The 57,197-nt window shown below is 54.5% G+C and carries 53 protein-coding genes and 1 pseudogene (1 of these 54 running past the window's edge); 20 read left to right on the forward strand and 34 right to left on the reverse strand.

Going from position 1 to position 57,197, the window contains the following annotated elements; translation table 11 throughout:
* Positions 1-393: 393 nt before the first annotated feature.
* The 4 genes and pseudogenes from ACR0IM_RS22395 to ACR0IM_RS22410 form a co-directional block, all read right to left on the reverse strand.
* Positions 394-1,173, reverse strand: a complete 780-nt coding sequence (locus ACR0IM_RS22395; RefSeq protein ID WP_480683277.1) for an IS110 family transposase — start codon at positions 1,171-1,173, stop codon at positions 394-396.
* Between the two features lie 166 nt (positions 1,174-1,339).
* A protein-coding gene (locus tag ACR0IM_RS22400) for an IS5 family transposase (protein WP_480508102.1) occupies positions 1,340-2,064 on the reverse strand; the annotation gives its coding sequence in 2 pieces (ribosomal slippage) (positions 1,340-1,774 and positions 1,777-2,064; 723 coding nt in all).
* Between the two features lie 79 nt (positions 2,065-2,143).
* A pseudogene (locus ACR0IM_RS22405) lies at positions 2,144-2,506 on the reverse strand (IS6 family transposase); the annotation flags it as partial.
* A 235-nt stretch (positions 2,507-2,741) separates the two neighbouring features.
* Positions 2,742-4,043, reverse strand: coding sequence for a tetratricopeptide repeat protein (locus ACR0IM_RS22410; RefSeq protein WP_480597304.1), 1,302 nt, complete (start codon positions 4,041-4,043; stop codon positions 2,742-2,744).
* Positions 4,044-4,235: 192 nt separating this feature from the next.
* On the opposite strand from ACR0IM_RS22410, the gene ACR0IM_RS22415 reads away from it, so the two are divergent.
* The 4 genes from ACR0IM_RS22415 (at position 4,236) to ACR0IM_RS22430 (ending at position 7,786) form a co-directional block, all read left to right on the forward strand.
* Entirely contained in the window at positions 4,236-4,466 is a 231-nt protein-coding gene (locus ACR0IM_RS22415; protein WP_171212846.1) for a hypothetical protein, read from the forward strand.
* A gap of 24 nt (positions 4,467-4,490) precedes the next feature.
* A complete protein-coding gene (locus ACR0IM_RS22420; protein WP_171212847.1) occupies positions 4,491-6,131 on the forward strand; it encodes a sulfatase-like hydrolase/transferase in 1,641 nt (546 codons plus the stop codon).
* A gap of 63 nt (positions 6,132-6,194) precedes the next feature.
* On the forward strand, positions 6,195-6,944 hold the full coding sequence (locus tag ACR0IM_RS22425) for a hypothetical protein (RefSeq protein ID WP_480683278.1): 750 nt from the start codon (positions 6,195-6,197) through the stop codon (positions 6,942-6,944).
* Between the two features lie 26 nt (positions 6,945-6,970).
* Positions 6,971-7,786 (forward strand): hypothetical protein, encoded by an 816-nt coding sequence (locus ACR0IM_RS22430; RefSeq protein ID WP_480643368.1) that lies wholly within the window; start codon positions 6,971-6,973, stop codon positions 7,784-7,786.
* A gap of 332 nt (positions 7,787-8,118) precedes the next feature.
* On the opposite strand, the gene ACR0IM_RS22435 is transcribed toward ACR0IM_RS22430, so the two are convergent.
* Entirely contained in the window at positions 8,119-8,634 is a 516-nt protein-coding gene (locus tag ACR0IM_RS22435; RefSeq protein ID WP_480683279.1) for a DJ-1/PfpI family protein, read from the reverse strand.
* On the opposite strand from ACR0IM_RS22435, the gene ACR0IM_RS22440 reads away from it, so the two are divergent.
* The 6 genes from ACR0IM_RS22440 to ACR0IM_RS22465 all read left to right on the forward strand — a co-directional run bounded on the left by ACR0IM_RS22440 (position 8,634) and on the right by ACR0IM_RS22465 (position 13,384).
* The gene (locus tag ACR0IM_RS22440) at positions 8,634-10,124 is read left to right on the forward strand and encodes a type IV secretory system conjugative DNA transfer family protein (RefSeq protein WP_480683280.1); all 1,491 of its coding nucleotides are present in this window, start codon (positions 8,634-8,636) and stop codon (positions 10,122-10,124) included. The two genes, ACR0IM_RS22435 and ACR0IM_RS22440, sit on opposite strands and share 1 nt — an antisense overlap.
* Before the next feature lie 146 nt (positions 10,125-10,270).
* Positions 10,271-10,720 carry a hypothetical protein gene (locus ACR0IM_RS22445; protein ID WP_480683281.1) on the forward strand — a complete coding sequence of 150 codons (450 nt, stop codon included), beginning with the start codon at positions 10,271-10,273 and terminating at the stop codon, positions 10,718-10,720.
* A 3-nt stretch (positions 10,721-10,723) separates the two neighbouring features.
* Complete coding sequence (locus tag ACR0IM_RS22450; protein WP_480643526.1) at positions 10,724-10,942, forward strand: helix-turn-helix transcriptional regulator; 219 nt, start codon at positions 10,724-10,726, stop codon at positions 10,940-10,942.
* 37 nt (positions 10,943-10,979) lie between these two features.
* Positions 10,980-11,603, forward strand: a complete 624-nt coding sequence (locus ACR0IM_RS22455) for a class I SAM-dependent methyltransferase (protein WP_480643529.1) — start codon at positions 10,980-10,982, stop codon at positions 11,601-11,603.
* 486 nt (positions 11,604-12,089) lie between these two features.
* Positions 12,090-12,296: a cold-shock protein gene (locus ACR0IM_RS22460; RefSeq protein WP_170382448.1), complete on the forward strand. Its 207-nt coding sequence runs from the start codon at positions 12,090-12,092 to the stop codon at positions 12,294-12,296.
* Between the two features lie 74 nt (positions 12,297-12,370).
* Positions 12,371-13,384, forward strand: coding sequence for a fatty acid desaturase (locus ACR0IM_RS22465; RefSeq protein ID WP_170452345.1), 1,014 nt, complete (start codon positions 12,371-12,373; stop codon positions 13,382-13,384).
* On the opposite strand, the gene ACR0IM_RS22470 is transcribed toward ACR0IM_RS22465, so the two are convergent.
* Both ACR0IM_RS22470 and ACR0IM_RS22475 read right to left on the reverse strand, forming a co-directional pair.
* Complete coding sequence (locus tag ACR0IM_RS22470; RefSeq protein WP_039524390.1) at positions 13,376-13,624, reverse strand: ParB N-terminal domain-containing protein; 249 nt, start codon at positions 13,622-13,624, stop codon at positions 13,376-13,378. The two genes, ACR0IM_RS22465 and ACR0IM_RS22470, sit on opposite strands and share 9 nt — an antisense overlap.
* Positions 13,625-13,698: 74 nt before the next feature.
* The gene (locus tag ACR0IM_RS22475) at positions 13,699-14,388 is read right to left on the reverse strand and encodes a hypothetical protein (protein WP_480683282.1); all 690 of its coding nucleotides are present in this window, start codon (positions 14,386-14,388) and stop codon (positions 13,699-13,701) included.
* 2,120 nt (positions 14,389-16,508) lie between these two features.
* Between ACR0IM_RS22475 and ACR0IM_RS22480 the strand changes: the two genes are divergently transcribed.
* Positions 16,509-17,213, forward strand: a complete 705-nt coding sequence (locus ACR0IM_RS22480) for a lysozyme inhibitor LprI family protein (protein ID WP_480683283.1) — start codon at positions 16,509-16,511, stop codon at positions 17,211-17,213.
* A gap of 91 nt (positions 17,214-17,304) precedes the next feature.
* Here the strand turns inward: ACR0IM_RS22480 and ACR0IM_RS22485 are convergent, their stop codons facing one another.
* The 6 genes from ACR0IM_RS22485 to ACR0IM_RS22510 all read right to left on the reverse strand — a co-directional run bounded on the left by ACR0IM_RS22485 (position 17,305) and on the right by ACR0IM_RS22510 (position 27,341).
* On the reverse strand, positions 17,305-20,304 hold the full coding sequence (locus ACR0IM_RS22485; RefSeq protein ID WP_480683284.1) for a hypothetical protein: 3,000 nt from the start codon (positions 20,302-20,304) through the stop codon (positions 17,305-17,307).
* Positions 20,305-20,585: 281 nt separating this feature from the next.
* The gene (locus tag ACR0IM_RS22490) at positions 20,586-22,868 is read right to left on the reverse strand and encodes a hypothetical protein (protein WP_480683285.1); all 2,283 of its coding nucleotides are present in this window, start codon (positions 22,866-22,868) and stop codon (positions 20,586-20,588) included.
* Between the two features lie 424 nt (positions 22,869-23,292).
* A complete protein-coding gene (locus tag ACR0IM_RS22495; RefSeq protein WP_480683286.1) occupies positions 23,293-24,330 on the reverse strand; it encodes a hypothetical protein in 1,038 nt (345 codons plus the stop codon).
* An 86-nt stretch (positions 24,331-24,416) separates the two neighbouring features.
* On the reverse strand, positions 24,417-26,252 hold the full coding sequence (locus ACR0IM_RS22500) for a relaxase/mobilization nuclease domain-containing protein (protein ID WP_480683287.1): 1,836 nt from the start codon (positions 26,250-26,252) through the stop codon (positions 24,417-24,419).
* Positions 26,249-26,668 carry a ubiquitin-activating E1 family protein gene (locus ACR0IM_RS22505; RefSeq protein ID WP_170510945.1) on the reverse strand — a complete coding sequence of 140 codons (420 nt, stop codon included), beginning with the start codon at positions 26,666-26,668 and terminating at the stop codon, positions 26,249-26,251. Before ACR0IM_RS22505 ends, ACR0IM_RS22500 begins: the two co-directional genes overlap by 4 nt.
* A gap of 280 nt (positions 26,669-26,948) precedes the next feature.
* A complete protein-coding gene (locus tag ACR0IM_RS22510; RefSeq protein WP_480683288.1) occupies positions 26,949-27,341 on the reverse strand; it encodes a hypothetical protein in 393 nt (130 codons plus the stop codon).
* A 677-nt stretch (positions 27,342-28,018) separates the two neighbouring features.
* Between ACR0IM_RS22510 and ACR0IM_RS22515 the strand changes: the two genes are divergently transcribed.
* A complete protein-coding gene (locus ACR0IM_RS22515) occupies positions 28,019-28,531 on the forward strand; it encodes a class I SAM-dependent methyltransferase (RefSeq protein ID WP_170510954.1) in 513 nt (170 codons plus the stop codon).
* A gap of 69 nt (positions 28,532-28,600) precedes the next feature.
* Here ACR0IM_RS22515 and ACR0IM_RS22520 read toward each other — a convergent pair whose 3' ends face one another.
* The 5 genes from ACR0IM_RS22520 to ACR0IM_RS22540 all read right to left on the reverse strand — a co-directional run bounded on the left by ACR0IM_RS22520 (position 28,601) and on the right by ACR0IM_RS22540 (position 33,469).
* A complete protein-coding gene (locus tag ACR0IM_RS22520) occupies positions 28,601-29,203 on the reverse strand; it encodes a methyltransferase domain-containing protein (RefSeq protein ID WP_170591528.1) in 603 nt (200 codons plus the stop codon).
* Positions 29,204-29,449: 246 nt separating this feature from the next.
* Positions 29,450-29,986: a hypothetical protein gene (locus ACR0IM_RS22525; RefSeq protein WP_170591526.1), complete on the reverse strand. Its 537-nt coding sequence runs from the start codon at positions 29,984-29,986 to the stop codon at positions 29,450-29,452.
* Positions 29,987-30,163: 177 nt separating this feature from the next.
* Complete coding sequence (locus ACR0IM_RS22530) at positions 30,164-32,029, reverse strand: ParB/RepB/Spo0J family partition protein (protein ID WP_480609272.1); 1,866 nt, start codon at positions 32,027-32,029, stop codon at positions 30,164-30,166.
* Positions 32,030-32,250: 221 nt separating this feature from the next.
* Positions 32,251-32,655: a DUF3768 domain-containing protein gene (locus tag ACR0IM_RS22535; protein WP_480609273.1), complete on the reverse strand. Its 405-nt coding sequence runs from the start codon at positions 32,653-32,655 to the stop codon at positions 32,251-32,253.
* Between the two features lie 526 nt (positions 32,656-33,181).
* Entirely contained in the window at positions 33,182-33,469 is a 288-nt protein-coding gene (locus ACR0IM_RS22540; RefSeq protein WP_480508195.1) for a WGR domain-containing protein, read from the reverse strand.
* Between the two features lie 269 nt (positions 33,470-33,738).
* On the opposite strand from ACR0IM_RS22540, the gene ACR0IM_RS22545 reads away from it, so the two are divergent.
* A complete protein-coding gene (locus ACR0IM_RS22545; RefSeq protein WP_171722476.1) occupies positions 33,739-34,131 on the forward strand; it encodes a GFA family protein in 393 nt (130 codons plus the stop codon).
* 102 nt (positions 34,132-34,233) lie between these two features.
* Entirely contained in the window at positions 34,234-34,536 is a 303-nt protein-coding gene (locus ACR0IM_RS22550) for an SH3 domain-containing protein (RefSeq protein WP_480609275.1), read from the forward strand.
* A 395-nt stretch (positions 34,537-34,931) separates the two neighbouring features.
* On the opposite strand, the gene ACR0IM_RS22555 is transcribed toward ACR0IM_RS22550, so the two are convergent.
* The 4 genes from ACR0IM_RS22555 to ACR0IM_RS22570 form a co-directional block, all read right to left on the reverse strand.
* Positions 34,932-35,285 carry a phosphate-starvation-inducible PsiE family protein gene (locus ACR0IM_RS22555; RefSeq protein ID WP_170334894.1) on the reverse strand — a complete coding sequence of 118 codons (354 nt, stop codon included), beginning with the start codon at positions 35,283-35,285 and terminating at the stop codon, positions 34,932-34,934.
* 160 nt (positions 35,286-35,445) lie between these two features.
* Positions 35,446-36,234 carry a transporter gene (locus ACR0IM_RS22560; RefSeq protein ID WP_170334892.1) on the reverse strand — a complete coding sequence of 263 codons (789 nt, stop codon included), beginning with the start codon at positions 36,232-36,234 and terminating at the stop codon, positions 35,446-35,448.
* A gap of 40 nt (positions 36,235-36,274) precedes the next feature.
* A complete protein-coding gene (locus tag ACR0IM_RS22565; RefSeq protein ID WP_170694911.1) occupies positions 36,275-37,285 on the reverse strand; it encodes a DUF1254 domain-containing protein in 1,011 nt (336 codons plus the stop codon).
* A 17-nt stretch (positions 37,286-37,302) separates the two neighbouring features.
* The gene (locus ACR0IM_RS22570; protein WP_170334888.1) at positions 37,303-38,358 is read right to left on the reverse strand and encodes a DUF1214 domain-containing protein; all 1,056 of its coding nucleotides are present in this window, start codon (positions 38,356-38,358) and stop codon (positions 37,303-37,305) included.
* A 479-nt stretch (positions 38,359-38,837) separates the two neighbouring features.
* On the opposite strand from ACR0IM_RS22570, the gene ACR0IM_RS22575 reads away from it, so the two are divergent.
* The 4 genes from ACR0IM_RS22575 (at position 38,838) to ACR0IM_RS22590 (ending at position 43,020) form a co-directional block, all read left to right on the forward strand.
* Entirely contained in the window at positions 38,838-39,911 is a 1,074-nt protein-coding gene (locus ACR0IM_RS22575; RefSeq protein ID WP_480683289.1) for an AraC family transcriptional regulator, read from the forward strand.
* 68 nt (positions 39,912-39,979) lie between these two features.
* On the forward strand, positions 39,980-40,726 hold the full coding sequence (locus ACR0IM_RS22580; protein ID WP_253282656.1) for an outer membrane protein: 747 nt from the start codon (positions 39,980-39,982) through the stop codon (positions 40,724-40,726).
* Positions 40,727-40,980: 254 nt separating this feature from the next.
* Positions 40,981-42,156: an alpha/beta hydrolase gene (locus ACR0IM_RS22585; protein ID WP_170400931.1), complete on the forward strand. Its 1,176-nt coding sequence runs from the start codon at positions 40,981-40,983 to the stop codon at positions 42,154-42,156.
* A gap of 231 nt (positions 42,157-42,387) precedes the next feature.
* A complete protein-coding gene (locus ACR0IM_RS22590) occupies positions 42,388-43,020 on the forward strand; it encodes a tyrosine-type recombinase/integrase (RefSeq protein ID WP_170334882.1) in 633 nt (210 codons plus the stop codon).
* Between the two features lie 272 nt (positions 43,021-43,292).
* Here ACR0IM_RS22590 and ACR0IM_RS22595 read toward each other — a convergent pair whose 3' ends face one another.
* The 7 genes from ACR0IM_RS22595 to ACR0IM_RS22625 all read right to left on the reverse strand — a co-directional run bounded on the left by ACR0IM_RS22595 (position 43,293) and on the right by ACR0IM_RS22625 (position 49,764).
* Complete coding sequence (locus ACR0IM_RS22595; protein ID WP_170336607.1) at positions 43,293-43,718, reverse strand: GNAT family N-acetyltransferase; 426 nt, start codon at positions 43,716-43,718, stop codon at positions 43,293-43,295.
* Positions 43,706-44,392 (reverse strand): D-lyxose/D-mannose family sugar isomerase, encoded by a 687-nt coding sequence (locus tag ACR0IM_RS22600; protein WP_170336605.1) that lies wholly within the window; start codon positions 44,390-44,392, stop codon positions 43,706-43,708. The genes ACR0IM_RS22595 and ACR0IM_RS22600 overlap by 13 nt, the downstream gene beginning before the upstream one ends.
* Entirely contained in the window at positions 44,389-45,666 is a 1,278-nt protein-coding gene (locus ACR0IM_RS22605) for an amylo-alpha-1,6-glucosidase (protein WP_170336603.1), read from the reverse strand. The genes ACR0IM_RS22600 and ACR0IM_RS22605 overlap by 4 nt, the downstream gene beginning before the upstream one ends.
* 12 nt (positions 45,667-45,678) lie before the next feature.
* On the reverse strand, positions 45,679-46,719 hold the full coding sequence (locus tag ACR0IM_RS22610) for an ABC transporter ATP-binding protein (protein WP_170336601.1): 1,041 nt from the start codon (positions 46,717-46,719) through the stop codon (positions 45,679-45,681).
* Between the two features lie 23 nt (positions 46,720-46,742).
* Positions 46,743-47,579, reverse strand: coding sequence for a carbohydrate ABC transporter permease (locus ACR0IM_RS22615; RefSeq protein ID WP_170336599.1), 837 nt, complete (start codon positions 47,577-47,579; stop codon positions 46,743-46,745).
* Entirely contained in the window at positions 47,576-48,421 is an 846-nt protein-coding gene (locus ACR0IM_RS22620) for a carbohydrate ABC transporter permease (RefSeq protein ID WP_170336597.1), read from the reverse strand. The genes ACR0IM_RS22615 and ACR0IM_RS22620 overlap by 4 nt, the downstream gene beginning before the upstream one ends.
* 74 nt (positions 48,422-48,495) lie before the next feature.
* Entirely contained in the window at positions 48,496-49,764 is a 1,269-nt protein-coding gene (locus ACR0IM_RS22625) for an ABC transporter substrate-binding protein (RefSeq protein ID WP_170336595.1), read from the reverse strand.
* A 214-nt stretch (positions 49,765-49,978) separates the two neighbouring features.
* On the opposite strand from ACR0IM_RS22625, the gene ACR0IM_RS22630 reads away from it, so the two are divergent.
* Both ACR0IM_RS22630 and ACR0IM_RS22635 read left to right on the forward strand, forming a co-directional pair.
* A complete protein-coding gene (locus tag ACR0IM_RS22630; protein ID WP_217359715.1) occupies positions 49,979-50,986 on the forward strand; it encodes a LacI family DNA-binding transcriptional regulator in 1,008 nt (335 codons plus the stop codon).
* A gap of 130 nt (positions 50,987-51,116) precedes the next feature.
* Positions 51,117-52,193 carry a LacI family DNA-binding transcriptional regulator gene (locus ACR0IM_RS22635; RefSeq protein WP_170336593.1) on the forward strand — a complete coding sequence of 359 codons (1,077 nt, stop codon included), beginning with the start codon at positions 51,117-51,119 and terminating at the stop codon, positions 52,191-52,193.
* Positions 52,194-52,280: 87 nt separating this feature from the next.
* Here the strand turns inward: ACR0IM_RS22635 and ACR0IM_RS22640 are convergent, their stop codons facing one another.
* The 5 genes from ACR0IM_RS22640 to repA form a co-directional block, all read right to left on the reverse strand.
* Positions 52,281-52,541: an AAA family ATPase gene (locus tag ACR0IM_RS22640; protein WP_480643520.1), complete on the reverse strand. Its 261-nt coding sequence runs from the start codon at positions 52,539-52,541 to the stop codon at positions 52,281-52,283.
* Between the two features lie 146 nt (positions 52,542-52,687).
* Entirely contained in the window at positions 52,688-53,797 is a 1,110-nt protein-coding gene (locus ACR0IM_RS22645; RefSeq protein ID WP_480597293.1) for a DUF4172 domain-containing protein, read from the reverse strand.
* A gap of 154 nt (positions 53,798-53,951) precedes the next feature.
* The gene (locus ACR0IM_RS22650; RefSeq protein WP_480597295.1) at positions 53,952-55,007 is read right to left on the reverse strand and encodes a helix-turn-helix domain-containing protein; all 1,056 of its coding nucleotides are present in this window, start codon (positions 55,005-55,007) and stop codon (positions 53,952-53,954) included.
* 177 nt (positions 55,008-55,184) lie between these two features.
* Positions 55,185-56,153: a plasmid partitioning protein RepB gene (gene repB, locus ACR0IM_RS22655; protein ID WP_480683290.1), complete on the reverse strand. Its 969-nt coding sequence runs from the start codon at positions 56,151-56,153 to the stop codon at positions 55,185-55,187.
* On the reverse strand, positions 56,153-57,197 hold the 3' portion of the coding sequence (repA, locus tag ACR0IM_RS22660; RefSeq protein WP_480683291.1) for a plasmid partitioning protein RepA. 140 nt of this gene lie beyond the right edge of the window; only the last 1,045 of its 1,185 coding nucleotides appear in the window; its start codon lies beyond the right edge, outside the window; the stop codon is at positions 56,153-56,155. The genes repB and repA overlap by 1 nt, the downstream gene beginning before the upstream one ends.

The following is a 57,197-nucleotide window of genomic DNA, read 5'->3' on the forward strand; positions in this document are numbered from 1 at the left end:
GCAGCGTATTGGCCGGCGTGCCGCGGACATAGAGGTCGGTCAGGGCCTCCTGATCCGCCTGGGAGAGGGCCGGGAAGGGGCCGGGAAGGTGTGGGGCAGGAGGCTTCATGGCAGCCAGTCTGTACCTGTTTCCCGGCAAAATCAATCAAACGTGATAAGGGGTACTTATCGGATGTGATAGATGATTTGCAGACTTGAGAAAGTAACGAGCAAAAAGAAGTATTTTTGCGCATAAAGCGGTTAGCTAATTTGCATCGCAGCAAATTCGGCGGGACTCCATTGAAAAGTTTTAAACAATTTTTGGTGAATAACGCATCGGAGCAACGAAGTGCGCGATGCGTCCAAATGACGAACAGGGCAGCGCAGGCAACGCTAAGCTAGCAACTGTATTTCTCAGGGGGTCTGAGCCGACCAGTTTTGCCGAGATTTGAGGAGTGCGTTTGCGATTGTGACGAGCTTTCTAGCGACTGCTGTGATGATGACTTTGTGTGGCTTGCCCGCGTCACGCAAACGATCTGCGAAGATCTTGAGATGCGGATTGTGATGACTCGCGACGAGAGCGGCCTGGAACATGATGTGTCGTACCTGTCGCCGTCCGCCACCAATGGCGCGCTTGCCGCGCATCGCACCGCTGTTGTGAGCAATGGGAGCCAGGCCCGTGAGCGCAGCAGCTTGTTCTCCCGAGAGTTGGCCCAGTTCTGGCATTTCCGCGATCAGCATAGTGCTGGCAACGGGGCCGATCCCAGGAACAGAACGCAAGATATCAGCGGTTTTTGCAAGGCCCTGATCTGCGTCTGGTCGAAATGCCATGAATCGCGCAATGAGTTCCGCGTCGATCCGATCCGTCTTGGCGCGTGTGCCATGGCTGGCAGCGAAGGCTTTGATCTGAGCTGGCGGCAACTGCCGAGTCGCGATACCGGCTGCATCCAGCGCGGTCCACAGACGCCATTCCTGCCCTCCAGTCGCCTCGAAACAAACAAGCGCGTGCGTTGATTGTGCCAGACCAACAAGCTGCGCGTGGCCCTCATCGCTGTTCGGGAGCCGCAACCTACGAATGTCCGGCAGACAATGAACGTCAAGCCAATCGCGGCTGACGTCTATGCCGATGATCTGTTCGTGTGATACTTTGTTCATACCCTCTTCCTTCTGCTCCGCGGTCCAGACCGGCCGCATTCAACTGTTCGAGACGATGAAGAGAGACGGTGCTGGCTCGCTAGGAAACGTGGTCATGCCACAAGGCTCAGACGCCATACACCGCCCCGTCAGTAACCTCGGCAAAGGTGGCTGACGGGGGTTAAGTTAGCAAACTCAAGATACAGAAGGCTCCAGACTCATTGATTTACAGCCAGAACAGCACGGTAGTTGCTAGAGCGATGGCCGAAAGGAATACCTTTGGGCATCTGTCATATCGGGTGGCGACGCGCCGCCAATCCTTCAGGCGTCCGAACATGATCTCGATGCGGTTGCGTCGTTTGTAGCGGCGCTTGTCGTATCGGACAGGCTTGTCGCGTGATTGTCGACCTGGGATGCAAGGCCTAATTCCCCTGTCATTAAGGGCTTCGCGGAACCAGTCTGCGTCATAGCCTCGATCTCCCAGCAGCCAGTCAGCCGATGGCAGACTGTTCACCAGAGCCTTGGCGCCCGTGTAATCGCTGACCTGGCCCGCGGATATGAAGAAGCGGATGGGGCGTCCGAGGCTGTCAGCAACAGCGTGCAGTTTCGTATTCATGCCACCCTTGGTACGCCCGATCAGCCTGCCGCGCCCCCCTTTTTCAACCGCAGGCTGGAGGCTGTGCGGTGCGCTTTGAGGTATGTAGCGTCAATCATGATGGTCTTATGATCGGTTCCCTCCGCAGCCAGCCCGGTCATGATCCGAGCGAACACACCCATATCGCTCCACCGCTTCCAACGGTTGTACAGTGTCTTTGGTGGTCCATATTCACGTGGCGCATCGGACCAACGTAACCCATTGCGGTTGATGAATATAATCCCGCTCAGTACACGACGATCATCAACTCTCGGCTTGCCATGGCTCTTTGGAAAGTAAGGCTGAAGCCGCGCCATCTGCTCGTCGGTCAGCCAGAAACCCTCCGTTGTGCAAATCCCTCAATCAGGCCCACAGGTGCTGACGTCAGACAGACGACAGTGCTTTGGCAAAGAACTTGGTTGCTGCTGGACGATTTCGTCGCTCAGACAGCATGAAATCAAGGGTGTTTCCTGCTTTGTCGACTGCTCGATAAAGATACATCCACTTGCCGCGCACACGGAGATAGGTTTCGTCCATGCGCCAGGAACTCAGCGTTGGTCGCTTCTTCGATTGCGCGCTCGCGGCGATCATCGACGAATACTTAACAACCCACCTGTTGAGAGTAGCGTGGTCCACCCGCACGCCGCGTTCGGCCATGATCTCTTCCAAATCACGGTACGACACTGTGTACCGCAAATAGAAATATACAGCGTAAAGAACTGCATCCTTGGGAAAGTGGCAGCCTTTCAGAGAGATCATACTTAAAACCTGTTCGAAAACTATTCGACAGGAAGAGACTGCGAAACCTGAGTGCTCGTCAATCTCAGTTCAAAATTTGCGACACAACCGATGAACGTCCGGAAAGGGCCGTCTCCGAAATCCAGCGGCAATGGAGAAGGGGCCAATACCGCCCCGCGGCAAGGAATGATGCATGAATAAACAACTACTGTGGCCAGTTCGCACTGGAATGACCTCGATAGCCCAGACACGAACTTCATTCATTAACTTTTGGCTTCCAATTGGCTTGTTTCATAGCGTCGCCAAGTTCCACCCCGTATTCTGGATTCGCAAATAGTCTTTGAAACAAAATATCCACCCTACTGTCAGGCCATTCACGCGAGAGTTTATCTGACATAGCTTGAGCTTCACTTTCGTTCCCCAGCATCTGATGAGCCGCCATCAGATAGGCGACAGAAACAGGGCCGACTGGGCCACCCTTTTGGGTCACCTGCTCAAAGGCGGAAACGGCACCTTCGAAATCCTTCAGATGGAACTTTGCAGACCCCATCGCGTTCTGAAACACATAACCTCGGTCCAAATCTATTTTCGACAGTGCGTCTTCGCTGATCGCCACGACTTTTTCGAACTCACCTGAGTACAACAGGATCAATGACACGAACTCCAGCACGTGCACGTCGTTTGGTGCCAACCGCTGCGCCCTGTACGAGAACTCCATAGCTTCAGGCCAATTACCCTTGGTAAATTCGACCCAGGCCTTTGCAGATTGGCTCCACCCCATTTCGGGTGCCAATTCAATCGCCCGGCTGGCCTGTGTGTCCGCGTAACGCAGCAAGTCGCCGGTTGGATCAGCGTCCGGTGTAACCAGCACTATCGTTGCTGCAACCTGCGCGGCTCCTGCATGGCCTCCGAAATAGCTGTCGTCGTTTTCGATTGCCCCCTTGAATATCGTCAGGGCTCCGTTCAGTCGCGCGGGCTCCAAGGCCGGAAAGATCAAATCGCGGCCCGAATTGGCCAGGTTCACGGCCTGAAGCCGCATGGGGGATGCATCAAATATCGCGCTGCGCTCATCTTGGCTCAGGCTATCGACTGGCAGGCTGACTGGAACCCCACGATTTGTCGACATTAACGCAATTGCCACAGCAACACAGATTATAAGGAAAACCCCTGCAATCCCAATGAACGGGCGCGGCCAGGTGTAAGTCTTGGTTTCCGTCTCAGGTATTTCGGGCTGATCCGTCCCGGGCGATTTAATCGATATCTCAGGTGCGTACCCGCCTTTTGGCAGATCGAAAACAGTGACTTCATCGCGGCCATCTTCGACATAATATTCGGCCAGCTTGCGACGCAGGCGACCGGCGTCCACCCGCACCACATTTTCTCTTCGCGCCATCTCGGACATGGTCGCGCCGTAGACATCCATGGCGATTGTTTTGGCACGGATGTCATCGGCTCGACCGCTGATTGATTCCTCGACGACGTAGATAAGAAAGTCCTGCAGTCGCTGTGATCCAGCGAATGTCTGGGATCCGACAAGTCGCTGAAGCGCGACCCGCACATCTTTGGCGTCAGGCGTTCTACCACCACTAATACTAGTCGATGTGCTTTTGGATAATTCCATTTTTTCAGCAAGTTACATCTCTGATTATACCGTATTATGCCCCGATAAACCTTTTGTGAGAAGTGAATTCGGCCAACAATTCGGGGAATCTGTTGATTAGTCGAACGAGCGTCGAATTTGAAAGGTTACGTGCTTGATACCCTGTTTCCGAACCACCAAGCCGCAATTGCAGACTTACGGCGCGCGGACACGGTGTTCGATGAGATTTGCCGGGACTACCAGCTTCTCAGCGACGAGTATCTCTCCATGAATGATGAGCCGGCAAGCCAATCGTACCAGTTTGCCTGCGATATCCGCGAAACCCTGGATGGTCTTCGGGATGAAATCGCCCAGTCACTGCGGCGCGCAGGTAAGATGTAATTCGAAAATGGGGAAGGGATACCGATGAGATCAATATTTAAACATGCCTCGGCCATGGTGCTGATGGCTGGCGCGAGCTTTGCTCAGGATGCGCCCATCATTCATGACGGAGAGTTCCAGTTTCTCCGCGCACAATTTGGCGATCAATGGGATGCTCAGGATACGGAAATCGACGCAAAGCTTGCAGAAATCCGTGACGCCAATGACGGCAAGCCCCCTAATATTCTCTACATTCTGATCGACGATGTCAGCTTCGGTCAGATGGGCAACCGGACGATGAACTATGTCACCGGTTTCGATACGCCCAACATCAACGATTTTGCCACCGAAGGCATGTCCTTGATGAGGATGTATACCGAGCCATCCTGCACGCCAACACGAACAGCGATGTTGACAGGTCGTCATCCGGCGCGCGCGGGCGTGGAAGAGGTCAAGGTTGCGCTGGTCGGTGAAGGTCTTGCGGCCGAAGAAGTCACGATTGCCGAAATCCTGAAGGAGGAAGGGTACAACACCGCGCATGTCGGGAAATGGCATCAGGGCGATATTGAACAATCCTATCCGCACAATCAGGGGTTTGACTGGGCGGCCTTTCCTTTGCACCAGCAAGTTCAACTGAGTCTGATGATACGGGACGCAATGGTCGCCAACAACATGCTTGGCTACCATGCGTCGGGTCAGTCCAACCAGTTTCAGTTGGATCAACGGTTCAAACCCTACGGTCTGGTAACTGGCGTTGAAGGTGAAGCTGGTGGTCTTGCCCGCGAAGTCGATATGGCACCGGGCGAGGAATGGACGCAGGCGAAATACGAAGAAATGAACCTGCGCTATCAGCGTCAGGCATTGGAACAGCTGGAGAAGCTGGCTTCGCAGGACGATCCGTTCTTCATGCAGTACTGGCCGCTCTATCCGCTAAACTTTGCCTATCCTGATGAGGCCGTTTCCCGCAACGGCGGCTTCCATGCCGACAAGTTGCAGATCCTGGACGGTTGGATCGGCGAGGTGCTGGCCAAGCTGGATGAAACCGGAAAGGCAGACAACACCATCGTCATGATCATGGCCGACAATGGCCTGATGTATCATTATGAGGGGACTTCCGGCCTGAACCAGCTGATTTACCGCGGCGGCAAGACGCAGCATCTTGAAGGTGGTGTGCGTACCGATGCCTTCATCCGGTGGCCCGGCGCTATCGAGCCCGGCAGCGCGGCGGGTGACATTGTGCATGTCTCAGACCTGTTCACCACCTTTGCCCGGATCGCAGGTGCAACCGACCGCATTCCGCGCGACCGTGTAATTGACGGTATCGACCAGACCGCGCTGCTGCTTGAAGGCGAAGGCAACTCGCGCCGCGACTATGTTTACGTATATGAAGGACCGATCTTGCGCTCAGTAGTCAAGCAGGAGTTCAAAATGCACCTGCCTGCCCCCGGCCAACCCGGCGCAGCGGCTCCCGTGTTCAATGTCTACCGCGACCCACGCGAGGAACATCCCCTTATCGGGTACTCCCTATGGTCCGGGGCGTCTTTTCAGGACATGGTCAAGCGCCATCAGAAAACCATTGCCAAACACCCGCATCTGCCACTCGGAAAGGGTGTTCCTTATGAAGGAATCGAGAACCTTCGCCCTGAAAGCGAACTAACCAGGGAAGTCTTTTCTAGCTGGCAATAACGAACTTGGGACGGTGGTGGCAAAGCCACCATCTCATCAATCGCACGAGAACTTTTCAGGTACATGATGGCCAGCCATTTTTTCATTCATTCTATCCTGACGTCCGCGTTGCTGATAGCGGGTAGCGCTGCCGGAGCAGAGGAAAACGCGTCAAACCCATTGGCTGCGGTCAACAACACGGACATTCGCTATCAGTATTTTGATCTGGAGGGCGGCGCAGACCGTCAGGATGCATTCATTGATGGCGCATACATGCTGCGACCTGATCTGAAATTGAAATATGAGCTCCATTACAATTCGACGAATGCGACCGGGGAGAGGTTCAACGGGTTTGAAAAGACCAGCTTCAAGCTGATCTATTTCCCGTCACAAAAACCCCTGAATGACACTTGGGCCGTCAAATCCGCGCTCGGGCTGGAGTGGATCCTTGATTTTGGCGACCCCGAGGAAGGTATAGGCACCGGGTCGGATCAGATCGCCCCGTTTGGTGGCTTTGCCTTTGCAAACACAAACACTGGCATGACGCTGATCCCTTTGGTCCAGCATTTCGCATCGTATAATGGGTCGACCGATGTCAGCCAAACTGCAATGCGCCTGATTGCGCTTCAGCCGTTCGGTGATGGGTATTGGGCCAAAGCAGATATCAAAGCGCCATATGATTGGGAAAACGACGCCTGGCCTGCAACCGCTGAGCTTCAGATTGGCAAAAATCTCAGCCCCGGTATTGCCCTCTATGCAGATGTGTTGATCGGGATCGGCGCTGATCGCCCTTATGACCAAGGCATCGGGATCGGCCTCAGATTCAACTACTAAGTTTCATGAACCCCAAGGACAAAGCTATGTCTCACCTCTCACTACTCGGCGCAATCACGCTTGCGACCGGCCTTCTTACGCTGCCGACACTTGCCGGTGCTCAATCACTGCCCGCGCCGGATCAGGACGAAACCGGCTGGCGTCATGGTGCAGCGTTCTATCTGTTCACACCCCTAAGAACCACAGGGACATCGACCGTGGCTGGACAATCCGCTGACTTGGATCTGGATCTCGGTGACGTGCTGGACGTGCTCGATTTCGCAGCGGCCGGACGGTATGAGGCATGGAATGGGGATTTTGGAATAATCGTCGACGCGAACTATGTTGGCATCGAACAAGATACCTCGCTGCCTGGCCCTTTGGGTTCCGATCTCAATGTCGACGTGCGCCAAAAATGGTTTGGTATTCTGGGTGCTTACCGCATTGTAGACTCTGTATACGGAGTCGATGATCAGCGCTATACGATCGATCTTCAGGGGGGCGTTAGATACAACTCTATTCGTCAGGAGATCGGTATAACCACACCGGGCCCGGGAAATCCACCTGTTTTAGGTGGCGATCAGGATTGGATCGAACCTGTAATCGGCGCGCGCGGTATGTGGCGCCTAAATGAGCAATGGACCGGAATTGCTTCTTTGGAGCTTGGCGGTTTTGGCGCCGGTGGGAATGACCTTCAGGTCGGTGTGAATATCGGATTCGATTACCAACCCTGGGAGAAAACGGCACTCACATTTGGATACCGCTACTTCAGCGTCGACTATAGCGATACGCTGAGTTCCGGAGAATTCGCCTATGACGTCGAACAGCACGGGCCATACTTTGGCATCAAGTATTTCTTCTAAGGGCGGGTATGAAACTAGACGACTGTGAAAGAAACTCGTTTTGAATCTGGTGCTGGGAAAAGGAGTTCACTAGTGAATCTACCCGACGACTGTATTATGCAGCGTAAGAGAAATTATGATAAATTTGCGCGAGCCCTATTCGTGCGCTCCAATTGTTCAATCCAGGGCCTTTTCCTGACGAGCTTTCCCCAGTCTCGTGGACATCACGTTCCGCCAGGTCCATTGGCATCCGAACACAATATTAGTCAGAGCAGATTGCTCCGGCAGGGCTCATCAAGGAACGCCCAGTTCATTGTCGCGACTGTCGCAACAACCGATGCAGCTAACCGCACTCAATTGTGCTCGGCAGTGATCAAGTCTTTGAACTGAGACACGGTTTCTTGTGGAACACCAGCAGCTTCAAAGATAGCGGCGGCAAAGCTGACCGGCGCTGTACCGGCTGCGGTAACAACACTGCGTGAGGAAACGGCCGCTTCGCTTTGAACGTAACTCGATGCTCCACCATACCCAACAGCGTTCTTGATCAAGAATTCCCCATCATTCGAAGTATGGGGTACGGAATTCAGCAATCCCGATCGGGCCAGAGCCAGGGTTCCACCGCAAATTCCGCCGACAGGAACGCCGTTTTCGTACTGAGCCACAAGCAGATCTGAAATGTCCGGTGCGGCCTCAGAGTCCCACACCGTTCCACCAATGACGGCCACAACATCCGGCTGCCACGCGGTCAGTTCCTCCAGTCCTTTGGAAACAATGACGGTCAATCCTCCCATCGAATTCAATTGTCCGGGAGTTGGGGAAAAATACGCGACGTCGAGTCCATAAAAGGAGCCGCCGATTCCGCCGATCATTGCGTATTCCCAGTCCGACTGTTCAGAAACCACATGCGATGTTCATTGCGCCGTCTGGCTCAGGTAAAACGAGCGGCTTTGTGATCCCCAATATTCTGCGGTTCAACGGCTCCTGTGTTGTTCTGGACATCAAGGGCGAGATCTTCCAGACAACCGGCGCACGGCGGGCGGCCATGGGTGATGAGGTCTTTGTGTTCGACCCTGAGAACCCGGAAAAAAGCCACAGCTATAACCCGCTGAGGCGCGCAGCTCGCGCAGACAATCTGGATCGGCGTTGGGAAGAAGTGATTCAGGTCGCAACCCAGATGTTCGACACGCCCAGCTCGTCCGCTCAGGGCTTTTTGGGCGGCGTCGAAGGCATGTTCTGCGCAATGGCGATGTTGGCAATCAAGCGGAACCGTCCGTACATTTCCGAGATCCTGCGCCTGGTCAAAACGACCAAGCAAAAGGATTACGAAAAGATGGCCGAAGAAGTGGGCTATGCCCGGGCAGCAGATGAGTTCCTGAATCTTGCAGCCGAAGAATCCAAAATCCTGCGGTCAACGATTTCGGTTATGTTGAACTCCGGCCTTCAGCTCTGGCGCAACCCGTCTGTGGCAAGAGCGACGCAGGGCAATGACATCAACTTTGAAGATCTGCGTCGGCGCCCCACCTCGATCTACTTTTCTGTGCCGGGGAAAAAGGTCAAAGAGTTCTGGACACTCGTTCGCCTGTTCTTCCTCGATCTGGTGAACACAATCGAAACCCACGAACCGGGCCCAGATGAGCCGTTCAAGGTTTTGATGCTGCTCGATGAGTTTCAGCGTCTCGGCCACCTTGAGCGCGTAGTTGAAGCGTATGACACCATGCGATCGTTCGGCGGTCGGATCATCGTGATTTCGCAAACTCTGTCGCGCCTGCAGGACATCTATGGGCATGAAGGTGTGCGGGCGATGCTGGCAAACGCCGGGACGCAAATGTTTGCGGCCTCTGAGGATTCAGAGGTACGTGAACACGTGTCCAGGTCCATCGGTGACAAAACAGTTATGAGCAAATCGAAGTCTCGGGCGCTCGGTAAAATGGAAATGGGAAGCATATCGGAACGCGAGGAAGGCATTCGCCTGCTCCGGCCGGAACACGTTGGCCGATTGCCAGAGAATGAGGTTGTGCTGATCCGCGAAGGCAAGATGCCGGTGATTGCAAACAAGATCCGGTACTTCGAAGACCCGTATTTTGTGCAGTTCTTGGGTGGCGATAGTCCGAAGATCAAGGGCACATACCTCGATCTTGCTGCAGAGCAAGCCAGGGACACGGCAAAGGCTCTGGCTGAAGCGAAACCGGCCCCTGCCCCGGTGAGAGAGGTTTCCGCAAAAGATCAGGAACTTCAGGCGGCATTTGATGCGCAACGCACGGTCGCAAAGCGGAAAAGCCGGTCAGCGAAAGATATGGCGGTGGAGAAGTTGGCGACGCAACCGTCGAGCCCAGTCGCAAACGCGCAGCACTCCAGTTGAAGGCGTAGATGCCCATCATCGAGCACGCGCTGCAACTACGCTTCGATGTATAGGTATATTATTTTTGACTCTGTGTATAATATTTCATACAATGAGTAAACAATAATCGACTCACAGAAGTGTCCTGCTCAAAAGGGATTTCAGAAATGACCTACCAAGATCGCAATACAGTGGTCTCGATCTTCGTGAACCTCGCCGTTTGTGCATTTGTTGTTTCACGGCTTCTGGATATGAATGCCTCTGGATCGTTTGATGGCCCAGACGCTGTGAACAACTGGGCCCGCATGGTGATCTGGCTGATCCCCCTGGGCGTCGTTGCCACCATCATCGGCACAATACTGTTCAACATTGGATTTGCGATTGTTACACACGAACCCAAACCCAGCTTCGTCGTTGATGAACGTGATAAGATGTTCGAGCGCCGTGGCAGCTACGCCATCATTATCTTCGCGGGTGCGGGTTTTGTCTCAGCCGTCGTCGCGATGGCTCTCAACGCATCAGCGCTCACCGGCTTCAACATCATTTATTTCGGAATGGCTTTCGGATCCCTGTCAGCAGATATTGTCAAATTTGCTAGCTATCGGCGGGGGTATTGATCCATGGGCAAGCTCAGGATCACCAACAACATTAGACGTCTACGCTTTGACGCTGATGAAATGACGCAAAAAGAACTCGCCGAAAAGGTTGGAGTCACCCGACAAACCATCGTTGCCATTGAAAACGCCAAATATTCACCAACGCTCGAACTGGCGATCTTGATTTCTCGCGTGTTCGACGAGCCCCTCGAAAAAGTCTTCGACATCCAAGACGCCAGCTAATTCGCTGCGTCCGCGCTGCCTTACCAAAGGAATAGATATGTTCATCAACCCAACTCGGTTCTGGAATCTGATGGCGCGCTCTTATGCCCGCCGTCCGGTCCAAAACCAAGCCGCCTATGAATACAAGCTCGACACTACTGCGAGACACCTGTCCCCCCAAGACCGCGTCCTGGAATTCGGCTGTGGCACAGGTACGACGGCGCTCATTCACGCCCCAAAAGTCGCCCATATCGACGCCATCGACTATTCCTCCGAAATGATCTCAATCGCCAAGGAAAAAGCCAACGCACAGGGCATCAAGAACATCAACTTTGAAATCAGCTCGTTCGAATGCTGGCCTATTCCGGCGAAGGGTCAACCGTATGATGCCGTACTGGCTATGTCGATCCTGCACCTGGTCCTGGATCTTGACGCGACACTGGATCGTGTTCGCAGTTCCTTGAAAGAAGGTGGCCTGTTCTTCAGCTCGACGGTCTGCCTGGAAGGTTTCGAGAAGTTCGTCATACCAGCTCTCGGGGCCATCGGCCTATTGCCCAAGATCCGCGTCCTGACGCAAGAAATCCTTGTCGAGCGTATGCAAGCTCATGGGTTCGAAATCGAACACAGGTGGCGTCCCGAAACGGGTTCGACTGCTTTCATCATCGCAAGGAACAGCGGTTAGTTCTTTCGACATCTGAGAACACTGACCCGGCCGTTCACGCACGACGCAGAGAACGGCTGGAGAGAGCCCAAAATACAAAATGCTTCAACGCGCTTTAAGGTCAGCGATGCGCAGAAACCGGACTTTGCAAAGTCTCGCTACGGCATCAAAACGGACGCTTATAGCTGTCTCGGATGTTGCGGGATAGATTCCCAAAAGCGGTCATTGATCTTTTGTACGGCCTCCCAAGCCGCCTTCGCGTTTGGATCGCAGAACGACAGCGTCTTCTCAACTTGTAGAGTTCTAAGCCAGGCAGGTTCGATTTCTCTGTTGCCCTCCACCGCATCAAGGCTTGTATCGTGCGTACTCGAAGTCCATATACACAAGGCTTACGTTTTTCTTTTTCGACCTGCTGTCTCCCCAATTCGGCGTTCAGTCTTTCGATTCAGACCGACCACGCCGAGTCGCCGCAATAATGCGGGCGGCAAGTATTTGGAGATTTCCACCATGGCAAATGGCACAGTAAAATGGTTCAACTCGACTAAAGGTTTTGGCTTTATCGAGCCTGAAGATGGCAAGCGCGATGTGTTCGTACATATCTCAGCAATCGAACGTTCCGGCCTTAGTGAATTAAAAGACGGTCAGAAGGTTACTTTTGACGTCGAAGCTGGCCGTGACGGACGCGAAAGCGCCGCCAATCTGGCACTCGCCTGACCTTTTTTAAGGGCACCCTTTTCGGGTGCCCTATTGAACAATGGGCTACAATAAGCCATTGGAGAACAAGTAACTTGCAACCTAAAGACTGGACGCGGGTGCTCGCGCAATACCGTGTTGCCGATGCGAAGCGCAGTGTTTTTGAACTTGCGATCACAGTTGCTCCCTTATTTGCGCTATGGGCCCTAGCGTGGTTTGCGTTATCTTTTAGTGTCTGGATCGCAATACTACTGGCCATCCTGAATGCCGCGTTTCTGGTCCGTATCTTCATCATTATGCATGATTGCGGTCATGGATCTTTCTTTAGAAGTCGCACTGTTTGCAATTGGACCGGTCGGGTTCTAGGTGTTCTTGCCCTGACACCCTATGACGTTTGGCGGCAAAGCCATGCGATTCACCACGCTTCAACCGGTAACCTTGATCGGCGTGGTATGGGTGACATCCCTACATTGACCACTGAAGAATACCTGAAGCGGAAGTGGTTCGGGCGTGCCGCTTATCGTCTGACCCGGAACCCCGTCTTCCTGTTCGGTGTTGCGCCGATCTATACGTTCTTTATTCAAAACCGTTTACCTCTTGGTTTCATGCGTTCGGGCTGGCTGTACTGGGCAAGTGCGATGGGAACAAACGCTGCAATTGCAGGGATATTGGCCCTAGTTTTTTGGGCCGGAGGCATTGAGGTATTATCGTATGTTTTCCTACCAACCATGATTGTCGCATCATCGATTGGTATTTGGCTTTTCTATATTCAACACCAGTTTGAACACACGACCTGGGAACGGGAAGAGGGGTGGAACCTTCAGAACGCCGCATTCTATGGAAGTTCTCACTATGCCCTACCAGGCATCCTGCGGTGGTTCTCTGCTAACATCGGCGTACACCATGTTCACCACCTTGCCAGCCGCATACCGTTTTACCGGCTAAACGAAGTTTTGCGTGACCATTCTGCGTTAGAAAATTGCCAGCGTATTACTCTATATGAGAGCTTTCATTGTGCACGATTGCATCTTTGGGATGAAAAAAGTCAACGTCTGCTGACATTTTCCGAGGCTTTGTCGAACGCCAATTCCAAAAGGCATTTAGTGTAGTCTGGCGCGTACCAGATAGGCTTCGACCGTATCACCGCCCAGGGCGCGAATGGCCTCTAATCGGTGAAGGCCTTCAATCAGCACGAACCTCTTGTTGTCCGAGCGTATTTGGATCGGGGTCTTCTGGCCGTTCTTCAGGATATCTTCGGCCAGCGTCAGAACTTTTTGTTGATCAAGCGTTTTCGCCCGTTTCACAGGTACATAGATCAGGTCGAGCGGATATGGTCTTTTCTCCAACATAAGCTACGTGAGCAACCTTTCGTGCAATTGTTCCGGTTCAGAGTTCGTTGCAAAAGCGGGGGTTGGAACGTGCGTCATAGAACCGAACGAACAGCGTCGCGCAGTTCCTGATGCATAACCCAAGTGGCTGGCTCATCGTCACTTTCGATGTGAGAAAACGCCAGGACCTGAGCGGCGCCATCATTCTGCACCGATCCGGCTTCGGGTAGGTCCAGTTCCAGATATTCTGCGATCAATAGTCCGATTTTCTTAAAAACCTTGATGGAGGCCTCGCGCGATTTGTGACCGGCCGCCTGAGACAAATGACCAATGGTCAGACCGTCCTTGCCTGCGATTGTAAGTGCTTTGAGCATAGTGACCTGCGCAGGGGTGAGCCTAATCTGTCGCAATGCCTCGGCATATTCTCTTTCACTGGGAACGAGGGTGCCGGAGTTTCTCTCCAAACGGCGTTGACCGCTACGTTTCCTGTCTCGTTCACCGAGAATTTCTTTTAATGCTTCGATGGCCAATGCTGGTGTTTCGCCGACTGCATCAGCAATCATTGTCTGCGTTTTAGCCGGTGGCTTGGGGAATGCGCGCGCAACGCTGTTACCGCTCAGGATGCCGGCCTTAATCAAGTACTTTCCAAATTCTTCTTCAATCACTCCTGCTACGTCAGCGTTCCGCGACTCACGAACACTGCGATCCTGAAATGCTCTTTGTTCCAGACCACGAGCTGACATCTTTGAACCGTGAAGGGTTACTTGAGGGGCATTTTTGCGCATCAGAGAAACACCACCACAATTATGGTCGCAACAAACACCAATAACGCGATAAACATCTTTACTCTGTAGGACCAGCGATGCGCCCTTTCGGCCTTGAGCATTTTGCCAAGGTTTTCGTCAATCGAGTTATGGTTCACGGCTTGGTCCTTCCGGATTTGTCAGGCGATATTGATTTCCAGCGAACCTATTTTCGCGGCATATTTTCGGCGCACTTATCGTTCTGTCTTGTGAACGGCCGATTACATTCCCAACCATCACCTCTTCGATTCAAATGAGCGTTGGAAGGGACTAGGATCGCAACGCAACTGTCCTGGTTTGCGCGAAAGCCACGTTCACATTTCCATCCAGAGTAGGTTTCAGGCGCAAGGTATGCATGCTGTGGAACGGCCACAGGCTCACAGCCGCTCTCCGCTGCCCTGTACCCTCTGAGGCATACCCACCCATCCGAGCTTCTTTTGTCGCTCAGACGACCGTTTTTTGGAACTTCTATTGCAACACATGTTTGGCTTTCCTTACGAAATCCCCAGTTGCAGTGTATTTCCTGTGCGCCAAACCGGGTTCCGACGTACCCATTTTGAGGCGCTATCAATTCTTCGCATCTTTCACCGACTTGTCGGAAGAGCCGATTGCACTCCCATCGATCTCCGGTCGATGCAAGATATGCGTTTTTAGGAACTTCTATTTCCTCACAAAAATCTCCAACACGCTTGAATCCATGGTTGCATACCCAACCTGGACCATAGGAACTGCCGGTCAAATGCGCATTTTCAGGTGCGTTTGCTCTTTGACACGATCCGTTCTTGTTTTCGAAGCCTTCGTCACAGACCGATCCATCAGCATTGCCTGCGACTTGGGCGGGAAGCTGCGTTCCGGAGAGCAACACCAAGAGTGTCGGGATCAAACAAAGAACGCGGCGCGAAAACACGATGAGTGACTGATTGAAACGGAGCCTGAGACCTGATCTATCCGGCATCGGGCACGCGATTTATAAGCCATGTTCTGTTCATACGGCGCCTTCATTGATGGGTCACGCGATAACTGGAGCATGTCAGGTGACAGTTGCGAATGCTTGCGAGGAACGAGCTCAACGCGAAGACCCCAGCGCGACCCGTTCCTATGCTGGGGCACATGCTACAGTTAGTCTGAAGGCCATTGGATCATCGAAGCCGGCAGCATCGCGACGACGAGTAATTTTCACCAATGCACGTTTGTGGTCCTTTGCCAGAATAGAGTCAAGGAAGTTTCCCTCGTCGCAACGCTAGTACTGCTAAGGCAGGTGTTTGTGAAACAAGCACGTGACCAAGTAGCCTGGTGAACCGCCGAAAGAAGTTACTTGGCATTAATCTGTTGTTGTAGGGATTTGGGGGCGGAGCAGCAGCGAATGGCAGCTTAAGTCCGCGTCTCTCTTGTCGAGCCTGAGTGCGGCGACAGAGCGGTACGTGATCAAGGTTTCCTCGTGGCTATGAATGACTGGCCTGACGTCATCAGCAGCAACGCATCGACATTCGTGCCGCTCCTGTGAACTGATGCTGCGCAAGCACTCGCGGCGCGAGCAAATGGTTGATCTGCTACGCTTCTCGGGAATTGCAAAGTCTAATTGCGAATGTCCGTTTTGGGCTGCGTGCGGCCAATCATGCTAACAGCAGACAACGATGGCACCGAGCCCAATTCAGTCGTTTACAGCAGACAACATGATTTCCTGAACGTCGCGCATGTCCTAGTCAATGGCTTGGTGCAAAACTGAAAAGCGTGATTGTGAATGCCTGCTTCAGGCTGGGACCAGCCAATCATGCTTGCTGCGGAGAACGGCAACACTGAGCCCATCCAGTACTTGGATTTTGTCGCTGCGCGCGCACGCATCTCCAGAAATGCCGCAGAGGCGTAAAATCGCGCACCGCCGTGCAGCGGAGAAATCGGCCATTCGGGGCAGCTTTGCTATGATCATTTTGACATGATGGTCGCCATGCTTGGGAAAGGTGAATAATACTGATACCGCTCGCCATGCGAAACGCTTGATCAGAGGACGAAATCAGGCGAACTTGTTGTAAACTGGCAGACCAATAGGGGGATGCCGGTTGCGGATTTTCTATGCATTGACGCCAGCGAGACGGGAGATTTTCATGAAATCGTTTTTTATTGCGATGCTGATCTCAGGTCTGTCGATTGCATCGCAAGGCAGGGCCGGGCCGCCGAGCTTCGATTGCGCGAGGGCTGGCACGCCGACTGAGCACGCCATCTGCGCTTCGGCGGAGCTGTCGCAGCTCGACAGGCAGATTGCGGCGGCCTATGGCGCGGCGCGCGCCGCAGCCCTGCCGGCCGGACGCCAGCAAATCAAGACGGCGCAGATCGCCTGGATTGGCCAACGAGACGCCTGCGGAAGCAATGTCGCTTGCCTGAACGACCTGATGCTGCGGCGGCTTGCCGAACTGCAATCCAGTGGGGGTGGCCCGGTGTCGGTGGCATCCGGAGGTGTGACAGGGCTCTATTGCACCCGTGGCGGAGCCGACTCCCTGGTCGTCCGCGAAAGCGGCGCCACCGCCGACTTCGAGGTCCTTTCGTTTCAGGGTGGGGGCCACAGTTGTGGGGTCGGAGTGCGCGGGGCCCAGCGGAGCGCCGTGGGATACGTGGGTAAAGTGGATGGCTGCCAGCTGACGCTGGTGGCGCGGAGCGACGAGGTGGTGCTGCTTGCGGCGCCGTTCGACGCCTGCAAGAGGTTCTGCGGCGCGCGGGCGGCGCTGACCGAGATCCGTTTCCCGATGTCCGGGCGCAGAGCGCTGCCAGGAACCTATGGTAGCATCGGACTGGGGGAGGTCGGCTGCAACTGATCCTTCGCGGCTGCGGGACCGGTCACCGAAAGGCGACCGGCGACCTCAAACCGGCGTCAGGCGATGAGCCCTACCACCTGCGTTTCGGCCTTCACTCGATCCGGTACAGACTACGGTAGTCGGAAATGGAGCCTGGATCGCTTGGGTACGCAACGATTTCGGTGTCCCCGACCACGTAGCCCGGCCCCATCATCAGTCGCGTGAATTCTGCATTCATTCCATCGGGCGGGCGGATTACAATAAGGTCACTTCCGGCGACGACATTCGCCAAGATAATGCGCCTTTTCTGTCCCTTCGGAACGCCCGCGAAAACTCCGCGGTCAAGAATGACCAGATCAGGTTCGGCATCGTGCGGGCCCATGTTGATCGACATTGCCAGCTCCCTCATCGAACAGACTGCGGCAACGTCCGAACCGGCCCCCAGGTCCAGACCGGCGTTCTCACCGGGGTTCACGACATAAACCACATCGTTGCCGCCACCGGCCAAGTAACCTGATATGCTGGGCACAAACTTAACCAGAATAGTTTCGCCCGAATCTCCATACACACCGAAATTCACGCCAGCATTCTGGATGATTTTCGGCACGGCCCAGGTGAGGCCATTGTCTACATCGGAACATTGAACGTTGATCCGGTCTGGATCCTCGCGCCGCACTTCCGGCGAAGCGTTGGCCGGTGGACCGAAAGCTGTAGCGCTTACAATCGAAACGATACTGTTTGCCGCAATTTCGCTCGTGGTCCGACGGGTGAAGCTCAATCTGAGATCGACCTTGCCGACAGTGACTTCCAGCCAATCCGGCTCATGGAACTCGAACCTGTCGACGCTCTGTCCCGGTGGTAAACGCAATTGCAAACGGTCGTTTTCAGGCGTCACGCCATGAATACGAACCTTTCGACGGAAGCCTTCCGGCACAGCCAGAAAGACATCCGGTCCCAGGATCACGCCATCCGCCTCCGCGTCAGGCAGGAGGTGACCCTCTCCGAGTGTAATTTCCGTCAAAAGCGAAGTCATCGTGCAGAGGGCGACGAGGTCCGCGCCTGCTCCTGTCGCGATGGTAGTGCCGGCGGTCGGTTCGAAAAGATAGACACTGTCGTTGCCTTCGAATGTCACAATCGAATCCGGCCTGTCCGGCACTCCCCAGAGAACGACAGTGTCGTCGCCCTTCGTGAAATGGTCGCTTGCAGTCCGGCCCGGAGCCACGGTCACCGCAGCTGAGCGGGCTTGGTTGGGGTGCGGGCAATCAATGCTGCTAAGATCAAGGGGCGGTTCCAGATTCTCCACGGCTGCCGGCGCATCTGAAACGCGCTCGACCACGAAAACGGCTGGTTGCGCCGTGAATTCGGGTCGCATCTGCGCGAACCCAAGCTCCACTCTCAGTGAACCGACTATTGCGTTCCGTCCGCCGAACTCGAACGCCACGTCCAATCCTTCGGGCACGCGGAGGACAACACGGTCATTCACGTTCGTGACCCCAAGGATGGAAAGCGTGCGCTCGCTGTCGCCCTGGAGCCGACCGGTCTCGACGACGACGGTGTCGGCATCTATATCATTCGTCCCTACATTTAGGTACTGGCCGAGCTGATCCATCGAGCAGACAATGGCAAGGTCGGAACCGCTCCCCATGCTGACCGATTGCGACGAAAAGACGTAGGCCGTGTCGTCGCCTCCAAGAAGCATGTGATCATCAACCTGCGTCTTGGAATCTATCCGAAGAATGTCCGGACCCAAGCTGTAGAGCGCATTTTGCCAACCGGCGATTTCCGGTTCGGCGCCCGGGCCCGGAATGGGATCTTCGCAGGAGATGTCGCGCCTGTAGGAGGAAAGCGGATCTTCGACGATTGCCGTTTTGACCGACCCGACGCCAATGGCCGGTTCCAGGTGAAATGCGGTTGCCTCGGGTGTCGAAGTCGTGTCCGCCATATGAAGCGTGAAATCGACAGGCCCGACGCTGGCCATTGGGGATCTGTTAATGGAGAAGTCAAGTTCCATGCCGGGCGGCACCAAAAGGTTGATGCTGTCGTCGCCAGAGGTGAAGCCAAAAATTCGTATCTGCCTGCGAAATCCTTCCGGAACCCCAAGAAACACCTCCGGACCCAGCAATAGAGTATCCTTCTTCGCATCGCCTCCCAGACCTTGCCCGCTGGCGAGGTTGATTTGGAGAGACAGCGCGATTGGTCCGCAGATCACTATCGTGTCAGCGCCCCTGCCTCCCTCTAGATCCAGGAAGTTCCTGCGTCCGGTCACAAAGATGGTGTCGTTGCCGTCTCCACCGATGATGCCTTCCACGTCCGGATGGTCGATGGCTCGAATTTCATCATTTCCTTCCGAATAGGTGACGTAGTGCCTGTTCTGCACTTCGAGGGAAAGCGGATGACCGGACGGCCCACTGGCCTTACAGCGGTCCAGCAACTCACTTGGCGTCGGTTTGGAGATTCCACTTTCCGGACCGGAGGCCGGGACCCCTGTGCCTCCAGGCAAATGGTCCGCTGTCGGTCCCGCTCCCGCAGCCATCTCGACGTCCGGCAGAACCGGGAGGTTTGGAAAGTTACGCCGGGGTGTTTCACAGAATTCTTCAAGCTGCTCAAGTGCGCTCTCCGACCCGTCGAGCGCAACGCCAAGACTTGTACCAGACGTCAAGTTACGAAGCGTCAGGACTCTGCCCCGCTTGATTGCGCCAATCATCGGGTGGGTCGTGGCAACGCGCGCCGCGAAGGCACTTTCGGGCTGAAGGAACACAAGTTGCGACGACCCCAGGATCTGCCCGTCAACCGCGATCGAAATTTCGACTAGAGCACCTGCGGGCACTGCTACCGGATTCAGTTCTTTTGATACCAGCACAGTCAGAGTGCCTTCTTCCGGCGGGAACAGAGAAACTGTTCTCGGGTCACCGAGGTAGGAGTCAACATCGACATCCTTGGCCATACAGCGGAACTCGATCTTTGGGTTGCTCCCTGAAACGGCGGGCGCGGCTTTGCCGAACCAGTTGTGGCCGTCAGCGGTGAATGACCAGTTCTGCTGGGCATTCGCTGATGCAGGAGATGCGATAGCAAAGCTTATAGCCAACACAGGCAGAGAAACGAACTTGCGCAAAAGCACTTTCCTCCCAGACAGTAGCGATCTTGCTCTATTATATCACAGACGTTGTAATATCGAGGCGCTGAAAGATCGCTTCACCATTCCCGGCTTCAACAAGAAACTCTGACACTGCCGCTTCGTAGTTGCCCTCATCGAGTGCCTGCCAGCCGGCATCAATGTCGGATACAGCAGGACCCGCATGACCCATGAAAAAGGCAATAACCGCGAAACAAGCTCTTCAATCTGCTCATAAATCTATTCCCAACATTAGAAAAATTCGCGCTTATTCGCTCACATCATCTCAGCTTTTGGACGACGGCCCAGGGGTTCGTCGCCGAAGAGCGGTCCATAGTCTGACCCCACCGGCCGTCCCCAATAGCGCAGTTGTCCATGAGGTCGAACTCCACGAACCCAGTCGCGCTGCCCTCCACCCAAGTACCATTGACCCGTGCTGCATTCTCATCGAGCGACAATTCCAATTCGTTCCGAAAACCTGGTCCATAGCGACAGTGAAGCCCCGCGCTTTCCCAGCATCGCATCTTTCCGTACTGGGTCTGGTAGATACCGACAATGCTCCGTGGTTCGCACAGGTTTCCAGTTTGCCTAGCCATGTCCTCCGGTATTTGCGGCTGCGTTACTGGGATTGTGGGTGCCGGAGTGTGGCTGGTCCGCGTCAATCTTCCGGCGATGTCGGCGTGCAGATCGATGAGTTCCAGCGTAAGTGGTTCCAAACTACCGCCAGGCGAAACAAAGATGTAGGCACTGGTCAATTGCTGTCCAGCGAACGAAATCCAGCGCGGGTATGAGAAAAGGAAACTAAGCGCTGTTTCCGAAGAGGGAACAACGTTGCCGCGATACTCAGTGCCATCGGTGAATACACAATTCGGGTCGGCGCCGTTGACACTCGTCAGGCTGCAGATCGCGTTCGTTTCTGTGCCTTCGGAAGTGAGGCGGAGCTCAAATTCGCCCGCAATGTCAATCTCAGCTACTGACACGATCTCGCCGGTTCGCGTCAGCCGAAAACCGCCACCTTCGAGGACTGCTCCCTGTTCCTGCAAGGCCAGCAAACGTGCTGCGCTCCCCGGCCCGTCCATCTCAAACACTGTAAACGCATCGAGCTTGCTGGCGGAAAAAACATTCGTCGCTTCCGGCTGGCCGCAGATCAGCGCATAATTTGGTTGGTAGATCTCTATGACGGTGCAGTCCTCGGCGGGTCTCGATCCATCTGTTCTTTCCAGCGAATAGCGGCCGGGGAACGCGAATTCCTGTGTCGCGCGCCGCTGTTCGAGGAGCCCAACTTCTCTCGCTTCCGCCTCCTCGCGCTGCCTGATGAGCTCCTCCGGTGCCGGAAGTGCCACGGTTCGGGGAGCCTGAGGCACAACCCGGCGGAGGGTCTGGATTTCGCCGGAAAAGCGCTTCAAGGCGGCTTCCGTTTCGCCTCTGGACGGCGGACAGAAAGTGCGCGGAGCCCCCACAGAGAGAAGCGGGTGATCGTGGGAGCGTTCGAGCAACCGCTCGGGGTTGGCGATCTTGGGGCGCTCTCCATACCAGAACATGTGTGCAAGTGAGGTTTCTTGGAGGTTCGCACCTGGCATGGGAAACTGGCAGATAAGGACAGGCGGATCGACAGCGAAGGAGGCCCCGCCAAGATCGTCGCATACTCTCCTGTCGATTTCATCGGCGGCGGGCTCGCTCGACTCGAAGCATCGGCTGTTGGGCACCAGATCGGACCACTGAAAAGACTTAACGCTGTAAGCTGTCAAGAGGTCAGGTTCGGTTCGCTTCGTCCGAATCCAGACTTCATTGATCGAGTCTTTCGCAAGCTCCTCCTCGACAGCCTCGCGAGGCATCTCCGGCAGTATGAAGCTGTCGGGCACCTCGCCGTAATAAATCACCGTTGCGAGCGCATAGGTGCCACGCTCCGGCAGGACCTTTCCCTCCGCGCGCGCTTGCTGCAGAAGCGTTTCCTGTTCGAAAGCGTGGTAGTCTTTGTCTCGGCAAGCGGCGTAGAGCTTGGAGAGATCAAAATAGGGTCCGCCGGGGGCGATGAGCCAGTCGGTGAGGGTGGTACGGTTGTGATCCTGGTAGTCTCTCAGACCGGCAATGTAAGCCTCAGACGGGCCTTTGCAGAACTCCGGCGCGTCATCAATCCAGTCCGGTCTCTGGACCAGACCTTCGCCCCTGTCGTAGGACGAAGGAAAGGCGCCGATTGGCGGCAGCGGTCCCATCTCGATGTCGAGCCAGTCGGCCACAGCTTGCGATTGGCCCGTGCTGTAGAGCGCGCTCGCGGCAATTCTCTGGAACTGATCCTCTGTCCGCTGCCACTTATCCAACTTGGCCTGAGCGCTTGCGCATCCGCCGCAACGACGCAGTTCCTCTTCGGCATCTGCGATGTTCTGTTTCCAGAGCGCCCGTTCCTTTCGATATTCCTGAAGGCTCGCGGCTGCTTTGCCTACCTGCGATCCCATCGAATCCCAGAAGAGAAACTCTGCGAGCTTGTCCGCCGCAGTCGGGGACGGGAACGTCAATACTAGAAGAGCAAAGAAGAGCAATATCGGCTGGCGACAAAGAGCGAACATTGCGGACGTACCTTTCTCTGAATCATTACAAACCAGTCGTCCAACTCAACTATAACACATTTCCATTCAATTGAGACCCGACCAACATTTCTAGGCAGCAAGCGAATGCGCGATGTGGCCACTACGTAGAAAACGATCTAAGCGAAAGGAAGCTTTGTATTTAGCCTCTGGGAGCGGCTTTCGATGACCGCTCTGGCGACGCATGCTGCTTCACAGCGATCAGTGTGCCGCACCTGCGTGCGAATGCTGCATCAGCAAACACCCAGAAGGGCAACGGCGGCTAAGTCCGCGTTGCGGTCGCACACGTCAACGGCAGCGAAGGGTCGTTTTCCAAAAATCCTGTACGGAAGATTCCATCCCGCCCTGTTTTGCGCCGAGCCTGAATTTAGCCCTGTTGCATCAATAAATACCTTCTGCTCGGCAATTACAGACTGTGTCCATCATACTCATGGACGTGGGTAGCCTGTTCGCGGGTATGGGCAATCTCTTGCACCACGGCGGCAATCTTGCTGGATGAAACTTGATGCAGCTCACCGACAACGGCCTCGGCGCGCTCGTAGCTGTCCGGAACGCCTAGGCTATTAAAATGGGCGGCAGCGGTGGAAATGTCCGCGTCTCGCCAAGTCGCCGTGGTGCCGACTGAAACGCTGTCATGATCGTTATAGCGGGCCAGGAACTTGTTTCCGTCGAGACCGAAGCTGTTGGCGGTCGCCACAATGTCATCACGCACAGCCAGCCACTTTTCGGCTTCTGTCGGGTCCAAGTTGTCCAACTCGGCCGCATTCATGGATGTGGTGTAACTGTCGTCAGCAACAGTGTACGCCTGCAGGTCGGTGTCGTATGGGCGTAGCTCGGCAACATCGCCCTTCAGCTCTCCGATCTGCACGTCCATTGCGGCACGCAGATGCGGATCTTCGACCTCACGTGCAAGAGCCTCCATGTTCTCGATGGAGTTCACAATGTCCTTGGTCTGCTGTTCGTAGTTCTCGAAACCGGCCTGACCCAGAGCGGATTGCATATACTGAACATAGCGATCACCGGGCGACTGGTAGTCGTCGGAATCCTGAAAACCTTTGTCGCCGGACAGATCAGCAAGGGACGAATAGTAGGGGTGATACAGGTCGTATTCCTGAGCATCGTTCATGTGCTGAGAAACCAAAGCCTGCATATCGTTCAGATCAACCGGCTCCCCTGACCGCTCCGCAGCCTCCAATTCGATTTTCAGTTCTTCGACCAGATTTTGTTGCGCCGTGTGTTCGTCAACACGGCGGTTGGCCTGGTCCTCGATGTCGAAGCTCTTTGAAGCGATGGCTGCACGATCAAAGCCCATCGCCTGCTGTTCTTTCTTGATGATGTCGATCTGCTCTGAAACGCGATCCTCGCGCGGGGCGGATTGATCGAATTGGGAATAGGGTGCGAAGTGTTCGACTTCGTTCAAAAGATAGTCTGTACGCGAAACCATAGTTTTTCCTTTGCGAGTTGATGGATAACTCAGTGATGGATCTGCTCAGAGCGTTGGCGCACTCATCAGGCAGACCGGGTGAAGTCCTATAGGCTGTGACCGTCATCGTCACCGCGCCCTTGCAAGAGCGGGTGCGTTGCGTGGGCGTGAACGTCCGAGAGTTCTTCTGAGATTGCGATGATCCTGGAAGAAGCAAGCTGGTGCAGCTCGTCAACAACGGCCTCCGCGCGGTCGTGGCTGTCCGACAATCCTTGAGCCTGGAAGTGGGCCGTTGCGGTCAAAATGTCGTCGCTGCGCCATCCCATTGTAGTACCCAAAGTGACGTTGTGATGATCGCCAAAGCGGGCAACAAATGCCTCGCCATCGAGGCCGTAGCTGCTGGCCGTGTCGGTGACTTCCTTGCGGATCGCCGCCCACTGTTCGGCCTTTGGATAATCCAAGACATCCATTTCGGCGGTGCCCATTCCCATCATCGTTGAATAGCGGCGGTCCTCGAGGATGAAGGCTTGAAGGTCCGGATCGTTGGTGCGCAGATCCGCAACGTCGCCCTTCAGCTCACCAATCTGAATATCCATTGCGACACGCAGATGAGGGTCGTCAACCTCACGGGCCAGCCCTTCCATCTTGTCGATGGATTGCAACAAATCTTTGGTCTGAGTCTGGAAGTCCTCATAAGCCCCCTCGCCCAAAGTATCCTGCATATAGACCTCGTAGCGGCGTGATGCCGGGGCGTAATCTGCGGACGCCTGGAACTCCTTGTCATCGACAATATCAGCAAGGGCAGACAGGTGCGGATGGCTCTGCTCGTTGTCCCGGACGTCGCTGATATGGGCAACAACCTGCGCCTTCAGCTCGGGTGTAATCGTTTCCTCAGAACCGCCTAATTCGATGTGTCGCCGCAAATTGCTCATGACTTCGGGCGACACATAAGACGGGTCTCCAGGCTCGCCATAGTCATCAAAATGATGGGCCTGATCTAGTAGATGTTCCATTCTCGATACCATAGGTTCCTCACTTTCAACGAGTTGGATGGCAAACTCTTCGATCCGGTCTTTGACGGCGTTGGCGCGCTCATCAAACAGATCCGACATTCTTGCGATGGATAGGGTCATCACATCACCGGCCATGTCGCGGGCCGTAACTTCGACTTCCGGGGTGCTTTCAACAACCGACATTCCGGCCTGAACTTTCCACGTATCGGTCTCAACTTCCTGCCGCAAACCGCGCTCAAGGCGGGTCGTCGCGGTCAGCTCAATACCGTATTCCTCTGCAACCTCGACCTGGATAGAGCGCTGAACGTCGATGTTCATTTCGCTGCTCATGCCCATAGCGAGCCACTGACCATGCTCGACGCCTCGGTTGTTCACAACGATGTGGACATGGGGGTTATCGGTGTCGTTGTGAAACACTGTCAGATAGTCCCAGGTATCGCCAAAATCACCGCTCCCAAACAGGCGATCCGCGAACTCCAAACCGGCCTCGTGAGCGGCGTCCGGATAGGTGCCTTCGGGAAAAGAAACGATCATGTGACGGGTGTAACCGTAGTTGGTTCTCCCGTTGAAATCCTCGGCCCAAGTCTCGATCAAATCACTGACCTGATCCGCATCGAGCGGGGTCACGCCATTGTCTCGGATGTCCAACACACCCTCTGCCCGGACGGTCAGATAGTTGATCTGGCGGCGCAGCTCATGCGCGTTGTTCACGCCGCCTTTGCGGACGTGTTTCACAACTGCCTCAGGCTTGCCAACCACGGCACCAAGCCGCGCCTTGATGGATGAGGCTCGCGAGATCATGAACTTCATGCGCTTTGCGATCTGCAGCTGCTGATTGATCCGCTTGGAACGATCGACACCCTTCTGAGCCTCACGGAAGGCAAGTTCCAGGAAGTCTCCGGCTGTCAGATCACGGGCTGCGGCGTTCATTTTTCTGGTGTCCAATCGTCGTCGCGCAAGATCCGGCGAATGGCGGATTCAGGCTCTCGGCTTCGGCGGGCGGCAGTGATCATCGCCTTCAAGTCTTGCCGGTGCTGGATGATCGCACGATGGAGATTTTCGACGTCGCGGCGGTCGTCATCCGTCCAGATCACCGTGCCGCGCTTGGCCGATTTCGCAAGCTGATTGAGGTTGGTGTATCCACCCTGAACCTGCCGCAAGTGCTTCTGCCAGAGATCCACAACAGCAGGGTCGGGATCGAGATAACCGATCAACCGATAGATCAGACGCTGGATGATCTGATTGCGGCTCTTGGCTCCCAGCACACTTACAGCTGCCTCCAAACGCTCCAGCGCATCCACTGGCAAGCGTACGGAAAAGACAGTGGTATCGGCGGGCTTGCTCAATGCATACCTCTGGTTGTATTTTCAGTTTGTAACACAACTACCTTATCCTGTCATACTCTCCAAGAGGAAACCGGGGGTGATTTTAGAAATCCGCATTTTCTAAAATTGCCCTCGGAACAGTTTTGCTCTTGGAGGCAATCTCCACGCCGGGAAAAGGGTCCCGCCCCTTTTCCAGCCAGCAGGCGTGGGTGCCGGTGGACTGGCGCAGGGCAATCATGCACCGCATGGGCTGCCCGAACGGCGCCCGTCACATACCGGCACGTTTAAGTTCTCTATGGCATTATTCGCGCGCCTCAGCGCGCTCTGTTTCCCGCCGCTCGCGCGGCGGGTGTAGCAGGGGTGCGAACTGCCGCGTTAAGGCAGGGCAGAGTCCCTGCCCGGTCTTTGGACCGCGCGCCACGCATGGCGCATATGTGCTCCGGCCTCTGGCCGGAGCAGAAGAAAGGGCGGCTTGCGCCGCCCTGCCCTCTCGTCGTTCGGTGACGGGCTCGTCATCGGTGCGCTTCGGGAAGGCCACCATCTCAACGCCGGGGAACATGCTGTGCTTGACCTGGATCGAGGTGATGTTGCCTGTCTCATCGGTGTTGACGAAGAGAACCCCGCACCGATCCCAGAAAGTCTTGCCTTCTTTTTCACCGGTCTTGACGTTCAGTTTCAGAGTTTGAGTTGCCATTGTTTGATCCTCGCTATGGCGTGTTTCGATGAACATGGGAAAAGCGGGCATCAAGGGGACGTCAGCAGGGAATTTGGTCCGCGCGGAATGCGCCGCAGGCGCAGGGGAAATTCCTTGTTGAAGCGCGGTGCCCGGTCCGGGCACCGCGCGTCTTCCCCGACTACCCGCTTATGTTCATCCCTTCAGAAACACGGCAGCCGAGGATCATCTCCAGCAACGAGGTTGAACCTGTCGGGCCAAGTGAATAGGCAAGACTTTCTGGGATCGCTGCGCGCGGACCATCTGAACAATGCGATGTGGTTTATGGCGGCAACATCGCCTCGGTCCGACACGGGCGCAGTGCTCAATTTGGAGTGCGGGTGGCCTTTGCGGATCGGTATGACCTTCGTGGCAAAAGACGGACGATCACCGGTGGCAAAAGTCGCGCTTTTCAACGGGCGGAGGCCAAAGACAGGACGGTCCGGCCCTGATCCGCGCTTGCGTGGATCAGGTTAACAGACGGACTCAATTTAGCGGGGCGGGTTGGGCAAAAGACGGCAGCAAACACTTGAGTTTGAGCCTCACAGCCCAAGAAGAACCGCCCGAACCTAGGCTTTCGACGCGGTCGAAAGGAACAGCCAACGATCACGAAATATTTCACTTAGCATTCAGCGGCCAAATCTACTATCCGCCGATTCATGGCTTACAATTACGACAAACTCTATGGTGAACAACCAAACGCACTTGGCGAACCCACACAGGTATTCGTCGACTTTTTTGATCAGTTTGATCAAACCGGCGCGCGTGTTCTCGACATTGGCTGCGGTCAAGGCAGAGACGCGCTGTTCATCGCCCGGCTTGGTCACCATGTCGTTGGCGTGGATATTTCTCCAAACGGCATCCAGCAACTGATCAGCGCGGCCAAATCAGAAAAACTTGTGGTGGAGGGCACTGTGGCTGACGTCACCGCATACGTGCCAAAAGGCAAATTTGATGTGGTTTTGATAGACCGAACCTTACATATGCTCTCCGAGGCATTGCAGAAGACCGTATTGGAACGGTTGCTCAATCATGTCGAAGATGGCGGCTGGCTTCTGATCGCTGACGAGGCATCCAACATCAAAGGGTTCAAAGACGTAATCCAGTCTCACCAATCAAACTGGAGTACGGAGCTTTCCCAAAAGGGATACTTGTTCATCCGAAAATCTTGAGCGCACCCGGATTTACAACAATGGCTGGCTAATTGGACGCAATGCTTGTTCACGCATCCAAACACAAGATCATTCCGTATTTCGAACCCCTGCTCCTATCAGAACAGGCATGACCTGCTCCTCAGATTTGAACTCAAATATCTGTTCGACCCGAATTGAACCAAGCGTTGCCGCCTCCAGCGCGGCCTTCATTTGATTCGGTGTCAACCCAAATCCGTCATCATCTGACGCATGCCAATCCCACTGAACGAAATGTCCCCCCTTGTTGAGCAAACCCGCCAGCACCGCCACAGCGCCACTGTAGTCTGGGAGAAAGGCGCACACGGAAGACGCGCAGATCAAATCGAAATCTGAAAACCCGTTCTCGAGCCCCGAAACATCTCCAGCCAGAATATCTCCATGAACTGCTCTAACATTGTGCAGCTGCTTTTCCTGCAGGACGGCAATCATATTCTCCGAGGTATCAACTGCGACAACTTCCTCCACAAAAGGCGCAATTTTTTCCGCCAGCAATCCGGTGCCACATCCAAAGTCGAGCACGCGCTTTGATCGCCAGTACTTCCCGCGAATATCCAAGTGCTCGTCCAGCGTGGTGAAAGCGCGACTCGCGTAGCGTCTGACGTCGTCATTGTCGTCCCAACCATCGGCATAGTCGTTCCAGTCATCGGTCATGTTGCTTGTGTTTCCTTGATGGTTTGCACCGGCTCCAACACATGTGCGCTGGGGCAGACGCATCGATACGAACGCGCGACATTGGCTAGGTCGGCGAGAACAGTCAACATGGATTTGGAACGGCATGTGGAGGGAATAGAGGCGACTTCGGCAAGCCTCTGCTGACAGTCTTTCCCGCAAGAAAGAGGCCCACCGAAGCGGGCCGCAAGTTTAACCAAAGGGAAGTCTCGAGGTATTGAAGACAGGCTAACGCTTGCGCGCGCGATCGACAACACCGTCGGCCGTGATTGTGGCAATGCGATCCTCGGTACGGCGGGTCATTTCCACCCCGTCACCTGTCATATGCGCCTCGGCAAATTCGGTGAACTTGAAGATGCTGCCATCGGCTTCGACATGGGTTTCATCTTCCGCCGAGCGGCGCTTCACCGATCCGTCATGGCGGATTTCAATGATCGTGTTGTCGGCCATGCGGACCGTCACGGAATGCTCATCCACCGCCACGCCTTGCCACCACATATCCGCGTCCCGGCGCACAACAATGCGGTTTGGATGCAGCTTAATCTGCACATCCTGTGCGGCTTCCGGATCAGCGGCTTTCACCACAACAATCGCTTCCTGTGCGCTGGGGTCACCATGGATTGACGCGCTCCCGTTTTTGGGCGGCCAGAGCTTAGGCTGTTCGCGCGGCTTGCCTTTCTGATCCGTATGAAACCCGACAAACATCTGCGCGGATTTCCAAACGCGGCGGGCGGCTTTCTCGAGCTTGTTCGATGAGGTATCCATGGGTCTTACCAAATCCGTTCTGATCAAGTGATCGCTTTAGAAAATGAGCCGGGTGACCGACCTCTGATAGCTATGCGCGACGGGGTGTTTGCGCAATGCCACTTTGAGTTTTCATCATTGAGGCTGACACAGCCAGAGATTGATAGGCAGGGCGCAACGCACCCTGCCCTGTTGGGGTCAGAAGCAATCCGGCACCCAAGCATCGATCCGGGCTTTCTGTGCCTCGGTCACAGCCAATGCGGCCTGATGCGCGTTGTCGTTGAACAGCTTGTGCAGCGCGTCGTTCTTCGCGCCCTTCTTGGATTTCGCGAAGGCTTTGAAGGCGTCGGTGTCCACATGCAGGTCCAGCAGGTCCTTGTAGAGATCATCCAGCTGCCAGCCTTTCAAGCGTTTGAAGCAGTTCTCAGCGGACGGGGTCCAGATCGTGCGCATGTCAGCACCAATCTCAGCCTCGATCTCCGCCATGAACTCCGGGCGTTGGGTCAGGAACCGCCGGGCCAGAAAACTCGTGATCTCACCGTTGCGGGTCTTCTTGCCCAGCTCGCGAAACGCTTTGAACGCCTCCACGCTGCCTTTTGCGGACATCTCCTGAAACTGGTCATAGGCTGCCTCTGCCGCCTCATCCCGCTCCCCGCCAAGACGCGGGTCGAGGATGAACTGATCATCGATTTCCGGCGTGTTCCGCTCGGCGCCACCATAGCCAAACCCAAACAGGTTGCTGGTCAGACCGGAGGCCGGGGTTGCGGAGAAGGCAAACAGGCTCAGCACATAATCAGGTTTGTCCAGCAAAGCCGTTTGAATTGCCGCCAGACGGATGGCCACCATGTCATCAATGAACTTCTGCGAATAGGCCGGTTTTGGTGCCTCCTTGGTCTTTGTCTCTTTGACCGGGGCCAGAACGCCGACCTCAATGGCGGCCTGCACATGTTCATCCGCGACATAGGCTGAGGATGTTTTGATCTCGCCGTTGTTGCCGACATAGACAAACACACCGGACAGCTTGCGCTGATCGTCGGAATAGAAGGGTGCTGCATAGTCCTCGAGCGCGACCAGCTCCTTTTCACCATCCGCGTCCAGAGCCTCTGCCTCATAGAGTTCGACAAGTTCGTCATACCGCTCGGCCTGTTCTTTGGTGAACTCCCGGCTCACCATCTCCAGACGGTGCATGCCTTCGATGCCCGAAAACCCATACGGAATGTAGCTGTCTTCATGGGTGTCCACCCAGTCCCAGCCTTCTGCTTCGCGTAGCTTTGCTGCTTCTGCCGCCAGTTTCTCAGCAAACAGATGATCCAGTAGCGCGCCTTGATTGAACAGGGTTTCATCAGCGAAGAGATCAGCGGTGACCGTGCCGCCTGCTTCAACATAAGCCTCCTGCCCCACAAACACGGCCTTGCGGTTGGTGCTGCTGACAGCCTCAGATGTCAGGGCCTGTTTGACATCATGCTCACTGAACCACCGACACTCTTTAGCCTGTTCCAGAACCTCCAGAATTTTATCTTCTTCGGTGCTGACGGTCATGGCTTTCGCCAGACCCATGCTGATCTCACCAGCCTTGAGCGCGTCCAGAACGGCGGCGGGCAAACCTGCCAGTGCGAGGCGACGGCGCACATGCGCCTCGGTCACGCCAAACGCATTGCTGATCTTGGCAACAGACAGGGATTTCTCGGCCATCTTGCCATAGGCGCGGACCTCGTCCACCGGGTCCAGTTCTTCCCGGGCGGTGTTTTCCGCATTGGCCCATTGCTCCGCCACAAACGGATTATCGGTGATCTTCACGGGAACCTGTTCCAGATCGGCCCGCTCGGTCACGGCGATGTTCAAAGCCCGCAGGCGGCGGCCACCTGCAACGATGGCAACTTTGCCATCCGCATCCCGAAGACCGCTCAGGTTTTGGATCAGACCGCACATGACCAGACTGTCGGCCAGCAGGGCGATACCTTCCTCGCCAACCTCCTGTCGTGGGTTCAGATCAGACAGGTAGAGATCGGACAGGGTAATGGTTTCAATGGTTTCCGGTGCGGTGAATGTTTCGACTTTGCTCATGGGGCAAATCCTTGTTTGAGTGTTTCGCTTCGTGTTAAGGGTGCCCTACCCCTTTCGGGGTAGAGCGGGGCCGCTTAGGCGGCTACGTGTTGTTTCAAGAAGGCGAGGCCGATCTTGGCGGAGAGACCTCCCTTCTTGACCAGCTCAACGGCTTCGCGCCGTCGTTGCTGCAAGGTTTCCTGACTTATTTTCATCACCCCCTTTCCGAGCTGCGGTAGAAATCAGTATTCGCTGGGGCACATGATGGTCAGGACACGGCGGGTCACTGCGGGATCAAACGGGCGGTCGGAACCGTATGTGTAGTCCGCGTCGTAGAGGTCGATTTTCCAGAACAGCTTTTGGTCGCTGATTGTCACCGTTCCGAACGTGTGATCGCCATAAGGGTCATTGCCCTCGTCGAACTGGTCATCCGTTGCGACCGCCTTCAAAACTGCGGTCTGGAACTCCATCCCTTCACCCGACACGCCGGGCGTGACAAACACCTGTCCGTGAATGCCATTGGAGTGTATCTCAATCGCTGCAGTCGGATCGATCAGGGCTTTCCGAAACAGGTCATTCTGGGCCGCGATCTCTGCCGCCTGAAGGCTCGTGTCATTCTCGATGTCATTTGTCGTCTCAAAGATCAAAACCGTCTCTCCTTTTGTGGTGCGACCTCCGGGGCTGGTCCCCTTTGGTGCTGGTTTTGAGCCGAGCCCTGAAAGGGCGTCGTCTCAAAAACCTGCCCCGTGGCGAACGCGGAGAGGGGCGAGACAGGACAAATCGACAAGAGTGGTGCGGCCCGCAGCGCAACGCGCGAGGACACGGTCTTGTCTATTTGTCTTGTCCGAGGGGGGAGGCCGCGCCTTCCCCCTGACGTCGGGCGGCGTTTGGCTTGTCCAAATCCCGCCTGACCCACCAAAAATGGCCAAAGGATCTTCGATCCTGCGGGAGCGCAAAAGGGATCGTCACCCGAACGGGCAGATCATCACGGCATGGGCCGACCATGAGCCAATAGCCCCTGCCCCGGCTCGCAAGAGACGGTTCAGGGGCTATTGGCTCAGGGAGATCATGCTGGGGTGTTCTGGGTGGAAGCCGGCATGCCGGCTGTAACCTAGAGCCCGGTCACGAGACGACAGGCTCGGGATTTGCTATGGAACAGATTGCAATCCGAAATCACTCACCGACCGGGACATACCCTCGGCGGCGCTTTTGCTTTTCGAGTTTTTGGAGTGCATCAGTGGCCTGGCCTTCGCCTTCGTAAGTCACCATCATGGCTTGCCCATTTGTGCCTATACGCCCCCAGGTGCGAAGGACGGACACTTCGCCAAACAGCGTCGGCTGCAGTTCAATCCCATAGAACCGCGCCATGTTGGCGTCTGGATCCACATGGATCAGGTGGACAGGTGTGGTTGCCGTCAGCTCCATGATCCGATTGTCGGTCAATTCAGAACGTCTGTCCAATGGCTTTGCAAGATCCATTTGTCGGAATGGATTCTGATCCTCAATGGAACGGACCTACATTTACTGAGCGGACATCCGCACAGTTTTCTCTCTTTAATGACCGTACTCACGCAGAAGAGAATTTTTCACGGCCGGAAACTGCCGCATTTAGTCAGATGATGAAATTCCGCGTGAGATAGCCAGAAGCAATGTGGAAATGTTGCCGCCTCAGATTAGGGCGCATACGATGTTCACTACTCTTCCCAGTGGACATAGAGGGATGAACGAACATGGCACAATCATTGGAAGGTGGGTGCTTCTGTGGTGAAGTGCGCTACCGGATCACCGGTGAAGCGGTACTGCAACTCATGTGTTTTTGCAGAGATTGCCTATCGATGACCGGTACAGATGGCTACGCCGGGTACATGATAAAGTCAGAAAATCTACAGCTACTGAAGGGCAAACCACGGACCTTTGAGAAGACCTCAAAGGAAGGCCGACCTGTTATCAAGCATTTCTGCGGTACCTGCGGGTCAGGCTTGTGGGGTGTGACAGCCTTCGGATTGACGAGCATTGCAGCTGGGACACTGGATGAACCAAACAACTTCAGCCCATCGAAAAAGGTTTTTGCGAAAGATGCCCCCAACTGGGCCAGAGTTCCCCACCACTTGGAAGATATGTAGGGGTTTAGGCTTTGGTATCACGTACATTTCTTTCTGGGAGTTGTTCCTTCTGGTGACCCGAATTGCTACGATTGTAGTTGAGGCAACAAGCAGGACATCAAGATGCGCAATGCAATCTTCTCACCCTTAGCGGCTTTGTTCCTAGGGGTCGTCATGGGCGTTGAGCCGGCTGCGGCGGCGTCACTGGGACCTTATGAGGTTTTTGGAGTCGAAGACGGTGACATGCTAAAAATGCGCAGCGGACCTGGAACAGGGTTCAATGTGATCGTTGGTCTTCCAAATGGAACCGCACTACGAGTTCACAGTTGCGAGCAGACCGGTGGCACACGTTGGTGCCGCGTTTCATTGGAGCGTGCTCGTAGACTAAAGGGGTATGTCTCTTGGGCATACTTGCGGAAAATCTAATACGACGATGATCAGCGATGCCATCTTACTGTAATAATAGAATGCTGGCAGAAAAGGCCGCAGTGAAGCTTTCTTGTTGCCGGTGATGGGATCAAGCGGGAAACCACGATCGTGTTCGGCCCATACCGGACCTTCGTGGCTTAGTGAGGCGCTGCAGCGCAGCTTCCCCGAACCGGACATTCGCTGCGCCAGCGATATCGACGCGTTTCCAGAGGTCTGAACAGCGGACAAAGGGAACTTTCACCGGGCAGGTGCCAAGGTCTGCTTCCGGATTTCTTTAAGATTTTCGAGCGTTTCTTCTTTGGCTGAATAAGGAGGCGATTGCGGCTTCAAAAAAACACTAATGTCGGCGATCTCGCTTATGCCAGCGTCGATACAGGCGTCCTTTGAAATATCTACTTGCCACGCCACAGCAACCAATACGTGACACCAAACGCCAGACCGAGTCCAGAATACCCAACGAAATAAAGCGGCTCCAGGTCCGTCGTATCGAGTGTAATGACCTTTCTGGCAACGGCCATCAGGGCAGTTGCAACTACCAGCTTCACATGTATGACATCGGCCGTCAGGTAGAGCGTGACATTCGTGTAAATCTCGATAGCGATCAGCACAACAAGCGCGGCCGCAAAAACCTCCAACAGAACACTGACGTCAAGAATCAGGACCGGTGGACTTACAAGCTTGATGTAGAACGAGTAACCGGCGTCGATGACGGCAAATCCGATCACAACGACCATGAACAAAGACATCACCCGAACGGCGTGTCGAATGAGCCGATTGCAGCTTCTGACAATCAGATCCTAATGGTCAGGGTCAAGCTCGACATGCGCTTGCGCATTGCGTTGCATCTGATCGGCCATCAAGACCTCCCTATTTTCGACGTTTCATAAAAAGTTCTTCAGCCAAACGTCAGCGCCCTCTGGGCAAGACGACCTGAGCCTGCAAACGCAAGCGAACGCCTTCGGCACCCACTTCGGGCGCTTCGAGCCAATAGCCCGCCCCCGCTTGCAGATTGACCGGCAGCGCCCCCCATTGGACCAGCTTGGAGACCGAAGCGTTTATAGGCACAGCCCAGGCATCAGTTTCCCAGTCATAGGCGCTTTCGCTTTGCAGCGAATAGGTCCACGCGCCTTCGGTGGAATAAGCAAGAAAGGGCTGGACAAAACTCACATTCGTGGGGGTGTCGGGGTTGCTTTCTAGATCCCACAGATGATTGGCCAGCGCACCATAGGTCCACGGACCGGTCTGTCGCAGTGCAATGCCGGTGATCCCAGCAGCCCATGTATCACTCGATACGTTGCTAAAGGTTGGAAAGCGCACAACGGGACCCACGCCCCACGTTATGTCCCCGGTTCCGATTGGCGAGAACCACGCAGAGAAAAGGATATCTCCGAACCCCTCCTGGCGTGTGCCCGGCACAACGTCTTCCTGCCAGATGTAAGGAATGATAGTTCGGGTGATCAGGTTAAGGTCATCGTTCAGTTGAAAGGGCACGACTGGTTGAAAGTTCAGCGTGGTGCGCGAGCCCTGATCAGAGACGCCCAGATTTTCATCATGGTTCAATTGAAACGGAACCGAGACGATTGCCGCAAGCGGGTTGGCCAGTTCCTGGGCCAGATCGGATGCCTCGTCTGCAACGGTTGTGGTTCCGGCACTGGCTGCAAAAAGCAGCCCCATAAGAGTATGGGATCGACGCATAGCCGTGTACTCCTTTTGAAATGCAGGTTGGGCGAGTGGCCTAGTTGATCGGCTCCAACTTCGGGAAGGTCCAATTGCCGTTCAGGATTGCATCCTCCGGCTCATAAAGGCGGATCGCATAGTTCCAGCCCGAAGTGATCGGCAGACAGTTCACGCGGCCATCGTCGCACCCACCGAAATGCAACGTGACCGAGCCGTCTTCTGCTGCTTCGGCTGTGTAACCGTTGTAGCTGTTTACGCCCAGATCATTGGCTTCCAGAAAGCCGTCACCGTTATAGACAGTCACCGACCAGAACGCCCGAACCGGCACATCCTTGACGGTTACCGCATGCGGTGTTTCGCCGTCATTCTGATCGACCGCGTCCAACAGATAGATCGCGGCCTCAGGCGGAAGACCGCCCCAACCCGAGAACGCACCGACCAGAAACTGAACCGGATCAATCTCGTCCTTTGTTCTGCCAAAGGCGCGGGCTGAATCGGTGCCCAGCAAGGATAAATCGTTTATCGCCTGACGCGCAGTGGCAAGTTGTTCGGTGTTCCAGTTGGGCGCGTCAAACGGGCCCGTTCCACCGCCGCTGACGACAATTCCATCCTGTGCCGCTTGCGCGGCGGCAATATCATCCGGGTCAGTCACATCGACGAATGTGCGAAACGCGATGAAACCAAAGCGCGTACCAAGGTCTTCCTGTGTGATTTGATACGTGCCGGGCTCTGCCTCGGCATACATGAAGTGGTCCTGATTGATGACATGCATCGAGATATAGCGGCCATCCGCTTTAGGCAGTGTCACTTCGACGGGTTCGCTCAAATCCAGCAGAATGCCGGAGTAGAGCGTGTCCTGGTTCATGCGGATGACGGGCTGGTTATCCGGTGTGGTGGCTTCGCGCATATGCCCCAATTCGCCAACAGCGAGGCCGAGATTGGCCATGTTGGTCCGAAACATGTGATCTGTCTCGGCGCGCACAAGGGTGTCGACGGTCACATCGACCATGTCTTCGGCCCAAACGCCTGTCGGGAGTGTAAGCGCGACTGTCAGAAGAAGCTTTTTCATCGTAAGCATCCTGTTGTTCAGTTTGCGGGTTCTACGGAGGGGAAGACCCAGCTTCCGTCGATGACCTCTGGGCCCGGCTGATAAAGGCGCACGGCATAGTTCCAGCCATCCATGATCGGGAGACAGTTCACACGTCCGTCGTTGCAACCGCCGAAGTGCACGGTCACACTGCCATCGTCATTCTTGGTGCCTGAGACCGAGTTGACCACATACGTGTCGAGGGAATTGAGTTCAAAAAACCCGTCTGCATTATAAAGGCTCACGGACCAGAATGCGTTCACTGGCACATCCGCCGGGACCTGGATTTTGTATTCCCCAAGCGGCAGGCCGGGCTCGATATTAAGATAAAAGGCCTCGTCTTCTGGCAGCCCACCAAAGCCGACTGCTGTGCCAAGGAAATGGCGTAATGGGTCTACATGATCTGCCTTACCAAAAGTCCGGACGCTGTCTGTGGCGAACCTGCCCAGCTCAATTGCGGCTTGGCGCAGCGCCTCAAAGCTCTCCGCGTCGTAATTGGGCATTTCGAAGGGCGTTGCGGAGGCAGCATCAATGGTGAACCCGTCCTGAATTGCATTGACCGCCGCAACATCCTTGGGGTTCTCGGCATCCACCAGTATTCTCATGAAAACAAGTACGTAGGGGGTATGGAATGTACCCATGTCAAGCTGGAACACACCGCCACCGTCGAACACTTCATTGATGAAATGATCCTGATTGACCACCATCGTCGTCATGTATCGGTCGCCCACATCGGGCAGAGTCAAGGTTGCGCCTTGGCTGATATCAATAACCGCAACGCTGTAGAGTGTGTCGCGATTCATCCGAATGGTGGGCTGATTGTCGATGGGGGTGGGTTCTTTGAAGTGAAAGAACTGATTTACGCCTCCGGCCAGGCCATTGTACGTCTTCAGTTCATTGTCTGTAGCAGCCCGAACAAAGTTGTTTATGGTAATGGGCACTTCATATGTCTCAGCAAGTGCATCGACCGTGGTATCAAAGCTCTGAGCGGTCGCTGTGCTTCCAATCAGGACAGCTAAAGCAGCAAGTTTCCAGCGTTTGTGCGTGAGATTCATAGTTTGCCCGCTCCACTAGCCAATTACAGAAATGCATTGCTTGATGGTCCCGGCACCTGATCAAAAGCGCATTCTCACGCCTCTCATTTTGTTGTTTTTTAAAATGCTACAATTGGAGCCTTGGCCATCTCTCTCCAACAAACCACAAAGTTCGAATGTATGCCCTGACAGATTGGAGCGACCGCTTCCGAAAACTGGTTAAAAATGACAGGTAGCGATAGCGTTTCGGCCAACAACTAGAAACTCTCTTTGCATATTGACCCGACGGCGGTCCTATTATTCGTGTGGTGATGTCAATCTCTTAGAGCGCACTCTCTGCGGGTAGCGTGGTTCAATTCGATTGAGCCCCTACCAGCGGGCACCTGACTTTTTTACCTCAAAAAGTGACTTCCGCTTTGACGCAGGTCAGGGACACAGAGCCGCGCTGGTCTATGCTTGACGTGCCCGACCTTTCAATTGCGGGGTCTTAAGGAGCTATGATGACAGGGCATGACGCACATGCTCAACACAGAACACCGCCGCTTACACGCGGGCGGGTTATCGTGCCGCTTTTGCTTGCGTTTCAAGAATCCGGTCAATCTGTAGAAAGTCTCCTAGCGGAATTCGATCTATCCTTCTCGGAATTGAACGCTCCGAGTTGTTTCATTCCGCACGACACTGTCTATGCCGTGTTTGAAGCCGTCGCACAAAAGACATCCCCAGACTTTCCAGCACTTGTTGGTCAAACTTCAGATCCGACCGTTGCATCCCCATTCGGACAGGCCTTTCGCGTAGCAAAGTCGCTGGCCGATTTCATTGCCAGGTTTTGCGTTCATGCGGGAAACAACACAAACGCGGTCACCATGACACTCGATGTCTCTGGAGAGTTCGCCGTGCTGTCCGCCAAACGCAGGTTCACGCCATGCTGTTCGGCCGCCTATATGGATGCGTTTCAGATCAGCCGATGGGCTACGTTGCTGCATGAAACCGCAGGTCAGCGTTGGGAAGCAAATAAGGTTCTTGTGCGTGTGAACCGTCCTGATCTGCTCCCGTCTTACTTCTACGGTATCCGGGCGGTAGGTGCGGGCTCAGACGGGTATTCCATCCGCTTCCCAAGTGCCTGGCTTTTGTTTGAACTGGTTAACCGAACCGCGACCGAGTACGTGTTGACCACTCAGGACGAAAAAAACCCTGTACCTACAGACTTGTTGAGTTCGATCCAAAGCGTTGCCAACTCAAGGGTCGGGCGCACGGACTTGTCGGCTACGGCGCTCGCCAAGGCATGCGGTTTTCGAGGCGCGGTTCTCAACCGACGGCTTGCTGCCTATGGGACATCACTGTCGCGCATCGTCATCGAAGCCAAATGTGACCAGGCGAAACATCTGCTTTCCAAGTCTGAATTGTCGGTGGGCGAAATCGCTGATCATTTGGGATACTCTGACGCGACGGCCATGACACGGGCCTTCAAGAAATGGACGGGTCAAACACCGTCAGAGTTTCGCGCCCGTGAAATGAATAGCGTTAAGGCATCTGTTCCGATACTCGACCCGGTCGAATGCGATTGTGAAACGTAACAGGACAACGGCGCGGCCCATCTTTTGCCGCGCCTCGAACTCGGGATAGGCAAAGGGGGGAGCGGGCCATGGCGTGCTTAAAAATACGGTGTATCGCAAGCAGTTTTCTGGTTGCGGCGACGATGCTGCCCGGCGGATCAACAGCAGTGGCACAGGACTCCGACTGGAGTTTTTCCGGCAGCTTCTACATCTACGCGGCGGACACCAAGACAACCATTGGATCGCTGGAGTCGGAACTCAGCTTCAGTGAAGCGGTTGAAAACCTTGATCTGGCATTCATGGGTACACTTGAAGCGCGAAGTGGCCGGTGGTCGCTGATCGCGGACTACATGCGCACAGACCTGTCCTTTGACAATGACACTCCCGGCCCGGTGTTCAGTGGCGCTGAAACCAGTCTGAAGACGCAGTTTTTAAGTGGATATGCCGCTTACACGGCCTATCAAGACCAAAACCTGGCCGTCGATCTCGGTGGCGGGTTTCGCTGGTTTGAGACGAGCAGCACGATCACTCTGGTCGGCGGCCCCACCCCGGCACCAAGTTCCAGTGCCAGCGACGATTGGATAGACCCTCTGATTGCGGCCCGTATCCGGTATCAGATCAATGACCGATGGTCGGCCGTTGCCTTGGCCGACTATGGTGGATTTCGCTCAGATCGCGAAACCGCACAGTTTTTGGCAACGGTAGGTTATGCGATCGCTCCAAAGTGGAATTTGCGCGCAGGTTATCGCTACATCATGGTCGACAAAGGTGAAGTTGACAGCAGGTTCAAGCTCTCACAATTCGGACCCGTGTTGGGTGTGACCTACAGCTTCTGAGTAAGGGCATTATGCGAAAGGCGGCCATGCCGAACACAAACAGGTCTGTAGTATCGAAGTTGCGCCAAGGCGCGAGCAGCGGTGCCGACATGCTTGGGACCGACAATTGCAGCCGGATGCGAACAGTCGGACAAAGGCAATTCAGAAAAGGAACGACGAGGCGACTGATTGCCAGAGCTTTGCCTGCGGCAACCGTGTGTTCGTTCTGTGTCCTCGCTGCCTGCGGGCCAAACATCTATGACGAAATTGAACTGATGCCCTCCCCAACGGTCTATGCCGAGGCTGCTTTTGACCCTTACAAGGACATCACGGAAGACAATTTCGTGCAGCGTTCGCAGCTATTCTACGCTACAGATCGGCTGCCCGCGGTTCCCGGCGACCCACAAGCCTATTACAACAATGAGCGCGGTCACATTCTGCGTACCGGCATTGCCGAAGTGCAAAGCAACCCCCCATTGGCGACGTTGAAAAAGCTTCGCCACGTTACCATGACGCGCGACCGCGCTAAGGACTACACGCTCAGCTTGTCTGACGTACAAGAGATTGGTGTCATGCCGTTCAGTGTCACGCGCTACATGAACGATCCACCTTCGCAAAAGGAGATGAAGGCAGCCGGACTTCGGTTTGCCCAATGGATTGACGATCACCTTGCAGCCTCTCGCAACAAAGACATTTTCATCTATGTCCATGGCTACAATGTCGATTTTGATTACTCGACCCTTGTCTCCAAAGAGTTGCAACACTTTCTGGGCTATCAGGGCGCCTTCATCAGCTACAACTGGCCCGCTACACCCAATCGCTTGGCGTATTTTCGGGATCAGGAATCTGCATTGGCGACGCGCCGCAATTTGCGGTCTCTTGTCGAATACTTGTCGGCAAACACCAACGCCCGGCGCATTCACCTTATAGGATACAGCGCAGGCTCAAGGCTCGCATTTGAAGCCGCCTATCAGATTGCTTTGCGGCCTGGGCCAAAGCCGCGGCTGGGGCAGTTGATCCTGATCAGCAGCGATCTTGATCGAAGCTATTTCTTGCAATCAATTGAAGACGGCCTTCTGGATGCCGTTATAGGTGTGACACTCTATCAATCGCAGACCGATTCAGCGCTGGCGATGTCACGGTTGGTCTTCGGCCGCGACCGTCTGGGTCAAGTTTCCGATGAAGCAATAAATGGGTCTCTGTTCCAGCGCCGACTGTCTGAGATGAAAACCCTACATATCATCGATGTGACCGAGGCCGAAGCAGCCGATACAGGAAACGGGCATTGGTACTTTCGGTCTTCGCCCTGGGCCAGCAGTGACCTGTTCATTTCTCTGCTTACAGACCGAGATCCTCAAGCGCGCGGGCTTGTGCGTGCTCCGGGCGAAGCTGTCTGGAGTTTTCCATCGAATTATCCGCAGACACTGCAACGCTTTCGAAATGGTAGCTAGTACTGGGACTCCAGTGGGTCAGAACCATTAGAACCAGTTTCTGGATTTAATCTATGAGCCTGACAACGCACCTAGAATGCTCAACGCAAAGCTGACGTTCGAGCAACGCGCAGCATCGGTAGAAGTGGGCTCTCTGCAGACCTCGGAGGCAGCGCAGAAATCCTCTGATATGGTGCCTCGTCAACGTCGGGTTGTCGCTTTGGGAGGGCATGGCGGATCGGAGGATCAGTCATGGAAACACCAAATTTACCAGCCATTCGCGCGCTTCGCCCAGCTTGGAACAAAGGACGTATCGTTGGCCAGAAAAGACCGCTGAAGCCAAAGCACGTCTGGGCGATCCGAGTTCGACTTGAACTGGCCGAGAACCATCGCGACCTCGCGCTGTTCAATATGGCAATCGACAGCAAACTTCGCGGCTGTGATCTTGTGAAGATGAAGGTCGTCGACGTGATGGCATCGGGACAGATCAAAGAGCGTGCCTCCGTCCTGCAAAGCAAAACTCAGAAACCAGTCCGCTTCGAGATTTCCGAGGGCACGCGAGCTTCAGTCGAGAAGTGGATGGAGGATGAACTTATGGTTGGCTCGGAGTATCTTTGGCCTGGCCGCTTCCATGAGCGCTTGCACATTTCAACTCGCCAGTATGCACGGATCGTCCGTGAGTGGGTCACATCCATCGGCCTTGAGGTAAGCGCATACGGAACGCATTCAATGCGGCGTACCAAAGTAACCCAGATCTACAAGAAGACTGGCAACCTGCGCGCGGTACAGTTGCTACTTGGACATACCAAGATGGACAGCACAGTTAGATATCTGGGCGTCGAACTTGAAGACGCTCTAGCGATCGCCGAAGCCATTGAAATCTAGTGCAGTTGGGTCGCTTTCGCAGGCGGCCCAATCCTGCCATTGAGCAATATCCGTGATCGCTGCGACGCGGCCCGCCGAAGCCGCCATTCGCCGCAGTCGCGAACTTGAGAATCTGGCGAACCAACAGTCTGCGAAAATAATTGCCTCGGCGCTTCCCTCTCGAATAACTGTTGCATGCGCTTTGTAATCGCGGTGTGAGACACCTCAACTAAACTCTGCAGCAAATCCGTTGTGAGTAGCCGACAATGCACTCCAAGGCTTCGCACTGTGGATCAAATAATTAAACGTTGCAAAAACCAACGACAATGCTCAGGGGGCGTCTTATCCGGCCCGTTTTCCAGATGGCCAAACTGTACAAATCCCCAACGAAGATAGACCTGTCGGGCCTTAGGGTCTGAGGTATCGAGCCACACGCTGTGACAGTCTCTCGCCTTGGCCAAGGTACAGGCGCGGTCGAACAGGGCTCTTGCCAGCCCCTGACGCCGAAACGGTGGGGCCACCCAAAGTATTTTTAGCAAGAACCAACCGTAAGATGTTGTACCCAGAAGCCCGCCTTTCAGAACTCCATCCTTATGGCAGACAAGTTCAATTGTGCTGTTGACCCCTTGCGGTCGACGGCGGCTCAGTTCGTTCAACAAGGAGGCTTCTAATTCCAGCGCGAGATCTTCGCTGTCTGTTTCCTCAATCAGCCAAGCCATTTTGAATAATCGCTAACCAAAAGATGTGTCGGAGAAGCATCCTCCTCAACCTCTGAGAAACGTCCAATGGGCTCACGAAAGATATTGTCGGTCTCATCGTCATTGACGGTCGAAACCTCACCAATCAGAACATCGCCACCGTCGCCCCAGAACGCGTGCCAATCACCAGGGCGTAAAGTGACGCTTTCACCGGGCGCCAGGCGCAGTTTCTCACCCGCACTAAAGTTGTGGCAGATGCCGTCCAACCAGACCACACCACCGCAGTCTTCTGCAAACCCACCCGCGCCATCCGAGCCGAAGAGTTCAACGACCAGGGTCGCGCCGCCGCGGTTGATGATATCTTCAGCCTTTAGAACATGCGTGTGCATGGGCGACAGCTGATCCTGCCGTGAAATCAGCAGCTTCTCGGCATAGCACATGCCACCGCCTTTGGCTAAGTCGCTCTGTAGACCGTTGCGCAGCGTGAATAAAAACAGGCCCATCCTATCAAAATCACCGTCACCATAGTCGGTGATATCCCAGCCGCAACGCGCGTCGATCACGTGACGGGCGTCACGTTCACGTGCCTTGAACTCCTCGGGTGACCAATAAGCGAAAGGTGGCAAAGTGAAACCGTGAGAGCGAATTACGCCGTCTGCATGCGCCATAATCTCGTTGATGCGTGAGCGTTTCATGCGGGCACTTTTTGAACTTTAAGGATTTCGATTACCATTGCAGCAGTCCAGGTAAAGTCTCCGCCACCACACGGTTCGCCGCTGATCGGATCATAGTATTCCGCAAAGCCACTTTTCTCAATCAGACGCATGCTATCTGCTAGAAGACGTTGTGCCATAGCCTCTTGGCCCGCCAGGATCAGACCATCGGCGATCATATAATTCACAATGAGCCATGATGGTCCTCGCCAATAGCGCCTGCTGTCAAAGGAGCTATCCGCAGGGTCATGACTTGGCACCAAGTAAACACACCGCTGGGACAACAAGTTGATCCTTGCCACCAAAGCTTCAGCACGTGCAGTTGGCACTTGTGCAAACGCCGCAAGTATTCCGCCGACCGTAGGCGTGTCCTGCAAAATTCCCGCAGCGCGGTTGTAGCATGTATATTGCCCAAGCTTTGGGTTCCAAAGACTTTCCATCGCAGCACGACCCTTTGCCGCCATCGCGCGTGCTTCAAGGGCCATATCGGGATCACCTATGAGTTCGGCGAGTTCCGCGACATCGTCGCAGGATCGTATCAGGATGGCATTAAACCCCGGATCAACGAGGCGGAAAGGCGAAGCGTCATGAAGTTTTGCGTTGTCCCAACCCAAACGTCGAAAGGTTTGGACCAACCAGATATACCTTCGGTACTGCTCGTCCGTCGGACGATGATCAGGGTTGGCGTGTGTTGTATCGCGCCGTGTAAATGATGCGACCCCCTCCATGGGAACGCCTTCTAGCGCCTCGTCCCAATCTACCGAGTTATCTCGACCAGATTCCCACGGGTGGATGATCGCCACGAGACCAGAGGCTTCGGGATCACGATGCTTGTAAAACCATTTATGCCAGGCATGAATCTTGGGCAGTAGATTAGCAAGCCGCCTGCGCGCCAGAACTTTGTCTTCAGAGCGATCAAATATTTTGCGCAAGGCAAAGCCAGCGACGGCTGGCTGCGTAATACCTGTCGTGGGTACGACTCGGTTTGTTCCCCAAACGTCGGGGCCAGGGAAATATCCATCATCAGGTTCATGGAAAATGATATGGGGCACCATACCGTCGGCCCATTGATGAGCCATTAAGGTCTCGATTTCGACCCATGCCCGATCAATATCGTAGTGCGAAAAGCCAAGCGCAGATAGAGCGCTGTCCCAATTCCACTGGAAGGGGTAGAGACCATGGGTGGGCACGGTGTAGCTGCCCCGGTCATTTCCGTCCATGACTTTGCGGGCCTGATCAATCAGCGCTTGGCTCATTGTGCTTCTCCTTTAAGCGACGGCCAAAGTGGTTTCTGGGTCAAACCAACGCCCTCTGCCCTCTTGGGGCGCCAGCGTAAGTACATCGCCGGGCTTCACGCTAAGCTCACTGTCCAGAACAGCGCGGAACTGGTGCCCGTCGACATCACAGGTTACCAGCAGATGTGCGCCCAAGGGCTCAACAACCTTGGCGCGTGCTGCAAAGCCTGCATCCGTGATGCGCAGATCTTCCGGGCGAATGGCCCACTTCAGATTTTTGCCACTTGCCGGTCCATCAAAGCTCTGTCCCGCCACTGTCCAGCGACCGGAGCCCGCAGCTTCAGCGGGGAGGAAATTCATCGGTGGATTGCCGATAAAACTGGCCACAAACTCGGCCGCTGGATCCCTATACACCTCGATAGGCGAGGCTGCCTGAACGATTTTGCCCTGATGCATGACGCTTATCCGGTCGGCCATTGACATGGCTTCGACCTGATCGTGTGTCACGTAAATGGCGGTGGTTTCGCTTTCGGCCAAAACACCTTTTAGCTCAGCCCGCATTTCCATCCGCAACAGAGCGTCCAGGTTCGAAAGCGGTTCGTCCATCAGTATCACATCAGGTTCCATTGCCAACGCCCGGGCAACCGCCACACGCTGGCGTTGTCCGCCTGACAGCTCGCCCGAATAGCGCTTTAAGAGCTGCTCGATGTGCATCAAACCTGCCGTACGCTCGACGCGGCGCTTGACCTCGTCATCAGGCAATTTTTGCATCCGCAGACCAAAGCCGATGTTCTCGAACACCGTCAGGTGTGGAAAGACCGCATAGTTCTGGAACACCATCGAAATGCCGCGATCCTTGGGCGATAGGTGATCCACACGACGCCCTCCAATCCAGACTTCACCGGTTGTAGCCGTCTCAAGTCCGGCGATGATACGTAGTAGCGTAGACTTACCACAGCCAGAGGCCCCCAGAAGGACCATGAATTCCTGGTCTGCGATGGTCAGGTTGATGTCGTGAAGAGCTTGGTAAGATCCAAAGTTCTTGGCGACGTTTTTGATCTGTATTTCAGCCATAACAGTTTCCTTTCGGCCACCGCTTAGCGGTTGGCGATGCCCCACATGGCAAAGAGATATTTGCGCACAGCGAAGATGAAGATCAGTGCAGGCACCACGAGGATGAAGCCGCCTGCGAATTTCAGGTGCAACGGAGCTTCGCCCAATGTCTGCAATAGAAACGCGGGAAGCGTTCGGTTCTCGATGGTCAGCACGGCGGCCGCGAATACTTCGTTCCACGAAATCACGAAGGCGAAGATCGCCGAAGCCGTGATACCTGGCAACACCAGAGGCAGGATCACCTTGGTAAATGCGGTCAATCGCGTGCAGCCCAAAGTCCAGGCTGCTTCCTCCAGCTCCAACGGAATGCCGGAGAAGAGCGAGAAGGTGATTAGCACCGCGAACGGAATCGCCAGGGTCGTGTGCACAAGAGACAGGCCAAAGGCCGTGTCATCGAGTCCTGTGCGTATAAAGAGAACCGCAAGCGGAAGCGCCAGAAGCGGAAGCGGGAAAGCCCGCGTCAGCAAGATCAGCAGCCGGAACAGCTCTTTCCCGCGGAATTCAAACCGAGAGAGAGCGTAGCCAGCCGGCGCTCCGATGGTGATTGACATCACCATCGTCAGCACAGCAACCACCACCGAGTTCCACAAAGCCATCAGCATCCCCTGGAACCCCATGAAGAAGTTTATGGATCCCATATTGAACTCCGGAATGAAGCTCTTCGGGAAGCTGTTCACCGTTTCCGGTGAAGACATCGTGTTCACGAACAACAGGTACAGCGGTACGATCACCCAGGCACACAGCAAGATCACTCCGGCCCGGTAGATCCCCCTGCCCGCCTTGCGGGCGTCAGGTGCTACAACATCAGCTACAGCGGTCATATCGTTGCTCCTTTCGGGACACGCAGTGCGCGCATGATGAGCAGAGTAAAGACGATCGAGATGATCAGAACGATGATCGCCAGTGCAGCTGCTCCGCCGCCATTTTGCAGGTCAAATTGGTAGGCATAGATTTCGCCCATGAGCACCGGGAAGAGCGTGCCACCGAGCGCTGCAACGACTGCAAAGACTTCAAATGCCAGAATGACGCGCAGGATCAGTGCTGTTTGCAGCGATGGACGCAACATTGGCAGGGTGATCCGGGTGAATTGCTTCCACCGAGAGGCTCCAAACACATCGGCGGCCTCATAATATTCTTTGGGGATCAAACCGATGCCCGCCACCAGGATCACAAGCATGATCGCGGTTGCGCGCCAAATCTCGGCCAGCATAATCGCCAGGAAGACGATCCAGGGGGATTGATAGCTAAGCAAGCTCACAGGTTGGTCCGTGACACCAAGTCCCACCATCATCGAGTTCAGGAAACCCGATTGCTCGAAGATCGCCAGCCAGATGATACCGGCAGCAAGGTCAGAGATGCCAAGCGGAATTGTCCAAATGTACAGAACCAGATCGCGGCCCTTTTGCATCTTCGTGACCATCGTGGCCATCAGAAGGGACAGTGCCAGCTGGATCGGCACGACAGCAGCGGCCAGAAGGAATGTATTCTTCATCGAGATCGGGAACTTCCAGTAGCTCACAACCTCACGAAAGTTATCCAGTGAAAAACCGTTCTCAGTTCCAAACGCCTCCTGCGCAACCAGCACAAACGGGTAGAGGAAAAACATACAGAGAAACAGGGTCACCGGGAGGATCAGAAAGTATGGCAATAGCCGCGCTTCCATCGGACCGCTCCTTTGAATTGGGAAAATGCTGGGAAACGGGCCGCCGCCAAAGCGGCCCACCTATTTGTTTGGACTTATTCGACGGGACATGGGCCGTCTGAAGGCGCATCAGGGGCCCAGCAGGGAGCGCCAGTTTCGTTCATGATCTTTTCAAGCTGTTTCTTCTGATCTTCCAGAACCTGCTCGATGGGTTGCCCCGCCAAAACAATGCGCTCGAACGTGTCCACATAGACACGGTTGAAATCACCACCCATGCTGCCCAAGCCTGCAGGCAATAGTCCAGGATTGGCGTCTGCCGATCCGCTCATTGTGGCAACCGCTTCGCCTGCTGCCTTGACAGAAGGCGGCAGATCGTCTGGCAGTTCGACATCAACAACAGGAAAGAAGTTGGTTGCCTTTAGGGTCGCGATCTGCGTCTCAGGCTGCATCAGATAAGTTACCAGAGCTTTCGCGCTTTCGGCATCTGGCGCGGTTCGCGGGATGGCAACACCTGCCAGAACAGGCATGAAACCGCGACCAGTCGGACCCGCAGGTGCCGGAAAGGCAACGAAGTCGTCAGGGCGCTCGTTGAAGGCTTGCGCCAGACGTGAGGTGTGATCAAAAACGATCCAGGCATCGCCGTTCAACAGCTGTTCCTGCATGAAAGAGAAGTTGGTCGATGCAGGGTTTGTGTGGCTCCATAGTTCTTTGAATTTCTCCCATGCCGTCACGGCCTCTGGCGACGCAAAAGTACGCACAACACCATCTGTGTAGGACGGATAGAGGTAGCCCTGGAAGAACCGATGCTTCAGCCCCTTGGGACCTGCAGGAAAGCCGAATTTCTTCTGGCCGGTCGCTTCTTCAACATTGGCCGCCCAGGCAATCAACTGGTCATAAGTCAATGCATTGATATCTGCACCTTCAGGCAAGTACTGCAGCGCTTCAGTGTTCGCGGCCATGATATAGCTCGCTTGCATCCATGGCATGTAGTGAAGGCTGTCAGTTCCAAGCTTGGCCAGATCGTTAAAGGTGTCTGAGGCTGACGTGACACCCAGATCGCCGAGATCCATCAGGTCTTCGGGGTTCATCGCCGAGAAGTTACCATGCAATGAACCCAGCAAATCAATGCTCCCCGAACCAGCTTGTAGTTCGGCTTGCAGACGTGTCAGCCAAGGCCCATCTTCGTTCGGCTGGTAATCAACTTCGCCATCAAATCCGCCGAGAACCTCGGTCCGCATCGCCTGCGCTTCTTCAGCAGGTCGGGCCTGCGTGGACCAAAACAGGGTTTCCGCCTGTACGGCAGCGGCACCAACAAGCATGGCAACACCGGATACGGCACCCGCCAGTTTCGAATGAATAGACATGTTTTCCTCCGTTATGCCTGAGGTTGACCGAAACCTGGCAACCTCCCTCCCTCGCCGACGAACTTGGATTAACCTATGGCGAATGGAGGCACTATGATACAACGTTATATCACGAGTCAAGCCTGTGACTATCTCACGCTATTCATAATTTACTTGATATTTTTTGAGTCGCCTGCAAATCTAGAATAACGTTATATCTAAAACTGCTGCCATAATGAAAAAGCCCACCCTATCCAGCGTTGCCAAAGAAGCGGGCGTATCAGTACCCACCGTCAGTCAGGTGATGCGCGACACCGGCCGGATTTCAGAGCAGACGCGCCAGAAAGTCCTGAGCGCCGCGAAGCGACTGCGCTACGTTCCAAATCACGCAGCGGCCACTATGCGTTCAGGTGAAAACCGTGAAATAGGGTTTATGCTTAACACCTTGGCAAACCCATTTAATTCTGAAGTAGTCAGCAGCGCCGTGGACCTTCTTGAAACTGAAGGTTTCATGGTTTCGATTCTCGATGCGCAAGACGAACTTCAACGCCAGGCTCGTCTCATGGAAGCGTGCATCAGATTTGGTCGAGGTGGATTGATATGGGTTCCGGCGATCGAAACAAACGAAGAATCATTGGAGCTTATAAAGGCTCATAGCGTACCCACGGTCACCTTCATGCGAAAGGTTTCAAAGTCTCTTGACTACGTCGGCGTTCTAAACACTGAAGCTCTCAGTCAAGCCACCCAGCATTTGATCGATTTAGGGCACAGGCACATTGCCTATTTTGGCGGTACCGAGCAAACATCAGTACGTGAAGAGCGTATATCGGGGTACCTAGACGCTCTTAAACAGTTGGATGGCGTTCAGCCAATTGTTTGGCCTTGTGAAGAGAGCAAGCGCGCTGGTTTTGACGCTATCGCGGCACTCCGCAAGCAGCACCCCGAGGTGACAAGCATCGTTTGCAATGGAGATGTCGCCGCACTTGGAGCTTGCTTGGGATTGATCCGGTCCGGGTTAAAGCCAGGACGTGATTTTTCGGTCGTGGGCTTCGATGACATCGAGGATGCCAGTATCTCTACCCCAGGCCTAACTACCATGGCGATCAATCCCAAAATGCTAGGCACGCGCTTGGCAGAGATCCTGCTGGACCGAATGCGTTCACCAAATCTCCCTGTTCGACATCTCGAATACTCCGCAACGCTGAAAGTGCGAGAAACCTCAGGAGTCGTGTCCAATCCTTAAAAATGTTTCAGCTCAGACTGTTACAGCAGCAGGTCGATACTCGTCCAGCACGTGGAGCGAAGGACTAGTTTGCGTTGCGTTGCACCCTAGCATCTCGACATCGTTTTCCCCGTAGATATCGAACAACCTTATGTCGGATGGAAGCAAGAAAAAGCACTCAAGGAAGGTTGGCCCAAGGGTAACAACCCTCGCAGACCTGTCCGAACATACTGGGCTTTCTAAGAGCACCGTCTCGCGAGCACTTTCCGGCTATTCCGATATATCAACGGAAACAAAGCAAAGAGTACAAGATGCGGCGAAAAAACTTGGTTACTATCCGTCAGCTATCGCAAGATCCATTAAGAAAGGTACGAGCCAGTCTGCAGCCATTATTTTGCCGCAGGGGTATGAGGAAGCGAATGCACTAGCAACGCTCGAATTGATTGAAGGGATTAGCAACGAGCTTCTGTCAAGGGATTGGACGTTGACGGTTTGTTCGACGAACGGTCTTGAAAGGCTTTCAGAAATCCAGCGCCTGATCATTCAAGAAAAACGCGTCGATGGTTGCATCATACCCGCTCCGACCACCAACGATTCACGCATTGAAATGTTAACTGAATTTGGGGTGCCTTTTGTCACCTACGGCCATGTCGACGGTTTGAGCAGCCATTATTGCGATGTTGATATCGATGGGTGCATCGCTAACTCGGTGTCCATACTTAAAGGTAGCGGACACACCAGAATTGCGTTTGTCGGGCTCAAAAAGAGCAACATCGAACCCGATCATTGGTTGCAAAGCTTTCATCGGTCGATGAGCCAATCTGATTTGGCCATGGTACCAGGGTTTCAGAGCGCCTGTGGTTCAAACATGCAAGAAACGAAACAATTTGCTCGAGTGTTACTATCGTCGAAGAACCCGCCAACAGCATTCTTGTGCGCAAGTGATGCGGCTGCGTTCGGAGTGTATGCAGCGTGTCGGGAATTAGAGATTTTGGTCGGTGACCAAGTTTCGGTTGTTGGGTTCGGGAACCATAGAATGATCGATTGTCTCTCTCCCGGCTTAACCAGTTATTCAGTCAATTATCGAAGGTCAGGCGCTCAACTGGCGAATCTTTTGATGGAGCACATTCAAAACACAGAAGCACCAAAAAAGCGCAAGCATCTCGAAAAGGCAGTCCTAGTCCGTCGGGATTCTATTGGGTTTCCAGCGCTAGGCTCACGGGGTTAATCCTACCTTTTCCCGCGCGGCCATGGCTACCTCACGCGATGTGGCAGGCGAAAAGGTTCTGTCGCAAACTTTCTGGATAGTTATGCATCATTGAAATTGGCGGGCAGTTTCGGTCCCGAGATCAAAGACGAGCTCGACCTTAGTGAGATCCGCCGCGTGGGCGTGGTGGCATACCATGTCCTCTGCCGAGCGTTCTGCTCCCGATGACTGTCCGAACAGGGCGAAAGAGATGCCGTCGAATATGGTCGTCTTGCCAGCACCAGTCTCTCCATTGATGCCGAATATCCCGGCATCCATGGCTGCAGTGAAGTCTACAACCTCGGTACTTGCGTAGGCGTTTGGTCCCAACTTCGTCAATCTCCATTTGATGCTCGTGCGATCTTGCAGTCACGCTTCAACTCATTCGCCAAGGTCCGCTAACGCAGATGCTGTCATTTCAGTTCGCAATCGCAGCGAACTTCCGCTTCCCTCCCTTCGTGCCGTATTTCAGCCCCCTACCCGTCCCGATCCAGCTTTAACCAATATCGCGTGTACCGAAGTTCACCCGTTCGGCTCAGAGCACCTTTCTCTACCAGATCCTGCAGATCCCGCGTCGCCGTGGCGCGCGACGTTCCTGTGATCGAAATATAGTTCTCGGCGCTCAGCCCGCCTTTGAACCCTTCCGGTCCAGCCTTAAACAAACGTGCGATTACCTTGCCTTGGCGGGGATTGAATTGATCACGATGCCTGTCATAGAAATGCGTCTTGGCAATAAAGAAGCCGACCCGCTCAAGCGTCACCTGCTGTGCTGTAAGGACTGTCTCTGCAAACCAGATAAGCCATGGTGTCACGTCTAGCGTCTTTTGATGACGTTCGAGTTGGTCGTAATATGCCTTCCGCTCTCGCTCGATCGTGAAAGCAAGGGCAATCAGGCTTGGCTGACCAATATTTTGCGCCAGGGATTTTTCCGCCAGCGCCCTGCCCAACCGACCATTGCCGTCTTCAAAGGGGTGAATGCTCTCGAAATACAGATGGCTCAATCCGGCCCGGATCAGTGCGCGCAATGGTTCGGGACCATTTGGTGCGGTCCGATTGAACCAGGTTACGAAATGATCCATTTCAGTCGGCACCTGATGCGAGGGCGGCGCTTCGAAATGCACCGTTGGGCGGTCTAAGCGGCCTGAGACGATTTGCATCGCATCTTCGTGGCTCCGGTATGATCCAATCTTTTCCAGATGCCTGTCATGAGACAGAAGCATGTCATGCCACCGAAACAGGGTGCCATGTGATAGCGGCTCCGAATAGGTGGAGTAAACATCCACCATCATCTCTGAAACGCCCTGCTCGCGCGGTTTGGATGGATAGCTGTCGGGAGCCAATCCAAGATGCCTACGCAAGGAAGATTGCACGCTGAGCCGATCCAGCATCTCACCTTCGATCGCGCTGGTTTTCATTGCTTCTTCGCTTAGCAGATCGATACGCAATTGATCTCGATCCGATGTGTTCACATGATGAACCGCTCCAATAACTTCCCCTGAGGACAACAGAAACTGTTGCTCGTATGGTTCGAGTCTTGTGGCGTCGTAACGAAAGGTCGGCCAGTCAGTGTTCTGCCAGTTCCACATCGTGAGGTATAAGCCTTCTTTCTATAGCTCACTATTTATGGGTCTGTGATTTATAGAGGTCAATCCTATTGCTCACCTTTTTCAAATTCTTCAATCCGATCATCGATTGGAGGTGTAGGTTGAAAACGGTAAATTTCATCCTGTTTCCCAAAATTTAGGTAGCATTGGAGGTCCGCGAGAGCATTGCCTTTGGAGACAACTCTCCCTTTTCGATCTTAGCCAGCAAAGAAATCAGGTAAGCCCCTGGAGACTGTATGTTCTCAGCACGTTGAAAAATGTATCCGAGAACAACGAAGCGAATAGCTGGGCCAAACGTTGATTTCATTGCATACCAGGTTTGGCCAAGCCGTAGATACTCGGCGATATCATCCATAAGCCGATCACAGTGGTGCTGATCTTTTGCAAAGCGTAGTTCTGAGCATAGCCGTGGAAAACTGCGCTCCATTTGGTCTGGAGAAACTTGAATCTGAGAAAGTTTTTCTTTCTTAACTTCCGGATTCAAAGAGTCCTCTTTGTGCCCCTCAATTTCACTGTCACTGGCCCTCAAATTTTCTGTATCTGTCTGTGTTATCTCGGAGATTTCCACAGAGATTTCTGCCAGCAGCTCGCTGAGCACATTCGCATCTGGTTTGCGACGCAGAGCATTGCGTACGGTGGTCATCAAACCCGAGATTTTGGTGTCGTCTGCTAGGAGCTCCCTGAGGCGTGCCAGAGCGGCCGAAACCTTGTCGCGGAGTACAGTGAACTCCAGAACTCGATCAGCATGCCTCTGGGCTTCCTGGATGAACTCAGCGTGCCGTTCAGACAAGGGCATCAGGGAGAGCCCAGTTGCAGTGACCACCCTGCCCTGTCGGTTCCGACGTGCCCAACGTTTTCCATTTGCGCTCATGACGCGACGGATAAGTCCAAGCTCAACCAGAGCCGAAATATGGCGCTCAACGGTCTGTACGCTGACATGAGTTCGTTTGGCGATCGCCGCGTTGGAGGCGAAACAAATGTGATGATCATCTTGGTCCGCAGTAATCTGATCACCGCCCACAAAAGAAATCATCGCTCTCAGGACATTGAGAGTTGTGGATTTTAACCCAAGAGGTTCTCTGGCCTCTTCAACGGCGCGAAGAAGTATCCATTTTTTGGGCGTACTACTCCCCTGCCCTGCCGTTCCCGACAAGGTTGCTCCATTTGGAGCCAATGCTGTTAGTGTTTTCATGATTATCTATTGGCAGACAAAATTTACCCGTTCGCTCAAGAGCGTTTTTTCTTGTGTGGCGATTCGGGTGCTGCTAGATTCTAGGTGTCTAATCTAAGAATTGCGCTTTGCGCAGCAGCCCTCGAAGCTCCGGTTTCGGGGGTTTTGTTTGTTTGCCTTCCTCCTTTCTGCTCGTCCTCAGTTCTTTTTCTCGGCGTTTACAGCTGTAAACTCAGCGTGTGAGCGCTTGATGATTTCAGCCATGTTTTTGTCCAACCAGCTAGCGAAGCCGGCGTTAGCTCCAGTTCTTTTGACTGAAACAGTTAGTGATCCGTTGGAGGATTTGATTGTAACGCCTTCGATTGGGCTGACTTCGGCTGCACCTTCTCTTTGTCGTGCACCACGTTTGGCAGCTGCTTTAAGGAGCATTTCCAGCCGATCATCTGACGACATTGATGGCTCAATGGTTTCTAGCAGGTTTGCAGCTTCTTCTTCCGCTAGCTTGCCTGCAATGAAGTGTTCTGCAAGCACGGTCCATTTTGGGCGGCCAGATTTTGGGGCTGCGCCTATCATGTCACCAATCGTTGCAGGAACATGTTGCGTAACTTTTGTCAGGTGGGACAGCCCTGATTTCGAAAGGTTCAATACTTGCCGCACCGTTGCAGTGCCATGCCCTGAAGTCAGGATCGCCTCGGCGAAACGTGCTTTCTCGTAGAAAGAAAGATTGCGTCTCGCAGCATTCTCAAGCCCCTTGGCGAGAAGCGCTGAAGCATCGTCGATATCCTGAACATTAGCGCGGACTTTAATGCCGAGTTCACGACAGGCCTTGAGTCTCCTTCTCCCATAAATTGCCTCGTACCGACCGTCGGATTTTGATTTTCTGACAAGAATGGGAACTTGTTGGCCACCGTCTTGTATGCTCGACATCAAGCTTTCGAAACTATCGTCTTCTTCGTCAGTGTTTACAGCTGTAAACTCACCAAGCCTATCGGCTGGCCCCCAATCGTCGATCAGAGCAGGGTCAATTTCCCTGATTGCGGCAAGAGAGCCCTGAAGCGCACCAAGAGCAGGGGCGTTGGGTTTTGGGGCTTTATCGATGGCCTTGGGGCTGGAGCGCGCGATGGTGTTTGCGATCCCCGACATCTCCTGTAGCGATTTTCTAGCCATTAGCTGCGTCCCCATGCTTGATGGATCATTTGCTCTACCTCAGAGCCGATCGCATCCATTGAGCTCTTTGCCCGATCATAAGTTGCGCGTGTCATTTCCGACCGCACGACCTCGTAAATTGATTGTTTGAGCATTGTGGCGTCACTGATTGCAGTGCTTTTGAGGGCCGTAGCCGACATTACGCGATCCTGAAACAGTGCTCGCATGAAGGAAGCCAGTTGTTGAGACGGTACGTCTGTCGGCTCGTCACGCGTTATTAGGAATTTGAAGTTGTCGTATTCGAGTGTAGCGCCGGCATCTTCAATGACTGCCATGTAAGCCCCAGCGAGTTCGAGAAATTGAGCCGTCGAAGACACGTCCAGCATTGAAGGTGTCAGTGGCACAAGCAATGAACTGGCGGCGGCCATCCCGGCTATTGTCAAGAATCCGAGTTGAGGTGGGCTATCAATCAGAACAAGGTCAAAATCGCCTTCTACCTGGGCCAGGGCATTCCGTATTCTCGTAAAGAACGGATGGTCCGGGTTGGAGTGAACGGCAGATTCTGTCTCAAACTCGGAAAGAACAAGCCGTGACGGCGCCACAGACAGACCGGGGAAGTATGTCGGAAGCACAACGTCCGCCATATCTACCGGATCTTCATACCGAATAGCATCGTAGATCGTCAGCCCGTCAAACTCTATTTCCGGGCTGATGCCGCACATGGATGTAAGCGAGCCTTGTGGATCCAGGTCAACGGCCAATACACGGTAACCGCGAAGCGCAAAATAATGAGCCAGGTGAATTGTTGTGGTGCTTTTGCTGCTGCCACCTTTGAAGTTCATCAACTGCCAGACTTGGAGTTTCTCTCCTTCAGTCCGACGAGGGATATAGCGCCCCTTTTTGCGAGAGGTTTTCTCAAGCGTTTCGCGAGCCTCCCAAAGCTCATGGGCGGTATAGTAGCGTCGACCGCTACGCACGTCTTTTGGTTCAGGAATCGTTCCTTCTGCGTGGACCTTACGCATGAATTGACCTGAGACACCTAAGAGTTCGGCCGCTTCTGGGGCT

The organism is Ruegeria sp. BF6, assembly GCF_056538665.1.

What these genes read in the sequence shown, in the direction of transcription:
- ACR0IM_RS22395 (WP_480683277.1), bottom strand. Translation starts at nt 1,173, where the DNA reads ATGCGGCCGGTCTGGACCGCGGAGCAGAAGGAAGAGGGTATGAACAAA.
- ACR0IM_RS22420 (WP_171212847.1), top strand. Translation starts at nt 4,491, where the DNA reads ATGAGATCAATATTTAAACATGCCTCGGCCATGGTGCTGATGGCTGGC.
- ACR0IM_RS22425 (WP_480683278.1), top strand. Translation starts at nt 6,195, where the DNA reads ATGATGGCCAGCCATTTTTTCATTCATTCTATCCTGACGTCCGCGTTG.
- ACR0IM_RS22430 (WP_480643368.1), top strand. Translation starts at nt 6,971, where the DNA reads ATGTCTCACCTCTCACTACTCGGCGCAATCACGCTTGCGACCGGCCTT.
- ACR0IM_RS22435 (WP_480683279.1), bottom strand. Translation starts at nt 8,634, where the DNA reads ATGATCGGCGGAATCGGCGGCTCCTTTTATGGACTCGACGTCGCGTAT.
- ACR0IM_RS22445 (WP_480683281.1), top strand. Translation starts at nt 10,271, where the DNA reads ATGACCTACCAAGATCGCAATACAGTGGTCTCGATCTTCGTGAACCTC.
- ACR0IM_RS22450 (WP_480643526.1), top strand. Translation starts at nt 10,724, where the DNA reads ATGGGCAAGCTCAGGATCACCAACAACATTAGACGTCTACGCTTTGAC.
- ACR0IM_RS22455 (WP_480643529.1), top strand. Translation starts at nt 10,980, where the DNA reads ATGTTCATCAACCCAACTCGGTTCTGGAATCTGATGGCGCGCTCTTAT.
- ACR0IM_RS22460 (WP_170382448.1), top strand. Translation starts at nt 12,090, where the DNA reads ATGGCAAATGGCACAGTAAAATGGTTCAACTCGACTAAAGGTTTTGGC.
- ACR0IM_RS22470 (WP_039524390.1), bottom strand. Translation starts at nt 13,624, where the DNA reads ATGTTGGAGAAAAGACCATATCCGCTCGACCTGATCTATGTACCTGTG.
- ACR0IM_RS22475 (WP_480683282.1), bottom strand. Translation starts at nt 14,388, where the DNA reads ATGCGCAAAAATGCCCCTCAAGTAACCCTTCACGGTTCAAAGATGTCA.
- ACR0IM_RS22480 (WP_480683283.1), top strand. Translation starts at nt 16,509, where the DNA reads ATGAAATCGTTTTTTATTGCGATGCTGATCTCAGGTCTGTCGATTGCA.
- ACR0IM_RS22490 (WP_480683285.1), bottom strand. Translation starts at nt 22,868, where the DNA reads ATGTTCGCTCTTTGTCGCCAGCCGATATTGCTCTTCTTTGCTCTTCTA.
- ACR0IM_RS22495 (WP_480683286.1), bottom strand. Translation starts at nt 24,330, where the DNA reads ATGGTTTCGCGTACAGACTATCTTTTGAACGAAGTCGAACACTTCGCA.
- ACR0IM_RS22500 (WP_480683287.1), bottom strand. Translation starts at nt 26,252, where the DNA reads ATGAACGCCGCAGCCCGTGATCTGACAGCCGGAGACTTCCTGGAACTT.
- ACR0IM_RS22510 (WP_480683288.1), bottom strand. Translation starts at nt 27,341, where the DNA reads ATGGCAACTCAAACTCTGAAACTGAACGTCAAGACCGGTGAAAAAGAA.
- ACR0IM_RS22515 (WP_170510954.1), top strand. Translation starts at nt 28,019, where the DNA reads ATGGCTTACAATTACGACAAACTCTATGGTGAACAACCAAACGCACTT.
- ACR0IM_RS22520 (WP_170591528.1), bottom strand. Translation starts at nt 29,203, where the DNA reads ATGACCGATGACTGGAACGACTATGCCGATGGTTGGGACGACAATGAC.
- ACR0IM_RS22525 (WP_170591526.1), bottom strand. Translation starts at nt 29,986, where the DNA reads ATGGATACCTCATCGAACAAGCTCGAGAAAGCCGCCCGCCGCGTTTGG.
- ACR0IM_RS22530 (WP_480609272.1), bottom strand. Translation starts at nt 32,029, where the DNA reads ATGAGCAAAGTCGAAACATTCACCGCACCGGAAACCATTGAAACCATT.
- ACR0IM_RS22545 (WP_171722476.1), top strand. Translation starts at nt 33,739, where the DNA reads ATGGCACAATCATTGGAAGGTGGGTGCTTCTGTGGTGAAGTGCGCTAC.
- ACR0IM_RS22550 (WP_480609275.1), top strand. Translation starts at nt 34,234, where the DNA reads ATGCGCAATGCAATCTTCTCACCCTTAGCGGCTTTGTTCCTAGGGGTC.
- ACR0IM_RS22555 (WP_170334894.1), bottom strand. Translation starts at nt 35,285, where the DNA reads ATGTCTTTGTTCATGGTCGTTGTGATCGGATTTGCCGTCATCGACGCC.
- ACR0IM_RS22560 (WP_170334892.1), bottom strand. Translation starts at nt 36,234, where the DNA reads ATGCGTCGATCCCATACTCTTATGGGGCTGCTTTTTGCAGCCAGTGCC.
- ACR0IM_RS22565 (WP_170694911.1), bottom strand. Translation starts at nt 37,285, where the DNA reads ATGAAAAAGCTTCTTCTGACAGTCGCGCTTACACTCCCGACAGGCGTT.
- ACR0IM_RS22570 (WP_170334888.1), bottom strand. Translation starts at nt 38,358, where the DNA reads ATGAATCTCACGCACAAACGCTGGAAACTTGCTGCTTTAGCTGTCCTG.
- ACR0IM_RS22575 (WP_480683289.1), top strand. Translation starts at nt 38,838, where the DNA reads ATGACAGGGCATGACGCACATGCTCAACACAGAACACCGCCGCTTACA.
- ACR0IM_RS22580 (WP_253282656.1), top strand. Translation starts at nt 39,980, where the DNA reads ATGGCGTGCTTAAAAATACGGTGTATCGCAAGCAGTTTTCTGGTTGCG.
- ACR0IM_RS22585 (WP_170400931.1), top strand. Translation starts at nt 40,981, where the DNA reads ATGCCCTCCCCAACGGTCTATGCCGAGGCTGCTTTTGACCCTTACAAG.
- ACR0IM_RS22590 (WP_170334882.1), top strand. Translation starts at nt 42,388, where the DNA reads ATGGAAACACCAAATTTACCAGCCATTCGCGCGCTTCGCCCAGCTTGG.
- ACR0IM_RS22595 (WP_170336607.1), bottom strand. Translation starts at nt 43,718, where the DNA reads ATGGCTTGGCTGATTGAGGAAACAGACAGCGAAGATCTCGCGCTGGAA.
- ACR0IM_RS22600 (WP_170336605.1), bottom strand. Translation starts at nt 44,392, where the DNA reads ATGAAACGCTCACGCATCAACGAGATTATGGCGCATGCAGACGGCGTA.
- ACR0IM_RS22605 (WP_170336603.1), bottom strand. Translation starts at nt 45,666, where the DNA reads ATGAGCCAAGCGCTGATTGATCAGGCCCGCAAAGTCATGGACGGAAAT.
- ACR0IM_RS22610 (WP_170336601.1), bottom strand. Translation starts at nt 46,719, where the DNA reads ATGGCTGAAATACAGATCAAAAACGTCGCCAAGAACTTTGGATCTTAC.
- ACR0IM_RS22615 (WP_170336599.1), bottom strand. Translation starts at nt 47,579, where the DNA reads ATGACCGCTGTAGCTGATGTTGTAGCACCTGACGCCCGCAAGGCGGGC.
- ACR0IM_RS22620 (WP_170336597.1), bottom strand. Translation starts at nt 48,421, where the DNA reads ATGGAAGCGCGGCTATTGCCATACTTTCTGATCCTCCCGGTGACCCTG.
- ACR0IM_RS22625 (WP_170336595.1), bottom strand. Translation starts at nt 49,764, where the DNA reads ATGTCTATTCATTCGAAACTGGCGGGTGCCGTATCCGGTGTTGCCATG.
- ACR0IM_RS22630 (WP_217359715.1), top strand. Translation starts at nt 49,979, where the DNA reads ATGAAAAAGCCCACCCTATCCAGCGTTGCCAAAGAAGCGGGCGTATCA.
- ACR0IM_RS22635 (WP_170336593.1), top strand. Translation starts at nt 51,117, where the DNA reads ATGTCGGATGGAAGCAAGAAAAAGCACTCAAGGAAGGTTGGCCCAAGG.
- ACR0IM_RS22645 (WP_480597293.1), bottom strand. Translation starts at nt 53,797, where the DNA reads ATGTGGAACTGGCAGAACACTGACTGGCCGACCTTTCGTTACGACGCC.
- ACR0IM_RS22650 (WP_480597295.1), bottom strand. Translation starts at nt 55,007, where the DNA reads ATGAAAACACTAACAGCATTGGCTCCAAATGGAGCAACCTTGTCGGGA.
- repB (WP_480683290.1), bottom strand. Translation starts at nt 56,153, where the DNA reads ATGGCTAGAAAATCGCTACAGGAGATGTCGGGGATCGCAAACACCATC.